Here is a 56552-nt window from a genome sequence, read left to right as displayed (position 1 = left end):
GGCTGGTGTAGGGATCCAGAGCCACGTCGCAGATGATGCCGATATCCGGCACCTCCGCCTTGATCGCCCGCACGGCGCGGCAGATCAGATTGGCCGGATTGCACGCCTCGCTCGCAACCTCGTCGCGCAGCCCCATTTCGGTATAGGGAAACAGCGCGATCGCCGGCAAACCGAGCTCGGCCGCTTCCTTCGCCGCCTGAATGGCGAGATCGACGGAGAGCCGCTCCACGCCAGGCATCGAGTCCACGGCTTTGCGGGCGCCTTCGCCCTCGATCACGAAGAACGGCCAGACCAGATTGTCGACCCCGAGATGGGTCTCCCGGACCAGCCGCCGGCTCCAGTCCTGCATCCGCGTGCGCCGAAGCCGCGTGGCGGGGAATCCCGGCTGCGACATGAGTCGCTGCTTCTCCTCGGTCCGCTTGATTCGTTCGGTGCGAAGCGAAAGCGGTTTGTCTTCCGTATGCGGCATGGCGTGTCTCGAAAAGCTCGGCGTTGAGAGTGAGTTGGGGGTGGCGGCGCTGTAAATCCAGACTCCCAACTAAAGCTAGCACCGCGACCTATGCCACACCACAAGCGGTTGGGAACAGGGTTTCGAAACCAGTCGGGAGAACCCGGCCAGCGGAAGCGCAGGCCGAGCCCTACTGGCAATAGGCCGTGCGCCGCTCGATCATATCGAGATGGAAATGGGATTTGTGGGCCGCATTGGCATTCGGTCCCAGGACGGTTCCGAAAAAGTCGCAAGCCCCCGCATGCACCTCGACCATGAACCGGGCCGCGGCATCGGGCTCGATCTTCTCGACCTTCAAGGGCGGCTCGAGGGGCTTGTCGACATCTTCGTCGGGCCGCGTGGCCGCCATCGCCTTCGGCTCGATCCTGGCTTTCATCACTTCGAGGATCTGCTGGCCCGTGACCCGCGCTTGGGAAACCGTCGCGTTGCCTTCCCCTTTCGGAACCGCACGCATGGCGACGGTCTCGAATTTGGGACCTTTCAGCCCCATGGCGGCATCCATCTTCCGCTCCGCCGCTTCGGCCGCGGCGAGAAGTGCGGGATTGCGCTCCGGCAGGGGTGGCACGGTTTTCGGCGCCCTCGCCACCAGCGTCCCGGATTTCGGCCAGGAAGGACCGAGCGCCACTGACATCTTCGACTCAAGCGTGAAGATGGAGATGTCGAGAGCGTTGGCGAGCGCATGCTCGCTCAACTTGCCGCCCGCCTTTCCATACCGGTTCCGGCAATCGTAGTCGGCGGCGTTCTGAACCTTCACGACCGGCGAATGAAACAGCGAACGCGCTTCGGGCTGAACCACCTTCGTCAGCCAGTCGTCGAGGGCGACGGCAACCGGGCAACGCAATGTCGCCGGCGGCGTGATTTCCACAGCCGGATCCGAACCGATGGACTTCACCCGGATCGGGGCCGGCGCGCCACAATCGCCTTCCCGGATCGGATCGAGGGGTTCGTAATCGATCGCCAACTTCTCGAGCAGCGCAGCGCATTCCTTCTTCGCCGCATCGATCTCCGGCTTGGTCCAGGCGAGAGACGGGCGCTCGTCGGGAAGGGTCGGCCCGGTATTCTCCGCTTCCGTCTTGGCCTTGTCGGGTTTTTCGGAATCCGACTTCGCAGCTTCGTCCTTTGCGGGGACGCTCGGCTTCCGGTCCGGCAGCGGCGGCTCCGCGGCCGAGGCCAGACTCGACGCGGCGGCCGTGAGGATGGCGGCGAACAGCAGCCGGGCTGTGAACAGTCGGGGCGTCCTCATGCGGGACGATCGACCGCGCTGACACGGGGGCGGCCCTTGTGGTTTTTGGCGCGAAGTGCTAGCTGCCGCGGACCTTCCCGACTGGCTTCAGCCGCATCGAAGAATAAGGACGACGCCCCTTGAGCGAAGCGCTCGGCATCACCTTCGAGGAGAACGACCGCGCCGGGATCATCACTCTCGACCGGCCCGATCGCCTCAATGCCCTGACCAAGGAGATGTTCGAGGCGCTGAGCGCCCAATATTCCGCCTGGTCTCCGGCGGCGCATATCTACGGCGTCGTTATGCAATCGACCCATCCCAAGGTATTTTGCAGCGGCGGCGACCTGAAGGTGCTCCAACAATGGGGCGAGCAGGGGGCCTTGGACGAAATCCGCGATTTCTATCGCGCGGCTTATCAGCATGTCTGGCGCCTCGAAAAGTTCTTTCGTCCGAACCTGCCGTTGATCGACGGGCTCTGCCTCGGCGGCGGCGTGGGCATCAGCCTCTTCGGCACCCATTGCATCGCCGGCGAGAACTACGGCTTTGCCATGCCCCAAGTCGGCATCGGTTTCCTGCCCGACGCCGGCGGCACCTTCTTCCTGTCGCGGCTGCCCCATCACATGGGCCTCTATCTGGCTCTGACCGGCAAGATCATCGGTCGCGCCGACGCATATCGGCTGAGGCTCGTGACCCATTGCATCCCGGCGGCCCATTTCCACGTCATCGTGGATGCCGCGCGGGACAACCATCCCATCGACAAACTGCTCGATGGGCTGCATCGCGACCCGGGCGAAGGCGAGCTTGCCCGGCTCACGCCGATCATCAACCGGATCTTCGGGGCCGACTCCGTGGAGGAGATCTTCGGTCTTTTGGACGCGGAGGACGGACCTCAGGCGGAATTCGCCCATGCCACCGCGGCGGAGATGCGCAAGAAATCGCCGACCTCTCTCAAGATCGCTTTCCAGCAGATGCGCCGCGGCAGGGAACTCGACCTCGCCGACGCGCTCCGGCTGGAATATCGCCTGACCCAGAAGATCATCGCGACCGACGATTATCGCGAAGGCGTCGACGCCCGGATCGTGGGCAAGGGCAGGGAGGCAGCGTGGCAGCCCGACGCCCTGTCAAAAGTTGACGACGAAGCGATAAATCGACTCTTCGACGAGCCTGCCGACCACGAGCTCTACCTCGAGGATCTGACGCCGGGCCTTTGATTCCAAGCGATTCCCGGTCGAAACAACTGAAACTTAAGGATAGAATTTCATGCAATCTTAAGCGTTCCGCTTAAGGTCATTTTAGCTTGAGTGCGCCTATAGTCCTTTGAAGTTGGGGAAAAAACAACAACGAGGGTAGGTGTCATGAATGTAGCGCTAGAAATCGGCGCACATGAGAGCTCAAGCGAGGGAGAAGATCTCAAAGGTCGCTATCTGATCTCCTTGAAGCTTATTGAGCGTCTTCATCGGTTGCTTCTGGACGTCATCAAGGACGAATTCGACCGGATGGGACGGTCGGACGTCAATGGGGTCCAGGCTCTGCTGCTCTACAACATCGGAGATTCGGAAGTGACTGCGGGAGAGCTGAAGAGCCGCGGCTACTATCTCGGCTCCAATGTCTCCTACAATCTGAAGAAGCTCGTCGAGGCCGGCTACATCCACCATGAGCGTTCGACCACCGATCGCCGCTCTGTGCGGGTCAGCCTCACCGACAAGGGCCAGGCGGTTTCCGAGATCGTCAACCAGCTCTACGACCGCCAGCTGAAATCTCTGCAGAAGGTCGGCGGCATCGGCGGCGACGAGCTCGAGAGCCTGAACAAGTCCCTGATCCGCCTCGAGCGCTTCTGGACCGATCAGATCCGCTACCAGCTGTAAAAGCGGAAGCGACAATCAGATCCAATACGGCCGCCCGGGTGGGGAACCGCCCGGGCGGTTTGTGTTATTTTGACGCGCTTCCCACGCAAAATAGCCGCAATCGCCCGGTAACCATTGAAATTCGTATGGGCCACGAGCATCTGACCCGTAACGACACGGCACCGGCGGGGGATCGCTCAAGCTAGTCCGGGTCATCGAGGGGCAAAAGCTCAGCTTGATCTTTATTAACCCTGTGCGGCTAGTTTCGATGGTCCGAAGGGGTTAATGTCTTCGCAGGAGCCGAGCCGCAAGGACGGGGAGCGGCATAAATGACCACTTGGCAGCTTAATCTTCGCGGCGCGCTGATCGCCACTGGCGTCGGCGCCGTCATCACGATCGCGGCAGGCATCACGCCCGCCCGGGCCGACTTCATGAGCGGCCTCCAGAATTGGCTGGGCAACGAACCCGCCCAGGCCGGCACGCAAGCCTCTTCCGAGGGGCGGCGCGGCATCTGGTTCGGACGCCGGCAGGAGCAGGTGGAGCCTCAGGGGCCCGACCCCTTCAAGGAGCAGTGGGTCCGCAACCCGCAGCTCGGCTTCCCGACCCTCGCACGTGAGAACATTGCTCAAACCGAACGCGCGATCCAGATCTACGAGCAGATCGTCGCGCGGGGCGGCTGGCCCCGTGTGCCGGAGCTTGCGCTTCGTCCGGGCTCGCGCGGCGACGAGATCGTCACCCTGCATCAGCGTCTGGAGATCAGCGGCGACCTTTACGGCCAAAGCGTTCCCAACGAATACGACGAGACCCTCGTGCAGGCGGTCCGCCGCTTCCAGGAGAGCCACGGCCTGCCGCCGACCGGCGTGATCGATCGTCCGACGGTGGACGCGCTCAACGTTCCGGCCGAGGTCCGGCTGCAGCAGCTCAAGGCGAGCCTCGCCGCCCTCAAGAAGGCGGTTCCGCAGACCAAGAATCGCTACGTCATCGTGAACATTCCCGCCGCCCAGTCTGAGGCGGTTGAGAACGGCCAGGTCGTCGGACGCTATACCGCCGTCGTCGGCAAGGCGGATCTCGCCACGCCGACCCTCGAGAGCACCATCCAGCGGGTGAGCTTCAATCCCTATTGGAACGTGCCCAAGAGCATCGTGCGCAACGATCTCGTTCCGAAGGCACGCGAGCTGACCGCCAGCGGCATCGATTTCTTCGACACCTATCGGATGCAGGCGATCGATGGCTCCGGCCGCATCTTGAGGTCGGACCAGATCGATTGGTATGGGGACGCCGTCTACGGCTACCGCTTCCGGCAGCTGCCTTGGGAAGAGAACGCACTCGGCTACATCAAGCTCGACTTCCCGAACAAATATGCCGTGTACATGCACGACACGCCTGAGAAGGCTTTGTTCGGCCAGGAGCTGCGCTACGAGAGCCATGGCTGCGTGCGTATCCACAACGTCGATCAGCTCGCCGCATGGCTGCTGCGTGACGTGCCGGGCTGGGACCTGCCTCGTATCCAGGAGCTGAAGCACACCGGCGAGCAAGAGGTGGTTTCGCTGCGCTCCAAGGTGCAGGTCATGTTCGTGTATATCGATGGGTGGGCGACGCCGGACGGCGTGATCCATTTCCGCCCGGACATCTACAACAAGAACAGCGGCGCCACGACGGCTTCGGCCTACTAGGCTTTACCTTCCGCACAGAGCACCTATCTCAGAAGGGGAAAACGCATTCCCTTCTGAGGCTTGCTATGTAAGAAAGGTCGCTCCTGCGACTATAGGTGCGGCCATTCTCGTACGCCTTCGGCCTATGATGTGGTAAAGGCCTTGGGGTCGCTTCCGACCTTGGGCCAAGCTAGAATCAAGCGAATGGATTACGAAGAAGAGCTCGCCGGCGCCCTCCGCGCCCTCCGCCAGGAAGGCCGCTACCGCGAATTCGCCGATATCCGGCGCAAGCGCGGCAACTTCCCTCATGCCAGCTATTTCAGCGCAGACGGCCAGCGCTCCATCAAGGTCTGGTGCAGCAACGATTATATCGGCATGGGCCAGCACCCCAAGGTGCTTGAAGCCATGCACGAGCCATTGAAACGGCGGGAGCAGGGGCAGGCGGCACCCGCAACATCTCCGGCACGACTCACTACCACGTCGAGCTTGAGCACGAGCTCGCCGACCTCCACGGCAAGGCGGCCGCGCTTCTCTTCACCTCCGGCTATGTGGCCAACGAAGCGGCGCTCTCCACGCTCGCCCGCATCCTGCCGGGCTGCGTGATCTTCTCCGACGAGCAGAATCACGCCTCGATGATCGAGGGCATCCGCCACGGCGGCGGACCGAAGCGCATCTGGGCCCATAACGACGTCGAGGATCTCGATCGTCAGCTCTCCGAATATTCCAAGGACACGCCCAAGGTCGTCGCCTTTGAGTCCGTCTACTCCATGGACGGCGATATCGCGCCCATCGCCGAGATTTGCGCCGTCGCCAAGAAGCACAACGCGCTGACCTATCTCGACGAGGTCCATGCCGTCGGCATCTACGGGCCTCGGGGCGGCGGCATCGCCGACCGGGAAGGGCTCATGGGCGAGGTGGATATCATCGAGGGCACGCTGGCCAAGGGCTTCGGCCTCATGGGCGGCTATATCGCCGCCTCCACGAACATGATCGATTCCATTCGCTCTTACGCGCCGGGCTTCATCTTCACCACATCGCTAGCGCCCGCCATCGTGGCCGGCGCCGTGGCCTCCATTCGCCACCTGAAAGAGAGCCAGGTGGAGCGCGAGCAGCTTCAGGAGCGGTCGCGGGAACTGAAGGACCGCATGGCGGCGGCCAATCTGCCGGTGCTGGAGAACCCCAGCCACATCGTGCCCGTCATGGTCGGCGATCCGGTTCGCTGCAAGAAACTCACCGATGCGCTCCTGGAGCGTTTCGGCGTCTACGTTCAGCCCATCAACTATCCCACGGTCCGCCGCGGCACGGAGCGCATCCGTCTGACCCCGGCGCCTTATCACACCGATGCGGATATGGATTATCTGATGGATGCCCTGAACACCCTATGGCAAGAGATGGATCTGGCCCGCGCCGCGTGACGCAAACGCCCGCTTTCCGAGAGAAATGAAACTCTTGGTCGCGGGCCGCGCTTATGGCTGTCGCTGGCGCGGCTGCACGACATATGGTAAGGCCAGCCCAATTGGCGGGATCGCTCTCTATTCGATGAGCCGAACCCGCACCGTCCAGAAGCCCGCTACGGGGCAGCAACGTTTCGAGGAGCGCAAGAGATGACGGCAAGCGAGAGCAACACAGACATTCGTGGCGCGGGATTCTTCTCCAAGCATTTGGAGGACACCGATTCCGAGCTTTGGAATGCGATCGAGGACGAGGCGGAGCGCCAGCAGACCGAGATCGAACTGATCGCGTCGGAGAACATCGTTTCCCGCGCGGTGCTCGATGCCGTCGGCACGCTGCTCACCAACAAATACGCCGAAGGCTATCCGGGGCGCCGCTACTATGGCGGCTGCCAGTATGTCGACGTCGTCGAGAACCTCGCCATCGAGCGCGCCAAGCGGCTGTTCGACTGCAGCTTCGTCAACGTGCAGCCCCATTCGGGCTCCCAGGCGAACCAGTCCGTCTTCCTGGCGCTGCTGAAGCCCGGCGACACCATCCTCGGCATGTCGCTTGCGGCCGGTGGTCACCTGACCCACGGCGCACCGCCGAACCTGTCCGGCAAGTGGTTCAACGCGGTTCAGTACGGCGTCCGTGAGGACACCCACGAGATCGATTACGAGCAGGTCGAGAAGCTCGCCAAGGAGCACAAGCCGGCCCTAATCATCGCCGGCGGTTCGGCCTATCCGCGCATCATCGACTTCGCGCGCTTCCGCAAGATCGCCGATGAGGTTGGCGCTTACCTGCTGGTCGACATGGCGCATTTCGCAGGCCTCGTTGCCGGCGGCGTTCATCCCAGCCCGCTGCCCTACGCCGATGTCGTCACCACCACGACCCACAAGACCCTGCGCGGTCCGCGCTCCGGCATGGTCCTGTCCAACAACGAGGAGATCGGCAAGAAGATCAATTCCGCCGTCTTCCCGGGTCTTCAGGGCGGTCCCCTGATGCACGTCATCGCCGGCAAGGCCGCAGCCTTCCAGGAGGCCCTGTCGCCCGACTTCAAGATCTACGCCAAGCAGGTCGTCGAGAACGCGAAGGCCCTGGGCGAGGTGCTGGTCGGCGGCGGCGCCGATCTCGTCTCCGGCGGCACGGACACTCATGTCATGCTGGTCGATCTGCGGCCCAAGAAGCTCACCGGCAAGGCAGCCGAGCTGGCGCTTGGCCGGGCCCATATCACCTGCAACAAGAACGGCGTTCCCTTCGATCCGGAGAAGCCGGCGATCACCTCGGGCATTCGTCTCGGCACGCCCGCCGGCACGACCCGCGGCTTCGGCGTCTCGGAGTTCCAGACCATCGGCAACCTCATCCTCGAGGTGCTGGACGGCCTGGCCGAGAACGGCGAAGAGGGCAACCAGAAGGTCGAGGAGTCGGTCAAGGAGCGCGCCATCGCGCTTTGCGAGAGCTTTCCGATCTATCGCTAGCCCGATCCGAGGCAGGGCAACGAGAGGGGGAGCTGGCCACCATGCGATGCCCGTATTGCGGCAGCACGGCCACGCAGGTCAAAGACTCGCGGCCCAGTGAGGATCACACCACCATAAGGCGCCGCCGCATCTGTTCGGATTGCGGCGGCCGCTTTACCACTTTCGAGCGCGTTCAGCTCCGGGAATTGACCGTCGTCAAGCGCAACGGTCGCCGGGTCCCCTTCGACCGGGACAAGCTAATGCGCTCCATTCAGATGGCCACCCGCAAGCGAGACGTCGATCCGGAGCGCCTTGAGCGCCTGGTGAGCGGACTTGTGCGCCGCCTGGAGAACATGGGCGAGAACGACGTGCCGTCCGAGACGATCGGCACCCTCGTGATGGAGGCCTTGAAGACGCTGGATGACGTCGCATATGTACGGTTCGCCTCGGTGTACAAGAATTTCCGCGAGGCCAAGGACTTCGAGCTGTGCTGGGCGAACTCGCCGGCCCGACGCCCGATGAAGAAGATCAGTTATCACCGGATGACGATTAGCGACCGGAGCCGCCGCGGCCCGGCGCACTAGAAACTCATGACCATGCGTGATGAAGATTACATGGCCCAGGCGCTCGTAATGGCGCGTAGGGGCCTTGGGACCACCTGGCCCAACCCCTCCGTGGGCTGCGTCATCGTCGGCGACGACGGAGAGATTGTCGGCCGGGGCGTGACCGCGCCGGGCGGACGCCCCCATGCCGAGGCCGTCGCGCTCGCCCAGGCTGGAGAGCGCGCGAAGGGCGCCACCGTCTATGTGACCCTGGAGCCTTGCGCCCATGAGGGCCGGGGCGAGGCTTGCACCGAGGCGCTTCTCGCCGTCGAGCCGAAGCGTGTGGTCGCCGCCATGCGGGATCCGGACCCGCGCACGTCCGGCAAGGGCATCGAGAAGATGAAGGACGCCGGCATCGAGGTCACCGAGGGTGTCCTCGCCGATGCGGCCGCCGATATGATCCGCGGCCATATCCTTCGCGTCGCCGAGCATCGCCCGGAAGTCATCCTCAAGCTCGCCGTCGGCTCAGACGGCCGTATCCCCGAGGGCAACGGCAGCCCCGTCTGGGTCACCGGCGAAGCGGCCCGGGCCCACGCGCATCTCCAGCGTGCCCGCTGCGACGCTATCCTTGTCGGCCGGGGCACGGTCACCACCGACGATCCGAGCCTGACCTGCCGGCTTCCCGGCATGGAGTGCCGGTCGCCCGTCCGCGTCGTCCTCGATCGCCGTCTGCGCACGCCCAAACAGGCCCAGCTCTTCGACGACGAGATGGTGCCGGTCTGGTTCGTCTGTTCGGATGAGCCCCAGACCAATGAAGCGTCTCTTCAGGAGCGCGGGGCCGAAATTCTCCGGGTAAACTGCGACGAGGAAGGCTTTCCCTGCGTTCGCGAGGCTCTGGAAGGCCTCGCCATGGCCGGCATCACCCGCGTGCTCGTGGAGGGCGGCCCGGCCGTCGCAAAAAGCTTCCTCGATGCCGGACTCGTCGATGAGGCGCTGATCTATCAGGGGGTCGAGGAAGTCGGTCCCCAGGGCCTGCTGCCCTTCGTCGATGGCGGTATCGACAAGCTCACCGGCAGTGGCGATTACGTCATGACGGGCGAACGCTCCTTCGGCCGCGATCGCATGACCGAATGGCATCGGAAACCGAAATGTTCACAGGCATAGTCTCCGATATCGGCGAGGTCGCGAAGGCCGAGATCGGCGAAGACGGTGCCCGCTTCGAAATCGCATCCCGCTACGACCCGGCAACCATCGAGCTCGGCGCATCGATCGCCTGCAACGGGTGCTGCCTGACCGTTACCGCCGTGGAGAAGACCACCGACGGCAGCCGGTTCTCCGTCGATGCCTCTAACGAGACCCTCGCCCTCACCACCCTTGCGGACTGGACCGCCGGCACCCGCATCAACCTCGAACGCGCCCTCAAGATGGGCGACGAGCTGGGCGGACACCTTGTCAGCGGCCATGTGGACGGCTGCGCGGTCCTCCTCGCCATGCAGCCAGATGGCGAAAGTCGGCGTCTAGTTTTCGAAAGTCCACCCGAGCTCGCGCGCTATATTGCCAAGAAGGGCTCCGTGGCACTGAACGGCGTTTCGCTGACCGTCAACGATGTCGAAGGGCAGCGCTTCTCCGTCAATGTCATTCCCTTTACCCTGGAGCACACGACCCTCGGGGCGCTGGAGCCCAACGCGCCCCTGAACCTCGAGGTGGATATGATGGCCCGCTACGTGGAGCGTCTTTCCCAAGGGAACGCCTCCGCGCAGTCCACCGCGGCTCCCATCCCAGGATAGGCAACACCCGTGAGCACCGCCCAACAGATCGACCTGCACGCCGCTCTTTCGCCCATCGAAGAGGTGATCGAGGATGCCCGCAACGGCCGGATGTTCGTCCTGGTTGACGCCGAGGAACGCGAGAACGAAGGCGATCTCGTGATTCCGGCCCAGATGTGCACGCCGGACGTGATCAACTTCATGGCGACCCACGGCCGGGGACTGATCTGCCTCGCACTGACCGAGGAAAGGGTCGATCAGCTCAGTCTCGAGCTTATGTCCCGCTCCAACAAATCCCGTCATTCGACGGCCTTCACCGTCTCCATCGAAGCCAGGGAAGGGGTCACCACCGGCATTTCCGCCCATGACCGGGCCCACACCATCTCCGTGGCGATCGACGCCAACAACGATTACCGGGACATCGTCTCGCCCGGCCATGTCTTTCCGCTCGTTGCCCGCGAAGGCGGCGTTCTCGTCCGGGCCGGCCACACTGAGGCAGCCGTGGACGTCGCGCGTCTCGCCGGCATGATCCCCGCAGGCGTGATCTGCGAGATCATGAAGGACGACGGCAGCATGGCGCGGCTGCCCGATCTCATCGAGTTCTCCGAACGTCACGATGTGAAGATCGGCACCATCGCCGACCTCATCGCCTATCGCCTGCGCTACGACCAGCTCGTGCGCGTGGTCAGCCAGTCCACCATCAACAGCGCCTATGGCGGCGAGTTCGATCTGAAGGTCTATGCAACGACCGTCGACAAGACGGAGCACCTCGCCCTGGTGAAGGGCGACGTCTCGAAAGGCGGCCCGGTGCTCGTGCGTGTCCACGCCATGAACATCCTGAACGACAGCCTCGGCGCCACCGGTCACCGGGACAGCCTGATCGCCAAGTCCATGGAGGCCATCGACAAAGAGGGCCGGGGTGTCGTCGTCCTGATCCGGGAGAACAACGCCGGCGATGTTTCCGCCCGCGTAAACCTTCAGAACGGACAGGGCACCGCGGGGCAGCAGCGGCTTGTCGATTATGGTATTGGTGCGCAGATTCTTCTGGATCTCGGCGTCCGCCAGATGACGCTCTTATCCAATACGCCTCGCAAGATCGTCGGTCTGGAAGGCTACGGCCTCACCGTGACCGGGCATCGCCCTGTGGAGTAGACATGGCCCGTAATACGTCCCCCTCGGTTCTTATCGTCGAGCTCGCTTCTACGAAGACATCGCCGAGGAGCTCGCCAAGGGCGCCATCGAAGAGCTCGAGACCTATGGCGTCGAGTACGAGCGCATCTTCGTCCCCGGCGCGCTCGAGATTCCGCTGGCCCTCAGCCTGGCGCTAGCAAACGGCTTCGTCGGCCGGGCAGGGCGTCATCGCGCCTGTATCGCACTCGGCTGCGTGATCCGCGGCGAGACCTCCCATTACGACGTCGTCGCGAAGGAATCCTCCGCCGGCCTGCACCAGATCGCCGTCGAACACGCCGTGCCCATTGGCAACGGCATCATGACCTGCGAGAATCGCGACCAGGCCTGGGAACGCGCCGCCGTGGATCGCCGCAACAAGGGCGGCAGCGCCGCCGCGGCCTGCATCTCCCTGATGGAGCTGGAGCAGCACTTCTCCTCCGCAAGCCGCCGCTGACGATGACGAAGCCCGAGAAGACGAACAAACGTGCCGCTGCCCGCAGCGCCGCACGGCTCGCCGCTGTCCAGGCGCTCTATCAGATGGATATGACGGGCATCGACCTGACGGACGTGGCCGCCGAGTTCCAGGAGCACCGCATCGGCGAAGCATCGAGGGCGAGGAGATTCACGCGGCCGAGACGGCCTTCTTCACCGATCTTATCCAGGGCGTGGTCGCTGAGCAGCGCCGCATCGACCCGCTGATCAACGAGCGCCTGGCAGAAGGATGGCATCTCACCCGGATCGATAGCATCCTGCGGGCCATCTTGCGTGCCGGCACCTTCGAGATCCTGCGCCGTGCCGACGTCCCGCCCCGCGTCTCAATCAACGAATATGTCGATCTCGCCCATGCCTTCTTCGAAGGCGAGGAGCCGAAGGTCGTCAACGGCCTTTTGGACCGTGTGGCCAAGGAGGTCCGGCCCGAAGAGCTGGCGCCGCCCCCGGGCCGAGGGCCCGGCGTCACGGCAGAGCAGGGCCAAGGCTGATGGCCACGCCGCCGGATCGAGACCGACTCGGCGAGTTTGACATCATCGCGCGCTTCTTTGCGCCCCTTGCCACGGACCCCGCCAGTCTCGGCCTGACCGACGACGCGGCACTGCTTCACGGCGAAGCCGGCAAGGATCTGGCCGTTACCACCGACACCCTCATCGAGGGCGTGCACTTCCTCTCAAGCGATCCTGCCGAGACCATCGGGCACAAGGTCCTCGCCGTGAACCTGTCCGACCTGGCGTCCATGGGCGCGGAGCCCATGGCCTACCTCCTAGCCTTGAGCCTTCCCGAACATGACCCTGCGTTCCGATCCGCCGATTGGCTGGGAAGCTTCGCCGCGGGTCTCCAGCAGCTCCAGGAAGCTTCAGGAGCCACCCTGATCGGCGGCGACACCACAGGCACGCCAGGTCCTTTGGCCATCACCATCACGGCCATGGGCCGTGTGCCGGAAGGCCAGGCGGTGCTGCGCTCCCGGGCGCGGGAGGGCGATCTTCTCTATGTCACAGGCACCATCGGCGATGCGGCGCTCGGGCTTCGTCTCCTGAAGGATCCCAGTCTCTCCGGAGACTGGAATCTCACCGATGACGAGACGCGTTTTCTGATCGATCGCTACCGGCGTCCTCAACCACGGACGGGCTTGGCCCGGGTGCTTCGCCACCACGCAAACGCCGCGATCGATCTCTCCGACGGACTAGCAGGAGATGCCGACAAGCTCTGCATCGCGAGCGGGTTGGGCGCACGTGTCGACGGCCGGCGGGTTCCCCTATCGAAAGCCGCCGCAAAGGCCTGCAAAAGCGATCCATCGCTGTTGCCCGCACTTCTCGGCGGTGGAGACGACTACGAGATCCTCGCAGCGATCCCCGAAGACCGTGCCCGCGCCTTCGAAATCGACTCACAGCGGCCAGGGGTGCCGGTGACTGCGATCGGCTCCCTGCACGCGAGACTGCCGACCCAGGCCGAATTCATCGGGCTCGACGGCGAACCCATCTCCTTGGAAAGGCGGAGTTTCAGCCATTTCTGAGGCCGTGGCGCCTTCGGTCGCCGGACTCCGATTGGCTTGGCGCTCGGGCTCTCATGGGGAATCCCCACCACGCACCGTTTAGTTTGCTTCCGCGCCCCATCTTTGGCATTTTCCGCGCGGCGAAGAGTCACGGCATGGCCGCGACCTGCGCCCAGAGATACCGCGCCTGATGGCGCCAAGAAGACCGCGCCGAAAAGGCGCAGAAGAGATCTGCCTCAAGGGAGGATGGGCGGCTCTCTCCAGGCGCGCTGTTCCGCGTGCGCACTCCCTCCAAAATTGAAGCAATGCTCATAAGTAAGGGAGCAGCCGGTTATGACTTGGGTTCTTTATGCAATCATCGCCTGCGGGCTACTGTCCATCGTCTATGGACTGGCCACGACGCGCGCGGTTCTCGCCGCCGACGCTGGCACCGAGAAGATGCAGGAAATCGCGAAGGCCATTCAGGAAGGCGCACGCGCCTATCTGTCTCGGCAGTATATGACCATCGCCGGGGTGGGCGTGGTCATCTTCATCGCCGGTCTCTTCCTGCTCGGCCTGCCGCAGGCCATCGGTTTCGCAATCGGCGCCATCCTGTCGGGCGGAGCCGGCTTCATCGGCATGATCGTATCGGTGCGCGCCAATGTCCGCACCGCCCAAGCTTCTAAGACCGGCCTGGCCGAAGGCCTCAGCATCGCCTTCCGCGCAGGCGCCATCACCGGCCTCCTGGTTGCCGGTCTCGCGCTCCTCGGCGTCTCGGTCTACTTCCTCGTTCTGACCCAATTCCTCGGCTACGCGCCCAATTCACGCGTCGTCATCGATGCTCTCGTGGCCCTGGGCTTCGGCGCCTCCCTGATCTCCATCTTTGCCCGTCTCGGCGGCGGCATCTTCACCAAGGGCGCCGACGTGGGCGGCGACCTGGTGGGTAAGGTCGAAGCCGGTATTCCGGAGGACGATCCGCGCAACCCCGCCACCATCGCAGACAATGTCGGTGACAATGTCGGCGACTGCGCCGGCATGGCCGCAGATCTGTTCGAGACCTATGCCGTGACCGTGGTCGCGACCATGGTGCTCGCCTCGATCTATTTCAGCGGCAACGCGAACCTCTACTCCATCATGCTCTATCCGCTGGCCATCGGCGGCATGTGCGTGCTGACCTCGATCGCCGGCACGTTCTTCGTCCGGCTCGGCGCCAGCCAGTCCATCATGGGTGCCCTCTACAAGGGCGTCGTCGCCACTGCGGTTCTTTCCCTGATCGGCCTCTGGCCGCTGACCGCCTATCTCATCGGGATGGACACCACTCTCGAAGTCGCCGGCACCAGCTTCACCGGCTGGTCGCTGTTCTTCTGCGGCATGGTGGGCCTGATCATCACGGGGTTGATCGTGGTGATCACCGAGTATTACACGGGCACCAACTATCGCCCGGTCCAATCCATCGCCCAGGCTTCCGTCACCGGCCACGGCACAAACGTCATTCAGGGCCTCGCCATCTCCCTGGAATCGACCGCGCTGCCGGCTCTGGTCATCATCGCGGGCATCCTCATCACCTACGGGCTTGCGGGTCTGTTCGGCGTCGCCATCGCGGTGACCACGATGCTGGCTCTCGCCGGAATGATCGTCGCCCTGGATGCGTTCGGCCCGGTCACCGACAACGCCGGCGGTATCGCGGAGATGTCCGAGATGCCGGCCGATGTGCGCAATACCACCGATGCCCTGGACGCCGTCGGCAACACCACCAAGGCCGTCACCAAGGGCTATGCCATCGGCTCCGCCGGTCTCGGCGCGCTGGTGCTGTTCGCAGCCTATACGGAGGACCTGAAGTACTTCGCTGCAAACCCGGCGGAGTTCCCGTATTTCGAGGGCGTCGACCCGACCTTCAGCCTGTCCAACCCGTATGTGGTGGTAGGTCTGTTCCTGGGCGGCCTGCTGCCCTATCTCTTCGGCGGCATCGCCATGACGGCCGTGGGCCGGGCAGGCGCCGCGATCGTCGAAGAGGTGCGCCGCCAGTTCAAGGAGAAGCCCGGCATCATGAAGGGCACCGAGCGTCCCGACTACGGGCGCGCGGTCGATCTCCTCACCAAGGCGGCGATCAAGGAGATGATCATCCCCTCGCTCCTGCCGGTGCTGAGCCCCATCGTCTTCTACTTCGTGATCTACCTGATCGCCGGGAAGAGCGCGGCCTTCTCCGCCGTGGGTGCCATGCTCCTGGGCGTGATCGTCACCGGTCTCTTCGTCGCGCTTTCCATGACCGCCGGCGGCGGCGCATGGGACAATGCGAAGAAGTACATCGAGGACGGCCAGTTCGGCGGCAAAGGCTCCGAGGCCCACAAGGCCGCGGTGACCGGCGACACGGTCGGCGATCCCTACAAGGATACTGCCGGCCCCGCCGTGAACCCGATGATCAAGATCACCAACATCGTGGCCTTGCTGCTGCTCGCGGTCTTGGCGCACTAGGCAGCACATCGCCCCTAGACAAAGAAACGGCCGGGCTCTGGTTTGAGCTCGGCCGTTTTTGATTGGCTGATGCGACTTAGGCGAACCGTTGCGCCTTCGCTTAGAGCCCCGGACCCGGCGTCGCGGAGTTCTCGTGCTGCTTCTTGAACATGCCGCGCTGGGCCACGTTGCCGAACAGCTCCTGAACCATCGAGGCGTCCTTGCCGCGGGCAGGGGACTCGTCCTTGGCGAAGTCGACGACGATGCCGTCCTTCATGCCGTAATGAGAGACGTCGCGAACCCGCTCGTTGCTGTTGAAGTAGACGGCGATCACCTGGCGGTCGATCTCCCAGGGTTTCAAGAACGCCACCTGCTTCTGGGTGCTCGAAATATAGTAATAGCTATCGCCGTCGATCGTCCCCGTCGTGTCCGGTGAGCCCAGCGTCAGCTCCACATCTTCCTTGGTCATCCCGGGCCGCACCAGCGAGGTATCGACGTCGGTGAAGACATGGCCGTGATGGTCGATGGTCGCAGCGCCGCCACAGCCGGCAAGCGGCAGCAGCAAGCCACCCATGGCCAGCCCGGCCAGGGCCGAAATGGAAGCGCGCGCCCGTTTGGATCCAGTGCCTTGCACGAAAAGCTGTCCCTCTCGAAGAAACGGTCCGTCTTGCAACGGGCCACATAGCATGCAGTGCGGCCTTCAGTCTAAGATCGCGCCACGGCGCAAGAATCGCCGAAAGTGGTTGATCATTTCTATAGACTGGTCTGCCGAAGCTCTTCTAAAGAAGCCGGATTCATGAACCCGTTCAATTGGCTAAGGCAGCGTTCGCCCAATCGGCTGAATGCAGAAAAACTCTATGGCGCGATTGTGGCGCAGGCACGGCTGCCGGTCTTTTATGCAGACTTCGACATGCCCGACACGTTGGAAGGCCGGCTCTCTGTCCTGACGGTGCATATGTTCGCCGTCCTTCGGCGGCTCAAGGCGGAAGGGGCCGAGGGTCTGCCGCTCGCCCAGGAGCTGGTCGATGCGTTCAGCGCCGATATGGACACGGTCTTGCGTGAAATGGGCGTCAGCGACATGAAAGTGCCGAAGCGGGTGCGCGATATTTGCGCCAAGAGCCATGGCGTGATCAATCTGCTCGAAGCGGCGTATCCGGAAGGAGAGGAAGCGTTTGGCGCAGCGCTGGTTGAAATCCTGCCTTTACCGCCAGAGCAGGCGAAAGCTGCGAGCCGCCGATTGACTGCTTATCTTCATAAGGTGGCAGAGGCGCTCGCGGAACAATCCTTATCCGCGCTGCGTCAAGGAAACGTGCAATTTCCGGAGGTTTCGTGATGGCAAAGGACCCCATGGCGAAAGGCCCCGCGGACAAGCATTTCGCGGCAAGGACACGGAAAATGGCGGGAAGGGGCGCGACCGACCCCGGACCCGAAGCCGAATCGCCCCTGAAGCGGACCGTGAAGATCGACACCATTCGCGACGGTCAGGAGGAAATCCTCGAGCCGACGGCAGCGGAACGCCAAGACATGGCTTCCCTCCAGGATCTGAAGGGCCTCGACAGTTTCGTCTTCGCCTACACCTTGCGGAGGGCGTCCGGCGGCTCTGTGCGCCTCAAGGGGCGCCTGCAGGCCCAAGCGACGCAGACCTGTGTCGTGACCCTGGAGCCGGTCGAAGCCTCAATCGACATGCCTGTGGAAGCTGAGTTCTGGCCCGAGACCCGAATCCGGGCCATCGAGCGTCAAGCAAGCGAGGATGGCGATGACGGGGACCCACTCGCCGAGTGGCCGGAGCCCATCATGGATGGCACCATCGACCTCGGCAGCCTGGTCTATGAAACCTTCGCCCTGGCGCTCGATCCCTATCCGCGGCGCGAAGGCGCGGCCTTTGACTGGAAGGACGAAACAGCGGACGCTGACGGCCTCGAAGATGGCCGGGAAAACCCCTTTGCGGCCCTCGAACAGTTGAAGCGCAACTGATGCACAATCGGCTGACGTGTTCGACGAGGGTTGTCAGGGAGGGGCTTTTGAGTATCTTCGGGCCAAATTTGGGGGCTAAGGCCGTCCGGCCGAAAATGATTCATCCTGATCGGTAAGAAGACTATGGGTGCGGAAGTCACCATATCGCTCGACGCCATGGGCGGCGACCAAGGCCCCGAGGTCGTGGTACCCGGAGCCGCAGATGCTCTGATCCGCAATCCGGATCTGCGGTTTCTGCTCATCGGCGACGAAAAACGCATCCGGCCGCTCCTGGAGCCGTACAAGCGGCTCAAGGAGCGCTCGGAGGTCATCCATACGGATGTCGCCATCTCCATGGATCAAAAGCCCTCCGTGGCGCTTCGCAAGGGCCGCTGGCACTCCAGCATGTGGCTCGCGCTTCAGATGGTGAAGGACGGCCGGGCCGACGCCGCCGTGTCAGCCGGCAACACCGGCGCGCTTATGGCCATGGCGAAATTCTGCCTGCGGACTTTGGAGCAGGTGGACCGCCCGGCGATCGCGGCTATCTGGCCCACTATCGATTCCGAATGCATCGTCCTGGACGTGGGGGCGAACGTCGGCGCCGATGCCCGCCAGCTCATCGAATTCTCCGTTATGGGGGCGGCCATGGCCCGCGCCGTGTTCAATCTGGAGAAGCCGTCGATCGGGCTCCTGAATATCGGCGTCGAGGAGGTCAAGGGGCTGGATCACATCAAGGAGGCCGGCCAGGCGCTGCGCTCGACGCCGTTGTCCTTCCGCTATCACGGTTTCGTCGAAGGCGACGATATCGGCCGCGGTGCGGTCGACGTGGTGGTTACCGACGGTTTCACCGGCAACATCGCCTTGAAGACCGCCGAGGGAACGGCTAAGCAAATCTCCGCCTATCTGCGGGCGGCGATGGGCCGATCCTTCCTGGCCCGCATGGGTGCCGTTTTGGCGCAGGGCGCATTCAGCGCGCTCCGTGACAAAATGGATCCCCGGCAACTGAACGGCGGCATCTTTCTAGGCCTCAATGGCATTGTCGTGAAAAGTCACGGCGGCACCGACGCAACCGGTTTCGCGAGCGCGATCGACCTTGCCTCCGACATGGCCTCGAGCGACGTCGTCAGACGGCTCGCCGACGACGTTGCCCGCTTCCAGACCGAGCTCCAGCTCGAAGGCGCCGCGTAAGTTCGAGGAGTTTGGCCAAGGTGAGTGTGTTGAGAACGGTCGTGCGGGGCTGTGGCGGGTATCTGCCCGAGCGCATCATGACCAATGCGGAGATCTCCGAGCTCGTCGAGACGAGCGACGAATGGATCGCCTCCCGAACCGGCATCCATGAGCGGCGCATCGCCGGCGAAGGGGAATACACCTCCACCATGGGCCTGGAGGCAGCCAAGGCCGCACTCGCCAATGCCGGCATGGAGGCGAGCGATATCGATCTGATCGTGCTGGCGACATCCACCCCGGACCAGACCTTTCCCGCCACCGCAACCACGATCCAGGCCGAGCTCGGCATCACGAAAGGCGCGGCCTTCGACATCCAGGCCGTGTGCTCCGGTTTCGTCTACGCCCTCGCCACCGCCGATAACTTCCTGCGGGCCGGCCCCTACAAGCGGGCGCTGGTCATCGGCTCCGAGGCCTTCTCCCGTATCCTGGACTGGGAAGACCGCAACACCTGCGTCCTGTTCGGCGACGGAGCGGGCGCCGTGGTCGTCGAGGCCGAGCTGCAGCCCGGCACTTCCACCGATCGCGGTATCCTGGCTGCATGCCTTCGCGCCGACGGCCGCTATCGCGACAAGCTCTATGTCGATGGCGGGCCCTCCACCACCGGGACGACCGGTTATCTCCGGATGGATGGTCCCGAAGTGTTCAGGCATGCGGTGATAAAGATTGCCGAAGCGATTGACGAGGCGCTGGAAATGGCAGGCCTGGAACCGTCGGATATCGACTGGTTCGTGCCCCACCAGGCCAACAAGCGTATTCTCGACGGCGCCGCCCGGCGCCTGAAGCTTCCGCCCGAAAAAATTGTCGTCACCATCGACAAGCACGCCAACACTTCGGCGGCGTCTATCCCCCTGGCACTAAATGTTGCGGTTCAGGACGGCCGCATCCAGCCTGGCGATCTGGTGCTGATGGAAGCCATGGGCGGCGGCTTCACCTGGGGTGCACTTCTCGTACGCTGGTAGCAGGAGTTGCGTGCTGCGAATGCCACACCTGGCCCCGAAAAGAACGCTAAATCAGGAATTTGAGAGAACGGTCATTGACCTTGCGTGAGTTGAGAGATTAGCATTTCGGCTTACCCGCGACCTGGGGGAAGTATCGCAATGGGCGGGAAGACGCTGACACGGGCCGATTTGGCGGAAGCCGTGTTTCAGAAAGTTGGGCTACCGAGAAATGAGTCGGCTGAACTGGTCGAGCTCGTGCTCAAGGAAATTGTGTCCAGCCTGGAGCGCGGCGAGACCGTGAAGCTCTCGTCTTTCGGTTCGTTCGGTCTCCGGGACAAGGGGCAGCGGATTGGGCGCAATCCGAAAACCGGACAGGAAGTGCCGATCACGCCACGCCGTGTTCTGGTCTTCCGCGCAAGCAACATCATGAAGCAATACATCAACAATGCGCTCTCGCGCCGGAAGGCGGCGGAGTAAGGCTTCAGGCTGTCTCGCTTCGGCGTCCGGCAGGATCGGGTGCGCCCTTAAATAAATGCGCTCATCGCCGAGAGGCCGGTGGTGGGCGTGACAGAAGCGGGGGGTTAGCCATGCCGAAAGGGCCAGAGGCATTTCGGACGATCAGCGAAGTTGCCGACGATCTCGACGTTCCCAAACACGTTCTGCGGTTCTGGGAAGCAAAATTCTCTCAAGTCAAACCCATGAAGCGTGGCGGCGGCCGGCGGTACTACCGGCCTGAAGATGTCGCGCTGCTCAAGGGCATTCGCCATCTTCTGTATAGCGAGGGCTATACGATCCGCGGCGTCCAGAAGATCCTGCGGGAAAACGGCCCGCGCTCCATCATGCCCGAGCGCGATGGCGAGATGCCGATCCAGCAGCGTCCGCCGCAAATTCCGGATGTCGCCGCCGATGCGGCTCAGAGCCGTGCCGAAGGCGCGACGGTCACAGAGCCGCATCGAGCGCCGGGCGACGAAGATCTGCCGGGCGGCGATCGCGTGGCTTACATCACGGCGATCCTGGAAGAGCTGGACGCCTGCAAACGGCTCTTGGCCGACGCCAAGAAAGCTTGAGGCCTCAGCAGGCTCCGGAAAGTCGATCGGCTGACCGGTGGTGGGCAATTTCTCAGCCCCATGACAATCGCCTGCGGCTTTTTCCGCGGTCGGGCCAACACACGCCTTGCTTGGCGCGCCTGACCGTGTATACCCACTTCTCTTGAAGGCGACAGGTACGGAGCGTGGCGCAGCCCGGTTAGCGCACCGGTCTGGGGGACCGGGGGTCGCGAGTTCAAATCTCGCGCTCCGACCAGCTTCATCCCCCACCAGCTTTCATTTCCCCAACTGTAATATTCCCGAACGTCAGCGGCATGCGGTGGATCGGCTCTCCGGCGCCGGAAGTTCACTGGGCGGCGCGCCGCCGCGAATCCGCATATCGAGCGCCATGCCCCACACCAGGGCCATGATCACGAAGAAATGGCGCCAATGATCGGTGTCGATCACGAGCCCTTCCATGGCCATACCGACGAACACGGCGAACAGCACCGCGCTGAGGCCGTCTCCGCCGCGATCGTAGAAAACGCGGCGCAAACCCAGCCAAAGAGTGCCGATCACCATCCCCAGATAAAGCAGCCCCCCAAGCCAGCCGGTGTTGAGGAACATGCTGAGATAGACCTCGTGCACATCGCCGAGCTCATAGATTCGGGCATATTCCAGCGCACCGAGGCCAAGCGGATGGGTGACGATGAGGCCGAGCGCCCGGAGATGGCCGCCGAAGCGCCCCTCCGGACCCTCGTCATAAGACTGCTCGAAGGACGCGCGCTGCCCGAAGAGCTCGGCATATTTCGGCACGGTCTGGACGGCGGCGACCACGCCCACCACCACGATCACCCCCAGCAGGAGGACGAAGAACAACTTCAGCCGATGTCGATTGGTCGGCGCGGTCGAGAAGTTCAGGAACGAGAACAGGAACAGCGCCAGCGCCAAGCTCGCGATGGCGCCGCGCGACAGGCTCAGCAGGCAGCCGAACAGCAGAAAGCCACCCAAGGCGGAGAAGAGCGCCGCGCGGCCGGGCGATGCGTTGAGCACCAGGTAGAAGCAATAGAGGATCGCCGGCACCAGGAACGCGCCGTAGACATTGGGATCTTCGAACGTCCCCCGTGCACGGCCATACCGCGTGAAGAGATCGTACGCGCCGGGGAGCAGGTTGAAATAGCCGATCAGGGCGGCAAATGCCGCGACCGCCGCCGAGACCGTATACGCCGACATCAGCAGGTGCACCCGCCGTTCGGGATCGGCGCTGATGAAACCAACCAGCGGGACAGAGCTCAGCGCCAGGAACAGGGTGATGTTGGTGTGGGTGAGCGGCACATCGAAAATGCCGGCCTGGGTGGTCGCTAGATAACCGCCGGCGCAGATCAGCACCCAGACGAAGAAGTAGGCGGCGAGCCCGCTGGAGTAGCGCATCAGGCCGACGACGGGGATCAGCAGAGCCGCCCCGAGGATGAGCGCGTCATAGGGCGCGGGATCGGCGATCACCACGCCGACCGACGCGATGGTCAGCCAGATATAGAACAGGGCCAGCCGGCGGATTCCGGCGCTGATCTGCGGGCGGACAGAAGCCCGCTCGAACCGCGCTACAGGGAACTCGCTCACGCTCATCGCAGTCTTGCCTCGCCGTTCGCGCTCAATACGCATTCTCCGTCTTGAGCAGCGCCACAGGCGTCATGAGAAGGATGTAAAGGTCCAGCACCACCGACCAGTTCTCGATGTAGTAGAGGTCGTGCTCCACCCGGCGCCGGATCTTGTCCTCCGTATCGGTCTCGCCGCGCCAGCCATGGATCTGAGCCCAGCCCGTCACGCCGGGCTTCACGCGATGACGGGCGAAGTACCCGTCCACCACATCGGCGTAGAGACGGTCCTTTGCTTTCGCCTTGAGGGCGTGGGGACGGGGGCCGACCAGGGAAAGATCGCCTTTCAGCACATTGAAGAGCTGCGGCAGCTCGTCGAGGCTCGTCTTGCGCAGGAACCTGCCGATCGGCGTAACGCGCGGATCGTCCTTGGTCACGAGCTTGCTCGCTTCCGCATCGGACATATCCGTATACATGGACCGGAACTTGTAGACGTCGATCAGCTCGTTGTTGAAGCCCTGGCGCGTCTGCTTGAAAAACACCGGCCCCCGGCTGGTCAGCTTCACAAGCGCCGCGATCGCGAGCATCACGGGCGCCAGCACCACCAGCCCAAATCCTGCGATCAAGGCATCGAAGATCCGCTTCTGAACAAAATCCCAATCGGCGATCGGCTTGTCCGCAATGTCGATAAACGGGACGTTGCCGATATAGGAGTAGGTGTGCGGCCGGAACCGCAGGGCATTGTTCTGGGCGGAGAGCCGGATATCGACCGGCAGCACCCAAAGCGTCTTGAGGATTTCCAGCACCCGCTTTTCCGCCGCCATGGGCAGGGAGATGATGAGCAGATCGACCCGGGACTTCCGGGCGAACTCCACCAGGTCCTTCACCTTGCCGAGCTTCGGATAGCCGGCGACCAGCGGAGAGATCCGGTCGTTGCCCCGATCGTCGAAGATGCCGGCGATACGGATATCGGTGTTGGGCGAAGCCTCCAGGGACCTGATGAGCTCCTCGGCCTGCTCCCCGCCGCCGATGATCACGGCCCGGCGATAGAGCCGCCCCTCGCGCAGCCATCGCCGCATGAGGATCAGGAGAGACAGCCGCTCCACCAGGAGCAGCGAGAGCACGGAGACGTACCAGCCGCCGAGCCAAACGCGGGAGAAATCAGCCCCGACCTTGGCGAAGAACGCCACCGCCATGAAGGCCGCGAGCACCAGCGTCCAGGCGAGCATGATACGCGAGTAGCTTGAGGTGAATTCCCGAAAGGCGCGGATCGTGTAGAGCCCGAAGCTCTGCACGAGGCCGCAATAGACCAGCGCCGCGGCGGCCACCGCCGCCAGATAGACGATATGAAGGCCCGGCTCGCGCGAGACATGGACCAGATAGATCGCGAAGCCGATCCCGGCGACGATCAGAAATTCGACGATCCGGGTCGCGCCGACCAGCACCGCGTTCGGCAGCAGCGTGAGAGAAGCTGCGCGCCGAATCTCGGCAAGGGGCGGACGCGGCTGTTTCCGCCGCTCCGGCATCCCCTTCGGCGGCCCGGCTTGAAAGCTCTTAGGACGGCGCCTGCGCTTCTCGCTCGACCGGCGCTCCGGTTCCATCACACCCATACGCTCGTACTCGACTGACCCCGTGCCGATCGGCACCGGTGAGATCCGGATTTATCGCACAAGACGTGCCAGATCGGCTCCCCTGATCGAGAAGTTATGGCACGACGGCGTTTGGGATCAGTGAAGCGCGCGCCCTGAGGAAGGGTGCGATGCGAACGTGGTTAAGGACCGGCTAAGCGTTTGGTCCGGCGCCGCGCTCGAGAATGTCGAAATAGAAGGCGACGACGTCTTCAGCCATGCCGAGCACCGTGAAACGTTGTTCCGCAATGGCCTGCAGGGCGGCCGACCGTTCCAGAAAGGGACGGGAGTCGGTCATGAAGAGACGCATCTGCCCTGCCAGCGCCTCGACGTCGTCGGGCGGGACGAGGGGGATCGGAATCCCCGAAATCATCTCCGGAATGCCCCCGACGTCGGTGGCGATCAGCGGCATGCCGGCTGCGATCGTCTCCAGCACGATATAGGGAAAGGATTCGGCCCGGGACGGAACCACGACGCAGCGGCCGCGGGCAAACGCGACCCGCGCTGGCATGGGGCCGGGGAATGAAACCTGTGCCGAAAGCTTGCGGCGCTTCACGAGAGACTTGAAGCGCGCTTCATGGGGGCCGACCCCGACGATGACCGCCCGCACGTCTTTCATGCCGTGCTCGGTCTTCAGCCGCGCCAAGGCCTCGATGAAAACGTCGACTCCCTTCAGGTCCCGAAGCTCCCCGACGAAGAGGAAGTCCGCGGCGTTCTCGTCAATGGCGGGATCGTAGAACTCGCGCAGATAGAGACCGTTGGGAACGACCTTGCTGGGGCAGGGCACCGGGCCTATTCGCGCCTCGTATATCCGCTTGGCGTACTGGCTTTCGAACAGCAGCCCGTCCGTGAGAGGCGCCAGCCGCCGCTCCGCCGCGATATAGACCTTGCCAGCGAAACGACCGGGATCGAAGTGCAGGCTGCCGCCATGGGGCGTGTAGAACGCGAAGATCCGCACGCCCTTGCGTTTCAAGGCGCGGGCCGCCAGCCGGGCATAGGCGCCGCCCTTGGCCCCGTGGCCATGCAGAATGTCGGGCTCGGTCTCCCCGGCAATTTCTCGCACCCGGCGGGTGGCGAGCCAATCGCCGAGACCGGGCTGACGCGACATGGGTATGCGCCGCACGCCGAGGGCGCAATGATCGTCTAGACCGGCGAGAATCTCCTCAGCCGTTTCGCCGCCACCCCGCGAATCGCAGACCACGCCGACATCGAGCCCCATCTCCGCCTGGGCGCGGATCAGATCCCGCACATGACGAAACAGGCCGCCCACCGGCGCGCGCAGGCAGTGCAGGACGCGCAGCGGGCGGCTCATGGAGACGCCCGCCGGGTGTCGCGAGTCTGCCGTTCAGAAGAGGCGTTCGAGGACATAGATCGTATCGCCAGGCTGTACGGGGTAATCGCTCGGCACCACGACCGTGCTCATCACCCCGTCGAACCGCCGGGTCAATCGCACCTTCCGCTCGTTGGCGCGCTCCGTATAGCCTCGGCCGTTGCCACCGCTTCCTCCACGGTCATGCCGCTGACATAGGGATACTTTCCGGCCCGCTGGACCTCGCCGAGGATGTAGAACGGCCGATAGGTCTGCACCTCGACGCTCACCTTCGGGTTCTTCACGTATTCGGCGCCCAGATCCCGCTCAATGACCCCGGCGAGCTGGCGCGTGGTCAGCCCGCGGGCGCGAATCGAGCCGAGCAGCGGCATGGAGATATAGCCGCTTCCGTCGACCGCATAGACGCGGGAAAGGTTCTGCTGCCCGAACACGACGATGCGCAGCTCGTCGCCGCTATCGAGTCGGTACGTATCGTGCAAAGGAACCGGTGCCCCGGGAATCGCTCCTGCGGGCGCCTTCACATACTGCCCCGGAGGCGGCAGCGGCGAAGGAGTATTGAACACCGGGGCAGGGAGGTTAAGTCGCGGAAATCCGCGCATATTGCACCCGCCCAACCCCACGCCCAAAACTGCCGAAAGCAGCAGGAGCCTGACGAAAACGAATCCGATATTGCGCCAACTATTCATGCCTTTGGTCTAAGCCATGTATAGTTAATGAATGCTCACCAGCCGTCCTGAAGCAGGTCAGCGCTTAAGCATTTGGTTACCGCGAAGAGTCAGTAATGGCGCTGCACACGAACAGGGATTTAAGTGAGTCTATGCACTCCGATCAGAGCCTTCCGCGCGGCGACGACATCGACCTCGTAACGCTCGGCCGCGCCGTCTGGCGCGCCAAGCTCTGGATCGTGGGCCTGGCGCTCCTTGCGGGCGTCATCACCTTCGTCGCCCTTTCGATGATGCGCCCGGTCTACACCTCCGAGGCACGCATCCTCATCGAGAACGACGAATCGACCTATCGGCGCCCGACGGGAGACCAGGGAGCGCCTGCCGCGCCGGCCCTCGACGAGCAGGCGATCCAGAGCCAGGTGCAAGTGCTCACGTCGCGTGATCTGATCCTGAAGGTTGTCGAGGAGCTGGATCTCGCCAACGATCCTTCATTCGCCCAGGACGCGGACGTCGGCCTCGTCGACGGACTGCTTATGCGTTTCGGCTTGAGGTCGCAGAAATCCCAGGACGAGCAGGCTGCGGCATCCTTTGCCGACCATCTCCTGGTCTACCAGCTCGGCAAGTCGTCCGTGATCGCGGTGGCCTACACCTCCGGCGATCCGGATCTGGCGGCCAAGGCCGCCAATAGTCTCGCCCGGGCCTATATAGAATGGCAGCGGGAAGCCAAGCTTGCCCAGACCCGCGATGCCACGGCATGGCTCCGCAGCCAGATCGACGCTCTGCGCGACCGGGTCGCGGAATCAGAAGCCGCCGTCGAGAATTTCCGCGCGCAGGAAGGCATCTATGCCGGCTCGAACAACGTCGATCTCACCGCCCAGCAGCTTTCCGAGCTGAACAGCAAGTTGATCCTCGCCAAGGCCGAAAAGTCGGAGGCCGAGGCGCGCGCCCATATGATCCGGCAAATGCTGGCCGATAACGGGCAGATCGAAGCCACGTCGGAAGTCCTGAAATCGTCTCTCATCAGCGCCCTTATCGAACAGCGCGTCCAGGTCCAGCGCCAGCTCGCCGAGCTTTCCGCGACGCTGCTTCCTTCTCATCCGCGCATCCAGCAGCTGAATTCCGAGCTCGCCGACGTGCGCGCCCAGATCCGCGACGAGGCGCGCAAGATCGCCCAGAGTCTCGAGAACGAGGCGAAGGTCGCCGATGCCCGCGTTAAATCCCTCACCAACAGCCTGAAGGCCGCGAAGACCCAGGCCTCCGGCGAAAGCAATGCCGAGATCCAGCTTCGCGCTCTCCAACGCGAGGCGAAATCAAACCGCGATCTGCTGGAATCCTATCTGGCGCGCTATCGCGATGCGAGCGCCCGCGGCGACGTGGGCGCCGTTCCGGCCAATGCCACAATCGTCTCTCAGGCCTATCCCGCGACGAGCCCGTCCTTCCCGAAGAAGCTGCCCATCACGCTTCTGGTCATGGTGGCTGTCGCTCTCGTGGTACTCGCCTACGTCCTGGCCCGCGAGCTGATCCGCGCGACCAGCATCTCCGTCGCCCGCACCCGCCGCATCGAGCCGGCGGAGGGGCGGTACCGCGACGACCTCTATGACGAGCCAAATCCGGCCCTGTCGCGCGGGACAGACGTCCCCGAAGGCGCCCTTGAAGACGCACCGGCAGAAGACGCCCCGCCGGATGATGATGCGAGCGACGATGTGGAGGAGCCCAGCACCGAAGCTCAGATCAAATCAGTGCAGGAGGTGCTGGCCCGCTTCCGGGAGCCAAAATCTGCTGCTGCCTCGACCGCCGGCGCGCCCCAGAGCCGCGCGCTGACCACGACCGAGGAGCGCGATACCGACAGCCAATTGCCCGTACAAAGCAGCGCCCAGCCCAGCGTTCCGATCGCACTCCCGGCCAAGGACGCCGCTGATGTCGAGGGGATGAGCCCCCTGGAGCGCTACCTACGGCAGCGTTCGGGCCGTGCACCCGTTGGAGACGAGGCGCCTCGGAACGAGAGCGAACGTCGCGACATTCGAAGCGGCAGCCGCGGCGAAGGGGGTGTGATCCGCAATATCGATACCTTGCGCGACCGCTTCACCGAGCAGCTCGATACGCGGGAATCGCCCGTCGCGCTGATCACGCCGGTCTCCGCCGAGAATGCTCTGCCGGAAGCCATCCAGCTTGCGCGGCCGATCGCAAGAGGCGGCAAGACGGTACTGCTTCTGGACATGGCGCAAGGCGCCACGACGGTCTCCGACTTTCTCGGCTTGCGACGCTCCCCCGGCTTCAACGAGCTTCTCGCCAATGCCGCGGCCTTCGAAGATGTCCTGCGCGTCGACGACGAAACGCCCCTGCAGGTGATTCCCGCCGGCAGCCCCAATCTGGTGGCACCGCCCGGCGAGCTGAAGAGCTTCGTGAGGATTCTCGATGCGCTGCGCCAGACCTACGATTGCGTCGTGATCCATAGCGACTTCGCGCGGAGCAAGCATTTCGCTTCGGCGCTCCATGGCGAGCTGGCCACCGGCGTCGCGCTCTTCGCCGCCGACACGGTCGAGGAGGACGAAAGCCGCCTCGACGAGCTGCAGGAGCTGAAGTGCAACTTCCTTCTCTATGAGCGCGCGGTCAGCGCCGAGAAGGATACGGACGAGGGCCGCCGTCAGCGGATGGCCGCAAACTAGCGGCGCCCCGGTCTCCTATTCGTCGTCTTCCGAACTGGAATCCCCCTGCCGGGCGAAAAGCTTGCGGCGGATCTTCTGTGCCATGGGCCACAGATAGGGGTTGTTCTTGATCGAGCGCTTTGCGCGCGACAGGTTCGACAGCGGCAGGGTCACCATCAATCCTTGCGGATTGAAGGCGATGTAGGAATCGAACAGCGGACGGATCACGTCCGACCAGCGCTCCTTGTGACGGGCGCCGCCGACTCCGATGTCGTAGTAGGACAAGCCCTGCTCGCAGGCCCATTGGATTTCCCGCCGGAGCAGCACCAGGCCCGGCGAATAGCGCTGCATGTCGCTCTCGGCGAGAGAGGACATGCTCACTGCCAGGGTGTTGCCGCAGATCGAGCCGCTGAACGTCGCGGCTACGAACTCGCCGACCTTGAGATAGCCCATGCAGAGCCGGGCGGGATCGCCCTTAGGCAGGACCGCCAGCGCGCGGCAGAAATCGCGGATTGGCGGCGTGAAGGGATCGTCCACCCCCATCTTCGCGAATTGCAGCTCGCGCTGCTCGAAGAAGATCTCCAGCATTTCCCGCTGTTCTTCATCCGTCTCGCCCCATCCGAAGACGAGCTCGCCTTCTTCCGCCAGCTTCCGCTCCCGCCGGCCGTATTTGCGTCGGGACTGTTTCCCGAAGCGCTGGTTATAAAGGGTCTCGAAGTCGCCGAGCTTCACCGCGTAGCCTTCGCTGGGGTGCGGCTGATGGGCCATTCGGGCGAACGGGTTGGGCGCGTCGTTCCATTCGAAGGGCTGACCTAGGAGCAAGGCTGCGCTCACCTGCGCGCGCTCGGCGATCCGCGTCAGCAGCCGTTTGACGTCGTCGGCCTTGAGCCCTTGGGCCGCCTCGGGGCTGTTCAGCCCCATATTGTAGTTGGCGTGGCCCTGGCCGAGCCACGTCAGCACCGGCCGGCCGAAAGCCGTCCTCCGCTCAAACGACCATATGAAGAGGGGGTTGCCATCGCGGTAGCCGATCGCGATGACGGGTCGGCCGTTTGCTGGGGCCAGGATCTCGCGGATCCAGGCATCAACATAGCTGTAGGTCTGGCTGGGGCTGAAGGTCGCGGCGTCCTGCAGCTCAGCCCAAACTTCCTTCAAGGACTCCGCGTCGTGACGGACATCCAGTAGGATCGGGCCGATCGCCGTATCGATGGTGGACGGCTGGGACGTGCCGAAATGGGGCGCTTGCATCCCCATCTCCGTACGCTGAAACGCTGTAGATGTCATGAGTTGACACACCTTTCCGACCCCTGAGCCACCCGAATGCTCAATAAGCAAGTTTCGCGCCCGGAAAAACTTTTGAAAGAATGGCCGTGGCAGAGTCGCCAGACCGCGGCCCGACCTTTGCACGGGTCGCGTTAATGGTTGATAGGCGAGGGAGGATTTCGGTGGCGAAGGTTAAGAGGGCCATGTTCAAGGCCGCCATGTCGGGGCTCTACCACTCCGGCGCGACCCGCGTCCTTTCGCCTTTCACCCAGGGAAGCGGCCTCATCTTCATGCTGCATCAGGTGCGGCCCGCCCGACACCGGGAGTTCAACCCGAACGGCATCCTCGAGATCACGCCGGAATTCTTCGAAGCCGTCCTCGACCAGACCGAAGAGGCGGGGCTCGATATCGTGAGCCTCGACGAGGCGGTCACGCGTCTGAAGCAGGGGGACGACCGCCGCTTCGCCTGCCTCACCTTCGACGACGGCTATCGCGACAATTTCGAATACGCCTATCCGATCCTGAAACAGCGCAACCTGCCGGCGACCATCTACATCCCGACCGATTACCCCGAACGCCGCGGCGAGCTGTGGTGGCTCGCCCTCCAGGAGGTCATCGCCCGCGCCGACGAGATCGAGCTCTGTCGCGACGGCGATCTCTGGCGTCTGCCGTCAGCCACCGTGGCGGAGAAACGAAGGGCCTTCGAACAGGTCTATTCCTGGCTCCGCGCGACCGATCAGGTGACCCAGCGTCAGGTGGTCCGGGCGCTTTCGGAACGCTACGGCGTCGATATGGAGGAGATGTGTCGGGATCTCATCATGGATTGGGACGAGATCCGCACTCTCGCCGAGGATCCGCTGATCACAATCGGCGCTCATACCAAGGGTCACTATGCTCTGGCGAGGCTGTCGGCGGAGCAGGCCAGGGAGGAGATGAAGGGCGGCGCGGATTGCCTTCAGGAGAAGCTCGGCGAACGCCCGGCTCATTTCGCCTATCCCTACGGAGATGAGACCAGCGCGGGCCCCCGCGAATTCCACATCGCCAAGGAGCTCGGCTTCAAGACCGCCGTCACGACGCGGAAGGGGATGCTGTTTCCCGCCCACAAGAACTATCTGACGGCGTTACCCCGCGTTTCCCTCAATGGCGACTATCAGTCTCTGACTTATACCGGGCTCTATCTCTCCGGCGCACCGTTCGCGCTCTATAACCGGTTCCGCGAGGTCAACGCGGCCTAGCCGCGGCCGGGATTACTCCTGGGGTGCGTTCGGATCCGGCTTCTGCATCCATCGGATCAGCAAACCCGCGGGCAGGACCCAGAGGATACCGGCGACCAGGAAGTAGCCGAACTTCACGAGGGTCGGGGCTTCAAGGATTCGCCCCGAGCCGATGGCCGCGGCGATCAGCACATAGATCAGCACGAAGCTCACCAGAGCGATCACGCCGAAGAATTTGCGGACGGGGCGGGTCATGCCCGTCCTATAGCTCCGAAAGGGGCTCCGCGAAAGCGTTGCACGCTTCAGCCCGTCCGGTGCGGCACTATCGCGTAGGTGCGCCGATTGAGTTCCCCAGGCGGCCTCGCTAAAGGATAGTCATGAGCACCGTGGCCACGCCCGCAATGGCGGAAACCCCGACCGTCACCGACGCCCCGAGCCGGCACCGCAACGCCTTGCGGATCTGGCTGTCTGCGGTGGCTGTCATGATCGTCGCCATGATCCTCGTCGGCGGCGCCACCCGCCTTACCGATTCCGGGCTTTCCATCACCGAATGGCAGCCCATCGTCGGCATCGTGCCGCCGCTGTCCGATGCCGATTGGGCGAACGCCTTCGAGGCCTACAAGCAGATCCCCGAATACACTCACGTCAATCCAGACATGGATCTGGAGGGGTTCAAGAGCATCTACTGGTGGGAATGGGCCCATCGCTTCCTGGGGAGGATGATCGGCTTCGTCTTCTTCCTGCCTTTCATCGCCTTCTGGATGGCCGGCTACATCCCCCGGGCCCTGTGGCCGCGTCTTCTCGGCCTTTTCTTGCTGGGCGGTCTGCAGGGGACCGTGGGCTGGTACATGGTGAAGAGCGGCTTGGTCGATCGCGTGGATGTCAGCCAGTACCGTCTCGCCGCCCATTTCGGCATCGCCGTGCTGATCTTCGGCTACACGCTCTGGCTGATCCTGTCCCTGAGCGCCAAGCGGCGTATCCCGTTGGCCTCCGCCGCGCCCACCTGGGTGGCCGCACTCCTGCTCGGCCTCGTCTTTCTGCAGCTCTTGCTGGGGGCGCTGGTCGCCGGCCTCGATGCGGGTTTCAGCTTCAACACCTGGCCGCTCATGGCCGGTACTTTCGTGCCCGAGGGTCTTTACGATCAAACGCCCTGGATCCTGAACCTCTTCGAAAATCCCATGACCGTGCAGTTCGATCACCGCATGGTCGCCTACGGGCTGATCGCGGCCGCAGTCGCCCAGGCGGTCTGGCTGTGGCTCACCAAACGCCCGCCGGTGATTATCGGCAGCGCGCTGGTGCTCGCCGTCGCCGCCATGATGCAGGCGGTCATCGGCGTCTGGACGCTGCTCCTATCCGTCCCGCTGCCCTTGGGCCTCGCCCATCAGGCCGGCGCCATCCTGGTCTTCGGCTTCGCCGTCTTCCATTTCTGGCTGACCGTCAAGGGCGTGCCCGTGGAAGACCCCTCCCGCGATCAGAAGCTCGCGAGCGCCTGATCCAGGTCGGCAATGATGTCGTCCTTGTCCTCCAGCCCGATCGACAGACGCACCACGTCGTCGCCGGCTCCGGCCGCCGCCCGTTGATCGTCCGAAAGCTGGCGGTGGGTGGTGGACGCCGGATGGATGATCAGGCTCCGCGTATCCCCGATATTGGCCAGATGGCTGAACAGCTCGACGGATTCGACAAGCTTCACACCCGCTTCGAAGCCGCCCTCCAGACCAAAGGTGAAGACGGCGCCGGCGCCCTTGGGGCAGTACTTCTCAGCGAGCCCACTGAAACGGCTGCTCGCCAGCCCCGCATAGTTTACCCAGGCGACCTTCTCATGGGCCTCCAGCCATTGCGCGACCGCAAGCGCATTTTCGCAATGACGCTGCATGCGAAGCGGAAGCGTCTCGATGCCTGTAAGGATCAGGAAGGCGTTCATCGGCGCGATCGCCGGGCCGAGATCGCGCAAGGCCAGCACCCGGGCCGCGATGGCGAAGGCGAAATTGCCGAACGTCTCGGCCATGGTGATGCCGTGATAGCTCTCTAACGGCTCCGACATGGTCGGATATTTGCCCGATGCCATCCAGTCGAACGTGCCGCAATCGACCAGCGCGCCGCCCACCGAATTGCCGTGGCCGCCCAGGAACTTGGTCAGCGAATGGACGATGATGTCCGCCCCGTGCTCGGCGGGCCGCACCAGATAGGGCGTGGCGAGAGTGTTGTCGACGATGAGAGGGACGCCGGCCTCCTTGGCGACCTTTGCGATCGCCTCGATATCGCTGACCACGCCACCGGGATTGGCGATGGATTCGATGAAGATCGCCCGCGTCTTGTCGGTCACCTGGGCACGGAACGACTCGGGGTCCTCGGTGTCGGCCCATTTCACGGTCCATCCGCATTTGGCGAAGGAATAGGAGAACTGGTTGATGGACCCGCCATAGAGCTGGCGCGCGGCGATGAACTCCGCGCCGGGTTCCATCAGCGTATGGAAGATGAGATTCTGCGCCCCGTGGCCGGAGGCCGTGGCGAGCGCCGCGGTGCCGCCCTCGAGCGCCGCGAGCCGCTCCTCGAGCACGGCGGCGGTCGGGTTCATGATCCGGCTGTAGATGTTGCCGAAGGTCTCCAGATTGAACAGCGCCGCCGCGTGCTCGGTATTGTCGAAGACATAGGACGTGGTCTGGTAGATCGGCGTCACCCGCGCGCCCGTCGCCGGATCGGGCCGCGCGCCCGCATGGATCGCCAAGGTATCGAAACCGGGTTGCCGCTCTTGCATCATGACTGAACCTCCCGAATGCGTTCTGCTTTTCCGGAAGTCATAGCAGAGACGGGGAGGGGACGCCTTCCTTACGTGGAGCAAAATACTGGCGCGCGGAGGCCTATCGCTTGGGACCGAGCGTCCGCTGCTGGCCGCCTGTGGCGCCCATGCCGGGCCGGCGGCTGGAGAGCACCCGCGAATTGACGCCGGTCCAGCCGATCTCGCCCGAAAGCCGGCCATACTCGATCTTCGGGCACCGGTTCATAACCACCTTCAGGCCCGCCGCCTCGGCGAGCGCGGCCGCTTCCTCGTCGCGCACCCCGAGCTGCATCCACACCACCTTGGCCCCGATCGCGATGGCCTGTTGCGTGATGCCGTAGGCGGCATCGGCGCTGCGGAAAATATCGACCATGTCCACCGGCCGGTCGATCTGCGCCAGAGATTCGAACACTCTCGCGCCGGCGATATCCTTGCCGCCATGGCCCGGATTGACGGGGATGACGTCATAACCTTTGGCCATGAGGTATTTCGAAACGAAATAGCTCGGACGAGACGGCTTCGGGCTCGCGCCCACCACGGCGATCGTCCGCACGCTGTCCAGGATCTCGCGAATCTCGCGATCCGAGTAGGTCTCCTGGCGCCCACCGCTCATCTCAGGTGTCATGTGGCCCGGCTATTCCCCGTCCGGCCAGCACGGCTTGCGTTTCTCCAGGAAGGCCCCGATGCCCTCCTGCGCCTCGGCGTGGAGCATGTTGTCCACCATGACGGTCGCGGCATAGCCGTAAGCCTCGTCGAGGGACAGTTCCGCCTGGCGGTAGAACGCCTCCTTGCCGATCTTCACCGTCGCCCTCGGCTTGGACGCGATGGTGTCCGCCAGGGCCATGGTCTCGTCCATGAGGCGATCGGCCGGCACGGCACGGTTGATCAGACCCATGACCTGAGCCTGCGCTGCCGGGACCATCTCGCCGGTCAGGAGCATCTCCATCGCCGCCTTCGGCGGCACGTTGCGGCTCAGCGCGACCATGGGCGTCGAACAGAAGAGGCCGATATTCACCCCCGGCGTGGCGAAGCGGGACTCTTCCGAGGCGACCGCCAGATCGCAGCTCGCCACCAACTGGCAGCCAGCCGCCGTGGCGATGCCGTTCACCGCGGCGATCACCGGCTTCGGCGAGCGCACGATGGACAGCATCAGCCGGGAACAGGCGGTCATCACATTCACGTAGAAGCTCCGGCCGTTATCCTCATCCCCCCGGTGCCGCGTGAGCTCCTTCAGATCGTGGCCCGACGAGAACGCCGGACCGTCGCCCGTCAGCACGATGACCTTGACGTCGCGCTTCTGGCCGAGCGCGCGGATCTCTTTGGTGAGAGCGGCGATCATTCCGAGCGAAAGGGCGTTCCGCTGGTCCGGCCGATTGAGTGTCAGAACGGCCACCGCGCCCCTGACCTCGCGAAGCACGTAAGGCGGCTCGCCTGTTTCAGGCGCAGCGCTTCCCGATACCGTCTCCATCTGATCCATTGCCCTCATCTCCCAGCAAAGAGCCAACCGAAGCGCTTGAAGCTACACGAGAATTGCCGGTTCCGCGAGCCGATCCGCGCATGTGGTAATATAATACCGCTATGCTAATAGACGAAACTCACTACGTTTTTTCCGGTTGACCAACCTTTCCAAGTTTGTTTACAAGCGCCGAACTTTTGCAACGAGTGGATCATGAAAACCTATTCTGCCAAAGCGAGCGAGATCGAGAAGTCCTGGGTGTTGATCGACGCCGAAGGGCTGGTTGTCGGCCGTCTCGCCGCCATTATCGCCACGCGCCTGCGCGGCAAGCATAAGCCGAGCTACACTCCTCATATGGATTGCGGCGACAACATCATCGTCGTGAATGCCGACAAGGTGGTCTTCACCGGCAACAAATTCACCGACAAGACCTACTACTGGCACACCAATCATCCCGGCGGCATCAAGAGCCGCACTGCGGAGCGCATCATGGAAGGTGCGCACCCGGAGCGCGTTCTGCACAAGGCCGTTGAGCGGATGTTGCCGCGGGGCCCGCTTGGCCGCCAGCAACTGAAGAACCTGCGCGTCTATGCCGGCGCCGAGCATCCTCATGAGGCCCAGACGCCCGAGACGCTCGATGTCGCCAGCCTCAGCGCCAAGAACAAGAGGGACGCGTAATCATGGCTGAAGAAGCAAAGACGCTCGAGGATCTCGGTACGCTGACCGGTGGCACGGAAGCCTCCGACGCTCCTGTCTACGAGCAGAAGCTCGACGCCCAGGGCCGCGCATACGCGACCGGTAAGCGGAAAGAGTCCGTCGCCCGCGTTTGGGTGAAGCCCGGACCCGGCCGCATCCAGATCAACGGCAAGGAGCACGACAAGTATTTTGCGCGCCCCGTGCTGCAGATGATCCTGAAGCAGCCCCTGGTGACGTCCAACCGGGAAGGCCAGTTCGACATCGTCTGCACGGTGTCCGGCGGCGGTCTGTCGGGCCAGGCGGGCGCCGTCCGTCACGGCATCTCGCTGGCGCTGACCCGCTACGAGCCGGAGCTGCGCAGCGTCCTCAAGAAGGAAGGCTTCCTGACCCGCGACGCCCGTACCGTGGAGCGTAAGAAGTACGGCCGCGCCAAGGCTCGCCGGAGCTTCCAGTTCTCCAAGCGCTAGGCGCTCATCCAAAGTTTGGTTTGGCGGCGGCCCGGCAGCTTATCCTGTCCGGGCCGTTTGCTTATCTGATCCGCATTTTCAAGGCCGAAGGTTTCACCATGGCGTCCAAATCGAAGATCGCAGCCGCCGTTCTCGGCGCGTCCGGCTATACGGGCGCCGACCTGATCCGTCTTGCCGCGCTCCATCCCGGCATCGAGATCAAGGCGCTGATCGCCAAGAGCCACGCCGGTCAGCCTCTCGCCAAGGTGTTTCCCCATCTGGGCGTGCTGGGGTTGCCGGATCTGGTCACCTCGGAGGAGGTGGACTGGGAGGGCATCGACGTCGCCTTCTGCGGACTGCCCCATGCGACCGCCCATCAGGAGATCGCCAAGCTGCCGGAATCCGTAAAGGTCGTCGACATGTCGGCCGACTTCCGGCTGCGCGATCCCGACACCTATACCCAGTGGTATGGCGGCGCGCACGGCGCCACGGATCTTCTCGGACAGGCGGTCTACGGCCTCACCGAGCATTACCGCGACTGCATCAAGGACGCGCGGATCGTGGCCTGTCCGGGCTGCTATCCCACGGCGATCCTCCTCGCCATGCTTCCCCTGGTGAAGCGGAAGCAGATCGACGCGGGCGCCATCATCGTCGACGCGAAATCCGGCGTGACCGGCGCGGGGCGGGCGCTGAAGCAGAACACGCTCTTCGCCGAAGCGGGCGAGGGCCTCTCGCCCTACGGCATCGGCGCCCACAGGCACATTCCGGAACTGGAGCAGGAAATCGGGCAGGCGGCGGACGAGACCGTGCGGGTGAACTTCACGCCCCACCTGGCCCCCATGGCGCGCGGCGAGCTTTGCACCTGCTATGTCGCGCTCAAGGACGACGCGACGGTCGACTCCCTGCGGGATGCCCTGCGCGACGCCTATAAGGATGCGCCTTTCATTCAGCTCCTGGAGGACGGGTCCATTCCCGCGACCCAGAATGTGCGCGGCTCCAACTATTGCCAGATCGCCGTCTTCGCCGACCGGCTGGAAGGACGCGCCATCGTCGTGGCTGCGATCGACAATCTGGTGAAGGGCTCCGCTGGTCAGGCGCTCCAGAACTTCAATCTGATGTTCGGTTTCGACGAGACCGAAGGCCTGAAGCAGCTCCCGCTCTTCCCGTAGGAAGATCAGGCGTCTCGGCCCGCCGGCGCTGCCAGAAACGCCAGAGGGCGACGACCGCCCAGATCGCCTCGACCACGCCGAACGGCCAGGCGCCTTGCAGGAAGCCATAGGCGCTCGCCAGCAGGCACGCCCCGGCGAAGGCCAGCACGAACCACGCGCTGCGGTCTTCCAAGGCGTAGGTGAGCAGCATGGCGCTGACGGCCGCCAGCCCGAATAGCGTGAGGGGATCGAGAGTCATTTTGGACGCCGTTCTGGATGCAGCCTCGCGGGTCTAGACCCGCACGCGCACATAGGACCCCGGCGCATCTTCGATCGGCGGGTAGGGTCCCGCGGCGGGATCGCGGGCCGGGACCTTCACACCGGATCGCTCCGAAAGCCAAGCTGACCAGTTCGGCCACCAGGACCCTTGGGTCTCCGTCGCGCCGCGGCGCCAGGCCTCCAGCGTATCCGCCGGCTCGCCGCTCCAGAACTGATATTTATGGCGCTCGGGCGGATTGATGACGCCGGCGATATGGCCCGAGCCAGCCAGCACGAACCGCACCGGCCCGCCAAACAGCTTGGCGCCGATGAACACCGAATTCGCCGGCGCGATGTGATCCTGCTCCGCCGCGAGATGATAGACGGGGATGCGGATCTTCTTCAGCTCCAGCGGTACCCCGTCGATGGTCATCTCGCCCCGGGCGAGCTTGTTATGCTGGTAGAACTCCCGCAGGTAATAGGCGTGGTTCGCCGCCGGCATCCGCGTCGAATCCGAGTTCCAATACAGCAGATCGAAGGGCAGGGGTTTCTTCCCCAAGAGGTAGTTGTTGACCACATAGGGCCAGATCAGGTCCCGCGGCCGGAGCATGTTGAACACCGCCGCCATGCGCGACCCGTCGAGATAACCGTCCGCGCTCATCATCTCGTTGAGATCGGCGAGTTGCCCCTCGTCGACGAAGACGAGCAGGTCCCCGGCCTGTGTGAAATCCACCTGTGCAGTCAGGAAGGTCGCCGAGGAGATGCGGTCGTCGCCACGCGCCGACATATAGGCCAGGGCGGCGGAAAGCAGCGTACCGCCGACGCAATACCCCATGGCGTTGACGTAATGCAGGCTCAGCTGGCGCTCGACCACCTCCAGAGCGGTCAGCACGCCTTCGTGCATGTAGTCCTCGAAGGATTTCAGCGCGAGCTTGGAATCCGGATTGACCCAGGAGATGACGAAGACCGTGTAGCCCTGCTCGACCGCCCATTTGATGAGCGACTTCTTCGGCACGAGATCCAGGATGTAATATTTGTTGATCCACGGCGGCACGATCAGCAGCGGACGCTCGAACACTTGCTCCGTCGCCGGCGCATACTGGATCAGCTGCATGATCTCGTTCTGATAGATCACCTTGCCCGGCGTGACCGCCAGGTTCTCGCCGACCTCGAACGCATCCAGATCGGTCTGGCTGATGCGCAGGATGTCCTTCGAGCGCTCCAAATCCGCGGCGAGCTGATGCATGCCCTGGACGAGATTGTCCGCATTGCTCGATACCGTCGTCCGGACCACCTCCGGATTCGTAAACGGGAAATTGGACGGCGAGATTGCCGTGAGGATCTGGTTGAGATGGAACAGCGCCTTGTGGCGGGTCGGCTCGTCAATCCCTTCCGTCTCGCGCGTCAGCGCCTCCGCCCAGCGCGCAGTGAGCAGATAGGCCTGCTTCCAGAAATCGTAGAGCTCGTTTTCGGTCCAATCCGGATCGCGGAACCGGTTGTCGCCCGGATCGGGCTGGATCACCGGCTCGACCGGCTCGCCCATCATGCGCCGCACGGTGCGCGCCCATAACGTGCCGTAGGACTGGAACAGATCCCGTTGCGCTTCGGCCAGCCGCGCAGGATCGCTGACCCATTGCTTCGCGACCTCGGCGAGCGTCTTGGTGGCTTCGCTGATCTCCGACGCGACGCTATAGGCGCCTTCGTCGCGCCTGCTCCGCTGCGCGAGGACCCCCATGACATGGGCGCCTTCGTTGCAGAGCCGGACGATATTATGGGTGATTTCGTCGAACCGGGCGAACTCGCCATACGGTTCCTGATCGTCCCCGGACTCGTCGTTCCGCTTCTGCATAGTCGACCCTACGCCGCCTCCCGATTTGTATCGTTAGATCAGACTATAGGGACATTCGGGCCCAGCCTGAAACCCCGACCGGCAAATTCTAACCGGGCAGGGGGCTGCTAGCCGGATTCTGCGTCAGCCGAATGAAGTTTCGGCCGGCGCTAGAGATACCACTGAATGAAAACGGCGAGCACGGCGACGCCGACGAATCCCGAGATGAAGGCGATCCGCATGGGGACCGTCCTCAAAGCGATCTCGCCCTGTCTCGCCTTTCGCCCGGCAACGGTGCGCCCGTCCTTCACGTGCCGGCGATGGCGGTATGTCATGATTGGCCCCTTTCGTTCCGCAACATCCGAGCACTGTCAAACGGGGACGCGTGCCCAAGGTTCCGTGGAGCCGATTCGCGGCTGCGGCGCGACCGCGCGGGCACCAAATTGCCTTTCCAGGAGCAAGATTTGTTGCGAGAAAGCCGCGCTCTCAACCGAATCTTCGTTCAAGAGATAGAAGCGCACAGGCTTTGGCCCCCTTCGGCTTCCGCCTCAAAAAGCGCCATGTTAAGACTTGAGCACTGGGGACAGACAGAAAATGGTCGGAAACAAGACCGTGACCAGCTCGGAACATCGCCGCGTCGCGAAGCGGCTTCTGCCGTTCGCGATCATCGCTGCATTCGCCGCAGGGCTCGCAGGCTGCTCGGAATCCATCAGCTCGGTATCCGTACCGCGCTTTTCGGAACTCATGCGCGGCTATGACGACACGCTGACGGCCCAGCAGCAGAAAGACGCCATCGCCGAGCTGCAGAAAGACCAAGCCCAGGCGGAAGCCGCCAAAAATTAGCCTTTTCAAGAATTAGGCGTATGATGCCTCAAACGTTGGACGCATCGGAGCGCCAGCGTCGCATCAGCGCGAACAACCACACGAAAAGCCAGCCATGACCAACGACTTCCACAGAATCCGGCGCCTGCCTCCTTACGTCTTCGAGCAAGTCAACAAGCTCAAGGCTGCCGCGCGCGCCCGGGGCGAGGACATTATCGACTTCGGCATGGGCAATCCCGACATGCCGACGCCTCAGCACATCGTGGAGAAGCTGGTCGAAACCGTGCGCAACCCGCGCACCAACCGCTATTCCGCGTCCAAGGGCATCCAGGGGCTCCGCCGCGCCCAGGCCGCGTATTACCAGCGCCGGTTCGGTGTCGCTCTCAACCCCGAGACCCAGATCGTGGCGAGCCTCGGCTCCAAGGAAGGCTTCGCCAATATGGCGCAGGCCATCACCGGTCCCGGCGACGTCATCCTGGTCCCGAACCCGACCTATCCCATTCACGAGTTCGGCTTCATCATGTCGGGCGGCGTCATCCGGCATTTGCCTGCGGCGACGGATTCGACCTTCATGACCTCGCTCGACCGCGCTGTGAAGCACTCCGTGCCGAAGCCCACCGCGCTCGTCCTCAACTACCCGTCGAACCCGACAGCGCTGGTCGCCGATCTCGACTTCTATAAGGAGGTCGTGGCCTACGCGAAGAAGCACGAGCTCATCGTGCTCTCCGATCTCGCCTACGCGGAAATCTATTTCGACGATGTGCTGCCGCCGTCGATCCTCGAAGTCGAGGGCGCCATGGACGTGGCGGTCGAGTTCACCAGCCTGTCCAAGACCTACGCTATGCCGGGCTGGCGCATGGGCTTCGCCGTCGGCAACGAACGGCTGATCCAGGCGCTAACCCGCGTCAAATCCTATCTCGACTACGGCGCCTTCACGCCGATCCAGGTCGCCGCAACGGCCGCCCTGAACGGTCCGCAGGACTGCGTCGACGAGATCCGCGCCGTCTATAAGAGCCGCCGCGACTGCCTGGTCGATTCGATCGGCCGTGCGGGCTGGCACATCCCGTCTCCGCCAGCGACCATGTTCGCCTGGGCGCCGATCCCGGAGAGCTTCGCACATATGGGCTCCCTGGAGTTCTCCAAGCTTCTCCTGGAAAAGGCGGGCGTCGCCGTTTCGCCGGGCATCGGTTTCGGTGAATACGGAGAGGGCTACGTGCGCATCGCGCTGGTCGAGAACGAGCAGCGTACCCGTCAGGCGGCCCGCAATATTCGGAAACTGCTTTTAGAATCCGAAAACGCGCGGCATAACGTGATCCCCATAACGTCCAACGCAAATCACGCGCGCTAGTTTTTACCTATGCCGAATTCATTGAAATTGGGCCTGGCCGGTCTCGGCACGGTCGGTGCAGGCGTTTTGCGGTTGCTCGACGCCCACGCCGGGCAGATCGCTGCCCGTGCCGGACGCCCCGTCCAGGTCGTCGCCGTCTCCGCCCGCGACCGCAGCAAGAAGCGGGACGCGGTCATCGACAACTATCGCTGGGTCGATGATCCGATCGCGCTCGCCCAGGATCCGGAGATCGACGCCTTCGTCGAACTCATGGGCGGCGAGGAAGGCATCCCCAAGGAATCCGTCGAAGCGGCCCTGAAGGCCGGCAAGCATGTGGTGACCGCCAACAAGGCGCTGCTCGCCCATCACGGCGTCGCGCTGGCGAAGCTCGCCGAGGAGAACGACGTCGCCCTGAACTTCGAGGCGGCCGTCGCCGGCGGCATTCCCATCGTCAAGGTGATGCGCGAGAGCCTGCAAGGCAACGCGATCTCCCGCGTCTATGGAATCCTCAACGGCACCTGCAACTACATCCTCACCCTGATGCAGGAGGAGGGCGCCACCTTCGACGACGCCCTGAAGGAGGCCCAGGAAAAGGGCTATGCGGAGGCCGATCCCACCTTCGATATCGGCGGCTTCGATACAGCCCATAAATTGGCGTTGCTGACCAGCCTCGCATTCGGGGTCGAGACGGCCTTCGAGGATATCTATGTTGAAGGCATTCAACGGATCGCCGCCGCCGACATCGAGGCCGCCGATCGCCTTGGCTATCGGCTGAAGCTTCTGGGCGTAGCGGCTGCAACCGAGCACGGCATCGAACAGCGCGTGCACCCGGCCATGGTCGCCAAGCACACGCCTGTGGCCGAGACCTTCGGCGCCCAGAACTGCGTGCTCATCGATGGCGACTTCGTCGAGGACGTGATGCTGAGCGGGCAGGGCGCGGGCGCAGGCCCGACCGCCTCCGCCGTCATGGGCGACATCATCGAGCTCGCCCGCGGCCACATCTTCGCGCCGTTCGCCACCAAGACCGCCGATTTGAAGCCGTATCCCAAGGCTGAGATGGGCGGCCATGCCGGAAGCTACTATCTGCGGCTCACGGTCCGCGACCAGACCGGCGTCATCGCAGGCATCGCCACCCGCATGGCCGAGCAGGACATCTCGCTTGAAAGCATCGTCCAGCACCGTCAGCGCACCGATATTCCTGGTGTCGACGAAGACGAGGTGCACACGGGCCCCGTCGATGTGGTCATGATCACCCACGAGAGACCGAAGCGGCGATCCAAAAAGCGCTCGCGGCCATCGAGGGTGACGGACATGTTGTAGCAAAGCCACAAATGATCCGTATCGAGAGTCTATAATAGTCGCGTAGAATCGCCTTCGGCCGTTACGAATAAAGAAAAGGCCACCTGGGAGGGAGGGCTGCGGCTATGTTGCCGTCATCGAAGCCGGAAGAAACCGGCTCCACGATTACTTTGGATATCGCCTCGGTGACCGAGGCTGCCGCCGTCGCGGCCGCCCATTGGCGCGGGCGGGGCGACGAGGCGGCCGCGGACGATGCTGCCATCGAAGCTGCCGCCGACGCTCTGAACCGGCTGGATGCCAAAGGCATCATCGTTGTCGGCGAGGGCGAGGAGGACGAGACCGACCGGCTTTTCACCGGTCAGCAGGTCGGCTCTCCCGATTGCAATCTTCAGGTCGATATCGCCGTCGATGCCCTTGAGGGGACGACGGTTTGCGCCAAGGCCCTTCCCAACGCCATGTCGGTGATCGCCGTCGCCAAGCGGGGCGACCTGCTCGAGGTGCCGGCGATCTACATGAACAAAATCGCCATCGGCCCCGGTTACGAGGAGGACGTCGTCGATCTGGACGCGACCCCGGCGGAGAATCTGGGCCGTCTGGCGGAGGCGAAGGGTGTACCCATAGAGAACCTGACGGCCTGCGTTCTCGACCGGCCCCGCCACGCCAAGCTGATCGAGGAGATCCGGGCGACCGGCGCGGCGCTCCGCCTGATCGGCGATGGCGATATCGCAGGTGTTATCCACACCACCGCGACCCGCGCCACCGGCATCGATATCTATATGGGGATCGGCGGCGCCCATGAGGGCGTTCTCGCGGCCGCCGCGCTGGCCTGTATCGGGGGACAGATGCAAGGCCGGCTCTTTCCGGCCAACGACCAGCAGCGGGAGCGCGCCCGTGCGGCGGAAATCACCGATATCAACCGCAAATACCGACTGGCGGAGATGGCCTCCGGCGACGTCAGCTTCGCGGCCACCGGCATTACCTCGGGCTCCTTCCTGGAAGGCGTGCGCTTCACGCCGCGAACCGTGATCACCCATACCGTGGTCATGCGCTCGGCCAACCAGACCAACCGCTGGGTGCGCACCGAGCGCCGCATCGGTGGAGAACTTCCGAGTCCCAGAAATCCGGGTCGAATCGGCTAAGCTGAACGGTCTTAGGAATAGCCTCTTTCGGGCACTCGGCTGAGCCGTGCCCGACCCAACGGACCGTGAGTGACCCCATGGGCGCAGTGCTGCCCGAACGAGCATCCGGATTTGCAGACGAGACCGAGGCCTTCCTCGGCGTCGACCGGTCCGCCGGCGGCCGGCGCTGGCGGCAGCGCCTGGACACCGCGCGCGAGCATCTCGCCACCGCGATCGCGCAGCAGAATGGACTGCCAGAGATCCTGGGCCGGGTCTTGGCCGCCCGCGGGGCCGAGCCTCAAACCGTCGAAGATTTCTTCAATCCCACCTTGCGCACTTTGATGCCGGACCCGGCGAGCCTCCAGGACATGGAGACCGCCGCCGCGCGCTTCGTGGCGGCCATTCGGAACGACGAGCCGGTCGCCATCTTCGGCGATTACGACGTGGACGGGGCCTGCTCCATCACACTCCTAGAGCGCTTTCTCCGCCACCACGGCAGGAAAGCTGCGCACTACATCCCGGACCGGCTGACCGAAGGCTACGGGCCATCCGATGCCGCCATGCTCGGGCTGCGCGAGGAGGGCGCCACCCTCATCCTCACCGTCGATTGCGGCACGGCCTCCCATGGGCCCATCGCGGCGGCGAACGAGGCGGGAGCGGATGTGATCGTCCTCGACCATCACCAGGCGGACGAGACTCTGCCGGAGGCGCTGGCCGTGGTGAACCCGAACCGGGAGGACGACATCTCCGGCCTCGGCCATCTTGCCGCCGCCGGCGTCGTCTTCATGTTCCTGGTCGCCGTGACCCGCCAACTCCGGGCAGCGGGGTTCTATGACCATAGGGCCGAACCCAACCTACTGAGCTTCCTCGACCTCGTGGCCCTGGCGACGATCTGCGACGTGGTGCCGTTGCAAGGCATCAACCGCGCCTTTGTGGCCCAAGGGCTCAAGATCCTGAGACTTCGGCAAAATCCGGGACTTCGGGCCCTCGGGGATGTGTCCAGGATCGACGAGGCCCCGAGCGTCTACACCCTCGGCTTCGTGTTCGGTCCGCGGATCAATGCGGGCGGCCGCACCGGTTTCTCAGGTCTCGGTACGGCGCTGCTCTGCACCGACGACGACGTGGAAGCGCGCAGCCTTGCCGACCGCCTCGAAGCCCTCAACACCGAGCGGAAGGCCATCGAGGACAGTATGCTTCAGGAGGCCTTCGCAATCGCCGAAGCCGCCCTTGAAGCAGAGCCCGACAAGCCGCTGCTCATCGCCCACGGCGATGGCTGGCATAAGGGGCTGCTGGGCCTCGTCTCGAGCCGCGTGACGGAGCGCTTCGGGCGTCCCTCCCTGGTCATCGCATGGGACGAAGCGGGCGAGGGCACCGGATCGGGCCGCTCCATCGCGGGTGTCGATCTCGGCCGGGCGATCCGCGACTGCGTGACGGCGAAGCTGCTCACCAAAGGCGGCGGCCATGCCATGGCGGCAGGCTTCGCGCTTCGGCGGGACCGGCTCCAAGAGCTGGAGGACAGCCTCTGCAGCCAATTCCGGAACGGTGTGGCCGCAGCCGACGAGGCTCGCGAAATGCTGCTGGACGGCGCCCTCAGCGCCGCAGGGGCCACGCCGGAGCTTCTAGCGCTTCTGGACCAGGCCGGCCCCTTCGGCATGGGGCACCCCAAACCTCGCTTCGCCTTTCCGGCTCATCGGATCACCGGGATTCGCGTCATGAAGGGAACCCATATTCGCTGCCGGCTCCAGAGCCCGGATGGCGCACGGCTCGATGCCTGCGCGTTTCGGGCCGCCGAGGCGCCTCTGGGGAAGCTCCTCCTCGCCGCGGAGGGGCGCCCCCTCCACGTGGTAGGCCATCTTCGAATCAACCGCTGGCAGGGGCGGGAAACGGTCGAGTTGACCATCGAGGACGCCGCCGAGCCGCGATAGCGGCTCCCGAACCCACGCGCCGGGCCCTTTGTCGCAAAAAACCCGGCGATGCGCGCTTGCGGCGAGGCTCCAAGTTTTCTATATGGGCACCCTTGAACCGCAGCCGGACGTCACGTTCGGCGCGGCCGGCACGCCCCCTTCGTCTAACGGTTAGGACGCCAGGTTTTCAACCTGGAAACAGGGGTTCGACTCCCCTAGGGGGTGCCACCGCCTCTCCGGCTTTCCTACCAGCTTCCCGTATTCTCCATGGACGCCCAGGGCTCCTGAGGCCGCATGGGCTTGCCCTTCTGCAGAAGCTCGATGGAGATGCCGTCGGGCGAGCGGATGAACGCCATGTAGCCGTCCCGCGGCGGACGGTTGATGGTCACACCGTTCTTCTGAAGCTGCTCGCAGGTCGCGTAGATGTCCTCCACCTGATAGGCGAGATGGCCGAAATTCCGGCCGCCCGAATACTCCTCCGGATCCCAATTATAAGTGAGCTCCAGCTCGGCCTCGTCGTCGCCTGGGGCCGCGAGATAGATCAGCGTGAAGCGGCCCTTCTCGCTCTCCTTCCGCCGGGTCTCTTTCAGCCCGAGCTTGTTGCAGTAGAAGTCGAGGGACTCGTCGATATCGGCGACGCGCACCATAGTGTGCAGATATTTCATAGGCTTCCTCCTCTCGTCCGCCGTGCCGGCAACTCGATGTCGAGCCCGATCTCGGCGGTTTGTCCCACATGACAGAAACCGCGCCGGAGGCGATTTCGCAACGTCTGTTGCACAACGTCCACAACTCGGCCGGACCCCGCCGGACGGCCTTGCTCGGAACGGAATTTATATGGTGATAGAGGCATTTGCAGCCCCCGCCGCCGCCAAAAGCAAATCTAGCGCAAAACGGACCATTCGAGACCTTCGAAAGCACGATAGTGCTTGCCGATCATGCGCTTAAACCGGAGCGTTCGGGACATCTGATAACTCGCCGAGCCTTTGTGGAGAAGCCAAGATTCCCAAGGATTTTTCACTGGCCTCCCCAAGACCCAATGCTATGTTCGCCCGAGGGCAGATCGACTGATTCGTGCAGGCGTCAGCGATCGAAATAGCCAAGTACAAGCGGGGGAGTGCGGCTATGCGGGCGAAGGAATCGCCACAACCAGAGGACCACAGCCGAGAAGAAGAAGAGCCTGCCGTCGAGGTGATTGAAGTCTCCGGCGCGATCAAATGGTTCGACGCATCAAAGGGTTACGGCTTCATCGTACCGGACGGCGACATGCCGGATGTGCTTCTTCACGTCAGCTGCTTGCGCCGCGACAATTACCAGACAGCCTATGAGGGGACCCGCGTCGTCTGCGAGGCCGCCCGGCGCGACCGGGGCCTGCAGGCCCTGCGGATCATCACGATGGACGAGTCCACCGCGGTGCATCCGTCCCAGCTGCCGGAACGGACTCACGCCGCCGTCATTCCCGAAAGCGACTGGGAACGCGCGGTGGTCAAATGGTTCAATCGTCAGCGCGGCTTCGGTTTCCTGACCAGAGGCCCGCAGACCTCGGATATCTTCGTCCATATGGAGACGTTGCGGCGCTTCGGCTTCGCGGAGCTGCGCCCCGGCCAGATCGTCCAGGTCCGCTTCGGCCAGGGTCCCAAGGGCCTCTCGGCGGCGGAGCTTCGGCCGGACGGCGTGGCCGGACCGTCGTCCCACTAGGACAAGGGGTACGGCCGTGGCGTTCAGCGCTCGCATCATCGCGGCCATGCTATTCCTTGGACTTGCAGCGATTTATCCCGTTCCCCATGCCTCGGCCATGGGGACGGGCCGCTTGGTCCTGACGACCGAAACGGGAACCTATCCCTTCGCGGTGGAGGTCACGGAGACCGAAGCGGAGCAAGCCAAGGGCTTGATGTTCCGCCGGGATCTGGCCCCGGACGAGGGCATGCTCTTCCTCTATGACGAGCCCCACCAGATCACCATGTGGATGAAGAACACCTATCTGTCTCTCGACATGGTGTTTATCGGCGAGAATTGGCGGGTCAACCGCATCGCCGAGCGCACCGAGCCCTTCGCCCTCGATCAGATTCCGTCCAACGGGCCGGCCATCGGCGTTCTGGAGGTGGCGGCGGGGACGGCAAGGCGCATCGGCCTGAAGGTCGGCGATGCCGTCATCTTCGAAGCGGGCCGGTAGCCCGGATCGCCGCGCCGCAATCGGATCTTAAAGCTCTGGGCGCAATCTGCGGCGCTCGGAATCTTGCCGATCAGGTGCGAAGCCTGTATCTCCAAGGCAAGCGCTTCGGCCCGGCGGAAAGCCTCGACAGAGGATCCCGGTCCAAAGCGCGATACGGTCGTCGGGGCATAGCGCAGCCTGGTAGCGCACCTTGGGGAGCAGGGGGTCGCAAGTTCGAATCTTGCTGCCCCGACCAATCCGCCGGCAGCCTGCAAGGCGCCGACAAGCGAAGGGTGAGACAAAGATGGTCGCTCGCATCCACCAACCCGCCAAGAATGCCATGCAATCCGGCAGGGCGGGCACGCGCGAATGGGTGCTCGAGTTCGAGCCCGAGACGCCCAATGTCATCGAGCCCCTCATGGGCTGGACGAGCTCCTACGACACCAAGCGTCAGGTGCGCATGCGCTTCGACACCAAGGAAGAGGCCATCGCCTACGCCACCCGCCACGGCATTCCGTTCCGCCTGGAGGAAACCCATTCCTCCAAGGTGAAGCCGAAATCCTACGCGGAGAATTTCAAATACGGCCGTCCCGACCGCTGGACCCATTAGGGCCCGTGCGCCGGGCGGATCGCACGCGGACGGTCCCGTAGCTCAACCGGATAGAGCACCTGCCTTCTAAGCAGGGGGTTGCAGGTTCAAGTCCTGCCGGGATCACCAGCGCGCAGAGCGCGTCTCAGTCGATCCAGACGCTGAGAACCGCCACCAGTAAGTTCGCCACGATATACGTCGCCAGAAGCCAGATCACCCAGCGGCGGTCGTTTCGCGAGATACCCGCCTCGTGCTCGGCGAGCTCGCCCTTCCACGACGTCGCCACGATCCGGGTGAGCGCCAGGATGATGAAGAGATAGGCGAGCAGATAGACCTTATCCAGCATGGTCAGATAGTCGACGTCCGGCAGACCTGACGTCGCCGAGAGCTGCAGCGCCACCAGGGTCAGCAGGGCCGTGATGCCGAGACCGATCCGCCCCTCCACGTAGACCGGCCGCACGAAGAAGACGAGGGAGGCGCAGACGATGATCAGCAGGATCGGCACGAAGGTCTTGATCGTCATGGCCACGGCCGGTCGCGTCACCGGGATCGACAGCACCACCCGCGAATAGGGCTCCGAATCGCCGACGGAGAGATCCCCGAACCCCGTCGGATATTTGTGGCGCTCCACGCGCATGTGGGGCTTGCCGACCTGGAAGCCGGGCAGGGTGAGGACGGGATCCATCTCGACCGGAGTAGGACCGTCGAGCGCGTAGCCGAGCTTGCTCGCGCCCAATAGCGTATCCTCCATCACCACCGTCATGGTCTGGGTGTCGAAAGGGTAGTCCTCCAGGTTGAACTTGGTGGAGAACCGCCCCTGATACCGGATGATCGCGTAGAGGCTGCCGTCGGGCATCGTTTGCGGCTCGTCCATGAGCTCCTGACGGAGATTGTCGTCCGAAGCGTAGCGGTTCATGAACTCCATGGACTGATCGGGCCGGAGATTCGGATCCCGCCAGCGGAACCACACATAGAGGTCGACGGTGTAGTTGTTGGTTTTGAAATCCAGCTGCTGGATGTCGTTGATATAGGCGCCGATCTGAACCTGCTCGGGCTCCGCGGCAGCGGGCTGGGCAGCGCCGAGCGCAGTCAGCCACAGCGTGGCCAGCGCCCAGACAAGACGCAATATCCCGAACCCGATACGACCACTCCCAAACACCGACAGACGCTCCCCCGAAACACCACTTCCAACTGAGCGACTGATACCGCGTTTCGGCGCCGTTGGGGAGGAGAGAGCTGCGACAGGCTTAAATGCAATCGGGAGGAGAAACAGGGGTGGTTCAGCTCATCAGGAAGCGCGACACGGCCTGCGCAAAGGCTTCCGCCTTCTCCTCGGCAACGAAGTGACCGCAATTCTTCAGGACCACGCTCGTCACGTCGTCGGCTCGGCCCTCAAGCGAGCGGGCGAGGGTGTCGCCCACGCCGTGACGGCCAGTGATCGCCATAACCGGCATGGTCAAGCGCCGATCCCCGAACGAGGCGACGAGCGCGGCATCTTCCGACAGGGCGCGATAGTAATCGAACCCGGCCGTCATCCTTCCGGGCTTACTGTAGTGAGCCGCATACTCGGTGATGGCCTCTTCTGAGATCGCGCCGTCCCCTCGGGTCCAAAGCGCAATCTGGGCGGCGATGTAGTCCCGCTCGCGTCCCTTGGTCAGCATCTCCGGAATCCCCTCCGCCATATGGAATCCGTAATGCCAAGCGCCCCCATTGAGCGCGTCAGCATTCTCCGTGCCGGGAATCAGACAATCGGCGAGCACGAGCTTGTCGACGGACCCGGGATAGAGATGCGCCATAACGAAAGCAGCCTTGCCACCCATATCGTGGCCGACCACATGGGCCGGTCCCGATCCGAGATGGTCGATCAGGCCTCGGACATCGGCAGCGATCGTCCGCTTATCGTAGCCTTGCTCGGTCAGCTCCGTCAGGCCGCAGCCGCGCAGATCGGGTGCGACGACCGTGAAATCGCTCCCAAGCCGGCGCATCTGCTCGCGCCAGGAGAACCACGTTTCCGGCCAGCCATGCAGCAGCACGACCAACGGTCCCGATCCCATGGTCACGTAATGCATGCGGATGCCATTGATCTGCGCGAAATCGCTCCGCGCACCATGGGGAAGACCGGCAAACCGCTCAACGACCGTCTCGTCCGGGCGTGCCGCGGCTCGGTTTGATTGCGCCGCAGTCCCGCAGGCAACGGCAAGGGAGGCGTGGAGCGAGCCTTGGAGAACGGCCCTGCGGGGAATGGTCATGAAGTCCTCCTGCTTTCGATTGCGCAGGAGGATCGCCAGCCTCGCCCATATCGTCTATGCATGGAATGCTCATAGCAACCATGCCAACAGGTTATAGATGGATCTCACCGCCGCGCTCCGCGCTTTCGTCAGGACGATCGAGACGGGATCGATGACGGCAGCGGCACGGGATTTGAAGCTATCCCAGCCGGCGGTCAGCAAGCTGGTCCGCAATCTCGAGACCCACACACGGACCAAACTGCTGGAACGGAACGGACGGGCCGTCCACCCGACCGAAGCAGGCCGCCGCCTCTACGCCGGCTCCGGCACGGCCCTGGCGACCATCGACGGCACGCTGGAGTCGATCCGGTCCGAGCAGGGCGATATTTCGGGCCCGCTGCGCCTGCATTGTCCGGTCTGCCTTGGCGAGACCTATCTCTGCGGCATCGTCGCGGCGTTCCAGAAGGAGCATCCGAACGTCGCCGTCCAGCTTACCCTGGAAAATCAGCCGCCCGATCTCTTGAAGCAGAACCTGGACGTCGCCTTCCGCATGGGTGAACTCGACGATCAAGGTCTCATCCAGACCAGGATCGGACTCATCACGCGCATTCTGGTGGCATCGCCGGAGTATATCGAGCGCGCCGCGCCGCTGACCGACGTTTCATCGCTACGGGACCACGACACGATCGTCACCGACGCGGTGCTGTCGCCGTCCGGCATCCTGAAGCTGAAGCGCGGCAGGAAATCCGTGGACGTGGCCCTGGATCCGATCCTCAAGACGAACAACGCCCACGTGCTGGTGGAGGCCTTGAGGCGCGGGCAGGGCGTCGGCACGGCGCAAACCCTGCTCGTCTCTGACGATCTGGCGGAAGGACGTCTGGTCCGCGTGCTGCCCGATTACGAGGTCGCCGCCACGCCCCTGCACCTCACCTATCTTCCCACGCGGTACATGCGGCCCGCCGTCCGATCCTTTGCCGATTTCTCGCTTCAGGCGCTGCGCAAGGTGGACGGGATCGTTCAGGGCTGATCGCCGCGCCTAGACCATGGAGCGGACCACACCGCCGTCCACGCGCACCGGCGCGCCGTTGGTGGCCGCCGCGCCCTCACCGCACAGATAGACCACCATGTTGGCGACTTCCTCGGTGGTGGCCATCCGCTTGAGGAGCGACGTGGGCCGGTTCTCTTCGATGAAGTCGCGCTCCACCGCTTCCGGATCGTCGCCGCTGCCGCCCATCTGTTCCAGGAAGGTCTCGACGCCTTCCGACCGGGTCGGACCCGGCAGCACCGAGTTCACCGTCACGCCAGATCCCGGGAAGCTTTCCGCGAAACCGCGGGCAAGCGCCAGATACGCCGCTTTCGTCATGCCGTAATGGACCATCTCCGGCGGAATATGGACGCCGGACTCAGACGAGATGAAGATCACACGGCCCCAACCCTGATCGAGCATATGGGGCATCAGCGCCCGGGTCAGCCGGATGCCGCTCATTACGTTGATGTCGAAGAAGCGCTGCCAATCCGCGTCGTCGATCTCAAGCACCGGCTTCGGCTCAAAGATGCCCGCATTGTTCACCAGGATGTCGACCTGGCCGGCCTTCTTGGCGAGCTCCTCTGCGCCCTCCGCCGTGCCGACATCGGCGGCGATCCCAATCGCCTCGCCTTTGGCTTCGGCATTGAGCTTGGCCACGGCCTCGTCGAGCTTGTCCTGCTTGCGGCCGTTCAGGATGACGATCGCGCCTTCATTGGCCAGCCCCTTGGCGATGGCGTAGCCGATACCTTGAGTGGAGCCCGTCACGAGGGCGCGCTTTCCGGCGAGTTTCAGATCCATGGATGCACCTCCTTGTCAGAGTCCGCATATCGGAACGGACCGGAGAAGGTGAAAGGGGGCGTGCCAGAACCACGCGGCGATGCGTCGGGAAAGCGCTCTGGGATTCAGCTCTTGGCTGCGGCGCGGTCGAAGCCGGCTTCGAGATCGGCCTTGAGGTCGTCCAGATCCTCGAGCCCCGCATGAATGCGCAAGGAGGGCCCCTTGGCGTCCCAGGTTGTCGCCGAACGGTACGCGCGCGGATCGAAGGGCAGGATCAAGCTCTCATAACCGCCCCAGCTATAGCCCATGCCGAACAGCTCCATATCGTCGACCATGGCGGCCAAGGCCTCGCGGGACATGGGCTTGAGCACGACCGAGAACAGGCCCGAGGAGCCGAGGAAATCGCGCTTCCAAAGCTCGTGGCCGGGACAGTCGGGAAGGGCCGGATGCAGCACCCGGTCGACTTCCGGCCGCGCGGCGAACCATTCGGCGAGGGCGAGGGCGCTGGCCTGGTGGCGCTCCAGCCGCACCCCCATGGTGCGCATGCCCCGCAGGCCGAGATAGACGTCTTCCGGCCCTGGACACATGCCGCCTGCATCGTGGATAGCCGACAGGGCCTCGACGGCACGGTCGCCCTTGGCGATCACTGCACCCAGCATGGCGTCCGCGTGGCCCACGATATATTTCGTCGCCGCATGGACCGAGATATCGGCGCCGTGCTCGAACGGCCTGAAGAAGAGCGGGGTCGCCCAGGTGTTGTCGATGGCGACCAGCGCGCCGGCCTTATGGGCCGCCTCCGCGATCGCCGGAAGGTCCTGCACCTCGAAGGTCTGCGAACCGGGCGATTCGGTGAAGACGAGTTTGGTGTTCGGCCGGATCAGCTCGGCGATGCCGCCGCCGATCATGGGATCGAAATAGGTCGTCTCGACCCCGAGGCGCTTCAGCACCTCGTTGCAGTAGCGCCGCGTCGGCTTGTAGATGCTGTCGGTCACCAGAAGATGGTCGCCCGCCTCGACGAAGGCGAGCAGCACCGCGGTGATGGCGGACAGCCCCGACGAGCTCAGCCAGCAGGCATCGCCGCCTTCCAGCTCGGCCAGGGACTCCTCCAGCTCCTTCACCGTGGGCGTGGAGAGGCGCCCGTAGGAGAACTCCTGATCGTCGGCGATCAGGGAGCCGAGGGTCGGGAAAATCACCGTCGACCCGCGATAGGCGGGCGGATTGACAAAGCCCCGATAGAGCGCGGGATCGCGCCCCAGATGCCCGAGCTTGGTCTGGGGTTTCTTTCCGGCGGCCGAGCGCTTGCTCATCTGGCTCGTCTCGCTTTAGCTCGTTTCGATGGGAAGATCCGGATTGGCGCCCCATTCCGTCCAGGAGCCGTCATAGACGGCTGCGCGCCGGTTGCCGATCACGGCCAGCGCGAGGGCGAGAACCGCGGCACTCACGCCCGAGCCGCAGCTCGCAACCACGGGCTTGTGCGCGTCGACGCCGGCGGACCGGAAAGCGGTCTCCAGCTCGTCGCGCGACTTCAGCGTGCCGTCCTCATTCATCAGCGTACGGAAGGGCACGTTGTGCGAACCGGGAATGTGACCGGACCGCAGGCCTTCCCGCGGCTCGGGCTCCGTTCCGGCAAAACGCGCCGGAGACCGCGCATCGACGATCTGCACCGAATTGTCCTTGAGGTGAGCGAGAATGTCGGAAGCCTCGCTCACGAGCTCCATATGGCGCCGCGCCGTGAAATGGCGTGCGGTCCGCAGCGGCGGCGGACCGTCTTCCGTCGCCCGGTCTTCGGCTTTCCATTTCGGCAGGCCACCGTTCAGCACATAGACGTCCTGCACGCCCATGACCCGGAACGTCCACCAGACCCGCGCGGCCCCGAACAGCGATCCCGAATCGTAGACCACGACCCGGGCGCCGTCGCCGATCCCCAGCGCGCGCATCCGCGAGGAGAACTTCTCCGGCGAGGGCAGCATGTGGGGCAGGGGGCTGGACGTATCGGCAATCTCGTCGATGTCGAAGAACACCGCGCCCGGAATATGATCATCGAGATATTCCGCGTAGGCGTTACGTTGCTCCGAAGGCAGGTGCCAGGAGCCGTCCACCACCACGAGGTCCGGCGCGTTGAGCTCGTTCTGGAGCTCTTCCGTTTCGATCAGCCAAGATTTGCTCAAAGTATTCACCTGCAAAATTCCATCAAACAAAGACGTCCGGAACCGCGGCCGGCGCGCCGTCGAGCCACTCCGGCACGGGCAGGCCTTTCTCCCTCAGGAAAGTAGGATTGAACAGCCGACTTTGGTAGCGGGTGCCGTAGTCGCAAAGCACCGTGACAATCGTGTGGCCTGGACCCATCTCCCGGGCTAGGCGGATCGCACCGGCCACGTTGATGCCGCTGGACCCGCCGAGGCAGAGCCCTTCCTCCTTCAGCAAGCCGAAGACGACGGGCAGGGCCTCTGCGTCCGGGACCTGAAAGGCGGTGTCGATCTCGGCGCCTTCCAAGTTCGCGGTGATCCGCCCCTGGCCGATTCCTTCGGTGATCGACGAGCCCTCCGACTTCAGCTCTCCGTGCTCGTAAAAATTATAGAGCGCAGCACCCATGGGGTCGGCGAGGCCGATGGTGACGTTCGGATTCTTCTCTTTCAGTCCCATGGAAACGCCGGCGAGCGTCCCGCCCGTGCCAACGGCGCAGATGAACCCGTCAACCTTGCCGTCGGTCTGATCCCAGATCTCGACGGCCGTCGTTTCGATATGGCCCTGGCGGTTGGCGGTATTGTCGAACTGATTGGCCCAGATCGCACCGTTCGGCTCTGTCTTGGCCAGCGCCTCCGCCAGCCGGCCGGAATATTTCACGTAGTTGTTGTCGTTCTTGTACGGCACCGCCGGCACTTCGATGAGGGTGGCTCCGGACAGCCGGAGCATGTCCTTCTTCTCGTCGGACTGGGTCTCAGGGATCACGATCACCGTCTTCAAGCCGAGCGCATTGCCCACGAGCGAAAGGCCGATTCCGGTGTTGCCGGCGGTCCCTTCGACCACCGTGCCGCCGGGTTTCAGCGTTCCCTTGTTCAGGGCATCGCGAATGATGAAGAGCGCGGCCCGGTCCTTCACCGACTGCCCCGGATTCATGAACTCGGCCTTGCGAGAATCGTGCAACCCGTCTCCTCCGACGCGCGTTTCAGCTTGATCAGCGGCGTGTTGCCGATCGCCTCGATGATCCCGTCCTTGTA

At 63.9% G+C, this 56552-nt stretch carries 52 protein-coding genes, 4 tRNA genes and 4 pseudogenes (2 of these 60 only partly in view); 38 read left to right on the top strand and 22 right to left on the bottom strand.

The genetic code is table 11. From position 1 onward, the window contains the following. Window positions 1-394, bottom strand: partial view of a porphobilinogen synthase gene (gene hemB, locus A7A08_RS01985; protein ID WP_069094272.1) — the beginning only. Its footprint begins 605 nt before the window's first position; the window shows 394 of its 999 coding nt (coding positions 1-394); its start codon is at window positions 392-394; the stop codon falls past the left edge of the window. 244 nt (window positions 395-638) lie between these two features. Beyond that, window positions 639-1751 carry an extensin-like domain-containing protein gene (locus A7A08_RS01980; RefSeq protein WP_069093848.1) on the bottom strand — a complete coding sequence of 371 codons (1113 nt, stop codon included), beginning with the start codon at window positions 1749-1751 and terminating at the stop codon, window positions 639-641. Between the two features lie 119 nt (window positions 1752-1870). Here A7A08_RS01980 and A7A08_RS01975 point away from each other — a divergent pair, with 119 nt between their 5' ends. The 13 genes and pseudogenes from A7A08_RS01975 to A7A08_RS01915 all read left to right on the top strand — a co-directional run bounded on the left by A7A08_RS01975 (window position 1871) and on the right by A7A08_RS01915 (window position 16027). Continuing rightward, the gene (locus A7A08_RS01975) at window positions 1871-2941 is read left to right on the top strand and encodes an enoyl-CoA hydratase/isomerase family protein (RefSeq protein ID WP_069093847.1); all 1071 of its coding nucleotides are present in this window, start codon (window positions 1871-1873) and stop codon (window positions 2939-2941) included. A 144-nt stretch (window positions 2942-3085) separates the two neighbouring features. After that, on the top strand, window positions 3086-3595 hold the full coding sequence (ldtR, locus tag A7A08_RS01970; protein WP_069093846.1) for a transcriptional regulator LdtR: 510 nt from the start codon (window positions 3086-3088) through the stop codon (window positions 3593-3595). A gap of 308 nt (window positions 3596-3903) precedes the next feature. Next, the gene (locus A7A08_RS01965) at window positions 3904-5247 is read left to right on the top strand and encodes a L,D-transpeptidase family protein (protein ID WP_069093845.1); all 1344 of its coding nucleotides are present in this window, start codon (window positions 3904-3906) and stop codon (window positions 5245-5247) included. Window positions 5248-5430: 183 nt separating this feature from the next. Continuing rightward, window positions 5431-6641: pseudogene (gene hemA, locus A7A08_RS01960) on the top strand (5-aminolevulinate synthase). Window positions 6642-6830: 189 nt separating this feature from the next. Further along, window positions 6831-8135, top strand: coding sequence for a serine hydroxymethyltransferase (gene glyA / locus A7A08_RS01955; protein ID WP_069093844.1), 1305 nt, complete (start codon window positions 6831-6833; stop codon window positions 8133-8135). Beyond that, window positions 8108-8698 (top strand): transcriptional regulator NrdR, encoded by a 591-nt coding sequence (nrdR, locus tag A7A08_RS01950; RefSeq protein ID WP_425348981.1) that lies wholly within the window; start codon window positions 8108-8110, stop codon window positions 8696-8698. Before glyA ends, nrdR begins: the two co-directional genes overlap by 28 nt. 12 nt (window positions 8699-8710) lie before the next feature. Then, a complete protein-coding gene (gene ribD, locus A7A08_RS01945; protein WP_169822895.1) occupies window positions 8711-9820 on the top strand; it encodes a bifunctional diaminohydroxyphosphoribosylaminopyrimidine deaminase/5-amino-6-(5-phosphoribosylamino)uracil reductase RibD in 1110 nt (369 codons plus the stop codon). Further along, the gene (locus A7A08_RS01940) at window positions 9805-10443 is read left to right on the top strand and encodes a riboflavin synthase (RefSeq protein WP_069093842.1); all 639 of its coding nucleotides are present in this window, start codon (window positions 9805-9807) and stop codon (window positions 10441-10443) included. The genes ribD and A7A08_RS01940 overlap by 16 nt, the downstream gene beginning before the upstream one ends. Window positions 10444-10452: 9 nt before the next feature. Further along, complete coding sequence (gene ribB / locus A7A08_RS01935; protein WP_069093841.1) at window positions 10453-11574, top strand: 3,4-dihydroxy-2-butanone-4-phosphate synthase; 1122 nt, start codon at window positions 10453-10455, stop codon at window positions 11572-11574. A 58-nt stretch (window positions 11575-11632) separates the two neighbouring features. After that, on the top strand, window positions 11633-12046 hold the full coding sequence (gene ribH / locus A7A08_RS01930) for a 6,7-dimethyl-8-ribityllumazine synthase (RefSeq protein WP_141693798.1): 414 nt from the start codon (window positions 11633-11635) through the stop codon (window positions 12044-12046). Next, window positions 12043-12572: pseudogene (gene nusB / locus A7A08_RS01925) on the top strand (transcription antitermination factor NusB). Before ribH ends, nusB begins: the two are co-directional and overlap by 4 nt. Further along, window positions 12572-13597 carry a thiamine-phosphate kinase gene (thiL, locus tag A7A08_RS01920; protein ID WP_069093840.1) on the top strand — a complete coding sequence of 342 codons (1026 nt, stop codon included), beginning with the start codon at window positions 12572-12574 and terminating at the stop codon, window positions 13595-13597. Before nusB ends, thiL begins: the two are co-directional and overlap by 1 nt. Window positions 13598-13909: 312 nt before the next feature. Then, window positions 13910-16027: a sodium-translocating pyrophosphatase gene (locus A7A08_RS01915; protein ID WP_069093839.1), complete on the top strand. Its 2118-nt coding sequence runs from the start codon at window positions 13910-13912 to the stop codon at window positions 16025-16027. Between the two features lie 100 nt (window positions 16028-16127). Here the strand turns inward: A7A08_RS01915 and A7A08_RS01910 are convergent, their stop codons facing one another. Further along, entirely contained in the window at window positions 16128-16640 is a 513-nt protein-coding gene (locus tag A7A08_RS01910; RefSeq protein WP_169822894.1) for an outer membrane protein assembly factor BamE, read from the bottom strand. A 162-nt stretch (window positions 16641-16802) separates the two neighbouring features. On the opposite strand from A7A08_RS01910, the gene A7A08_RS01905 reads away from it, so the two are divergent. The 7 genes from A7A08_RS01905 to A7A08_RS01875 all read left to right on the top strand — a co-directional run bounded on the left by A7A08_RS01905 (window position 16803) and on the right by A7A08_RS01875 (window position 21426). Continuing rightward, window positions 16803-17339: a ubiquinol-cytochrome C chaperone family protein gene (locus A7A08_RS01905; protein ID WP_069093838.1), complete on the top strand. Its 537-nt coding sequence runs from the start codon at window positions 16803-16805 to the stop codon at window positions 17337-17339. Then, window positions 17339-17980 carry a YceD family protein gene (locus tag A7A08_RS01900; protein ID WP_083226357.1) on the top strand — a complete coding sequence of 214 codons (642 nt, stop codon included), beginning with the start codon at window positions 17339-17341 and terminating at the stop codon, window positions 17978-17980. Before A7A08_RS01905 ends, A7A08_RS01900 begins: the two co-directional genes overlap by 1 nt. Before the next feature lie 123 nt (window positions 17981-18103). Further along, complete coding sequence (plsX, locus tag A7A08_RS01895) at window positions 18104-19147, top strand: phosphate acyltransferase PlsX (RefSeq protein WP_069093837.1); 1044 nt, start codon at window positions 18104-18106, stop codon at window positions 19145-19147. 20 nt (window positions 19148-19167) lie between these two features. Further along, window positions 19168-20145: a beta-ketoacyl-ACP synthase III gene (locus A7A08_RS01890; RefSeq protein ID WP_069094269.1), complete on the top strand. Its 978-nt coding sequence runs from the start codon at window positions 19168-19170 to the stop codon at window positions 20143-20145. A gap of 132 nt (window positions 20146-20277) precedes the next feature. Beyond that, entirely contained in the window at window positions 20278-20601 is a 324-nt protein-coding gene (locus A7A08_RS01885; protein ID WP_208430567.1) for an integration host factor subunit alpha, read from the top strand. A gap of 110 nt (window positions 20602-20711) precedes the next feature. Further along, entirely contained in the window at window positions 20712-21191 is a 480-nt protein-coding gene (locus tag A7A08_RS01880; RefSeq protein ID WP_069093835.1) for a MerR family transcriptional regulator, read from the top strand. A 158-nt stretch (window positions 21192-21349) separates the two neighbouring features. Continuing rightward, a tRNA-Pro gene (locus A7A08_RS01875) sits at window positions 21350-21426 on the top strand. Window positions 21427-21476: 50 nt separating this feature from the next. On the opposite strand, the gene A7A08_RS01870 is transcribed toward A7A08_RS01875, so the two are convergent. The 4 genes from A7A08_RS01870 to A7A08_RS16675 all read right to left on the bottom strand — a co-directional run bounded on the left by A7A08_RS01870 (window position 21477) and on the right by A7A08_RS16675 (window position 26181). Beyond that, a complete protein-coding gene (locus A7A08_RS01870; protein ID WP_069093834.1) occupies window positions 21477-22775 on the bottom strand; it encodes an O-antigen ligase family protein in 1299 nt (432 codons plus the stop codon). Between the two features lie 25 nt (window positions 22776-22800). Then, a complete protein-coding gene (locus tag A7A08_RS01865; RefSeq protein ID WP_069093833.1) occupies window positions 22801-24354 on the bottom strand; it encodes an undecaprenyl-phosphate glucose phosphotransferase in 1554 nt (517 codons plus the stop codon). A 172-nt stretch (window positions 24355-24526) separates the two neighbouring features. Then, the gene (locus A7A08_RS01860; protein ID WP_083226356.1) at window positions 24527-25684 is read right to left on the bottom strand and encodes a glycosyltransferase family 4 protein; all 1158 of its coding nucleotides are present in this window, start codon (window positions 25682-25684) and stop codon (window positions 24527-24529) included. Window positions 25685-25815: 131 nt separating this feature from the next. Next, window positions 25816-26181, bottom strand: a complete 366-nt coding sequence (locus A7A08_RS16675; protein ID WP_245290780.1) for a polysaccharide biosynthesis/export family protein — start codon at window positions 26179-26181, stop codon at window positions 25816-25818. A 338-nt stretch (window positions 26182-26519) separates the two neighbouring features. On the opposite strand from A7A08_RS16675, the gene A7A08_RS01850 reads away from it, so the two are divergent. Further along, window positions 26520-29033, top strand: coding sequence for an exopolysaccharide transport family protein (locus tag A7A08_RS01850; protein WP_069093832.1), 2514 nt, complete (start codon window positions 26520-26522; stop codon window positions 29031-29033). Between the two features lie 15 nt (window positions 29034-29048). On the opposite strand, the gene A7A08_RS01845 is transcribed toward A7A08_RS01850, so the two are convergent. Continuing rightward, window positions 29049-30257 carry a GNAT family N-acetyltransferase gene (locus A7A08_RS01845; RefSeq protein WP_069093831.1) on the bottom strand — a complete coding sequence of 403 codons (1209 nt, stop codon included), beginning with the start codon at window positions 30255-30257 and terminating at the stop codon, window positions 29049-29051. Between the two features lie 197 nt (window positions 30258-30454). Between A7A08_RS01845 and A7A08_RS01840 the strand changes: the two genes are divergently transcribed. Then, the gene (locus A7A08_RS01840) at window positions 30455-31507 is read left to right on the top strand and encodes a polysaccharide deacetylase family protein (protein ID WP_069093830.1); all 1053 of its coding nucleotides are present in this window, start codon (window positions 30455-30457) and stop codon (window positions 31505-31507) included. Between the two features lie 12 nt (window positions 31508-31519). On the opposite strand, the gene A7A08_RS01835 is transcribed toward A7A08_RS01840, so the two are convergent. Further along, window positions 31520-31741, bottom strand: coding sequence for a DUF2842 domain-containing protein (locus tag A7A08_RS01835; protein WP_069093829.1), 222 nt, complete (start codon window positions 31739-31741; stop codon window positions 31520-31522). A gap of 122 nt (window positions 31742-31863) precedes the next feature. On the opposite strand from A7A08_RS01835, the gene A7A08_RS01830 reads away from it, so the two are divergent. Next, on the top strand, window positions 31864-32979 hold the full coding sequence (locus tag A7A08_RS01830; RefSeq protein WP_245290779.1) for a COX15/CtaA family protein: 1116 nt from the start codon (window positions 31864-31866) through the stop codon (window positions 32977-32979). Here A7A08_RS01830 and A7A08_RS01825 read toward each other — a convergent pair. The 3 genes from A7A08_RS01825 to A7A08_RS01815 all read right to left on the bottom strand — a co-directional run bounded on the left by A7A08_RS01825 (window position 32958) and on the right by A7A08_RS01815 (window position 35739). Then, window positions 32958-34241, bottom strand: a complete 1284-nt coding sequence (locus tag A7A08_RS01825; protein WP_069094266.1) for an O-acetylhomoserine aminocarboxypropyltransferase — start codon at window positions 34239-34241, stop codon at window positions 32958-32960. The two genes, A7A08_RS01830 and A7A08_RS01825, sit on opposite strands and share 22 nt — an antisense overlap. 103 nt (window positions 34242-34344) lie before the next feature. After that, window positions 34345-34887 carry a CoA-binding protein gene (locus A7A08_RS01820; protein WP_083226353.1) on the bottom strand — a complete coding sequence of 181 codons (543 nt, stop codon included), beginning with the start codon at window positions 34885-34887 and terminating at the stop codon, window positions 34345-34347. 9 nt (window positions 34888-34896) lie between these two features. Continuing rightward, window positions 34897-35739: an enoyl-CoA hydratase gene (locus A7A08_RS01815; RefSeq protein ID WP_245290778.1), complete on the bottom strand. Its 843-nt coding sequence runs from the start codon at window positions 35737-35739 to the stop codon at window positions 34897-34899. Window positions 35740-35931: 192 nt separating this feature from the next. On the opposite strand from A7A08_RS01815, the gene rplM reads away from it, so the two are divergent. The 3 genes from rplM to argC all read left to right on the top strand — a co-directional run bounded on the left by rplM (window position 35932) and on the right by argC (window position 38029). Beyond that, window positions 35932-36396: a 50S ribosomal protein L13 gene (rplM, locus tag A7A08_RS01810; RefSeq protein WP_069093827.1), complete on the top strand. Its 465-nt coding sequence runs from the start codon at window positions 35932-35934 to the stop codon at window positions 36394-36396. A 2-nt stretch (window positions 36397-36398) separates the two neighbouring features. Then, window positions 36399-36881 (top strand): 30S ribosomal protein S9, encoded by a 483-nt coding sequence (gene rpsI, locus A7A08_RS01805; protein ID WP_069093826.1) that lies wholly within the window; start codon window positions 36399-36401, stop codon window positions 36879-36881. A gap of 98 nt (window positions 36882-36979) precedes the next feature. Continuing rightward, a complete protein-coding gene (gene argC / locus A7A08_RS01800; protein ID WP_069094264.1) occupies window positions 36980-38029 on the top strand; it encodes an N-acetyl-gamma-glutamyl-phosphate reductase in 1050 nt (349 codons plus the stop codon). Here the strand turns inward: argC and A7A08_RS15380 are convergent. The 3 genes from A7A08_RS15380 to A7A08_RS15820 form a co-directional block, all read right to left on the bottom strand. Beyond that, window positions 37968-38267, bottom strand: coding sequence for a hypothetical protein (locus A7A08_RS15380; RefSeq protein ID WP_245290777.1), 300 nt, complete (start codon window positions 38265-38267; stop codon window positions 37968-37970). The genes argC and A7A08_RS15380 overlap by 62 nt on opposite strands. 33 nt (window positions 38268-38300) lie before the next feature. Further along, window positions 38301-40115, bottom strand: coding sequence for a PHA/PHB synthase family protein (locus A7A08_RS01795; RefSeq protein ID WP_069093825.1), 1815 nt, complete (start codon window positions 40113-40115; stop codon window positions 38301-38303). Window positions 40116-40264: 149 nt separating this feature from the next. Then, window positions 40265-40429 carry a peptide ABC transporter permease gene (locus tag A7A08_RS15820; protein WP_141693797.1) on the bottom strand — a complete coding sequence of 55 codons (165 nt, stop codon included), beginning with the start codon at window positions 40427-40429 and terminating at the stop codon, window positions 40265-40267. A 277-nt stretch (window positions 40430-40706) separates the two neighbouring features. Here A7A08_RS15820 and A7A08_RS01790 point away from each other — a divergent pair, with 277 nt between their 5' ends. From A7A08_RS01790 to A7A08_RS01765, 6 genes and pseudogenes are all read left to right on the top strand, one after another. Then, a complete protein-coding gene (locus A7A08_RS01790) occupies window positions 40707-40937 on the top strand; it encodes a hypothetical protein (RefSeq protein ID WP_141693796.1) in 231 nt (76 codons plus the stop codon). A 94-nt stretch (window positions 40938-41031) separates the two neighbouring features. Continuing rightward, complete coding sequence (locus A7A08_RS01785) at window positions 41032-42264, top strand: LL-diaminopimelate aminotransferase (RefSeq protein ID WP_069093823.1); 1233 nt, start codon at window positions 41032-41034, stop codon at window positions 42262-42264. A gap of 9 nt (window positions 42265-42273) precedes the next feature. After that, window positions 42274-43598, top strand: a pseudogene (locus A7A08_RS01780) (homoserine dehydrogenase). A gap of 69 nt (window positions 43599-43667) precedes the next feature. Further along, window positions 43668-44681: a class II fructose-bisphosphatase gene (glpX, locus tag A7A08_RS01775; protein ID WP_069093822.1), complete on the top strand. Its 1014-nt coding sequence runs from the start codon at window positions 43668-43670 to the stop codon at window positions 44679-44681. Between the two features lie 65 nt (window positions 44682-44746). Beyond that, window positions 44747-46585: a single-stranded-DNA-specific exonuclease RecJ gene (recJ, locus tag A7A08_RS01770; protein WP_342586609.1), complete on the top strand. Its 1839-nt coding sequence runs from the start codon at window positions 44747-44749 to the stop codon at window positions 46583-46585. Between the two features lie 132 nt (window positions 46586-46717). Beyond that, window positions 46718-46792: transfer RNA gene (locus A7A08_RS01765), tRNA-Glu, on the top strand. Window positions 46793-46809: 17 nt separating this feature from the next. On the opposite strand, the gene A7A08_RS01760 is transcribed toward A7A08_RS01765, so the two are convergent. Then, a complete protein-coding gene (locus A7A08_RS01760; protein ID WP_069093820.1) occupies window positions 46810-47229 on the bottom strand; it encodes a VOC family protein in 420 nt (139 codons plus the stop codon). A gap of 457 nt (window positions 47230-47686) precedes the next feature. On the opposite strand from A7A08_RS01760, the gene A7A08_RS01755 reads away from it, so the two are divergent. The 5 genes from A7A08_RS01755 (at window position 47687) to A7A08_RS01735 (ending at window position 49431) form a co-directional block, all read left to right on the top strand. Further along, window positions 47687-48259, top strand: coding sequence for a cold-shock protein (locus tag A7A08_RS01755; RefSeq protein ID WP_069093819.1), 573 nt, complete (start codon window positions 47687-47689; stop codon window positions 48257-48259). Between the two features lie 16 nt (window positions 48260-48275). Continuing rightward, entirely contained in the window at window positions 48276-48734 is a 459-nt protein-coding gene (locus A7A08_RS01750; RefSeq protein WP_245290776.1) for a DUF192 domain-containing protein, read from the top strand. Window positions 48735-48895: 161 nt separating this feature from the next. Continuing rightward, window positions 48896-48969 (top strand) — tRNA-OTHER (locus A7A08_RS01745). Between the two features lie 48 nt (window positions 48970-49017). Then, the gene (locus tag A7A08_RS01740) at window positions 49018-49323 is read left to right on the top strand and encodes an ETC complex I subunit (RefSeq protein ID WP_069093818.1); all 306 of its coding nucleotides are present in this window, start codon (window positions 49018-49020) and stop codon (window positions 49321-49323) included. A 31-nt stretch (window positions 49324-49354) separates the two neighbouring features. After that, window positions 49355-49431 (top strand) — tRNA-Arg (locus tag A7A08_RS01735). Window positions 49432-49447: 16 nt separating this feature from the next. Here the strand turns inward: A7A08_RS01735 and A7A08_RS01730 are convergent. Then, window positions 49448-50461, bottom strand: coding sequence for a ligand-gated ion channel (locus A7A08_RS01730; protein ID WP_141693795.1), 1014 nt, complete (start codon window positions 50459-50461; stop codon window positions 49448-49450). Window positions 50462-50582: 121 nt separating this feature from the next. Continuing rightward, complete coding sequence (locus tag A7A08_RS01725; protein WP_083226352.1) at window positions 50583-51551, bottom strand: alpha/beta fold hydrolase; 969 nt, start codon at window positions 51549-51551, stop codon at window positions 50583-50585. A gap of 97 nt (window positions 51552-51648) precedes the next feature. Here A7A08_RS01725 and A7A08_RS01720 point away from each other — a divergent pair, with 97 nt between their 5' ends. Then, window positions 51649-52557, top strand: a complete 909-nt coding sequence (locus A7A08_RS01720) for a LysR family transcriptional regulator (protein ID WP_069093816.1) — start codon at window positions 51649-51651, stop codon at window positions 52555-52557. A gap of 9 nt (window positions 52558-52566) precedes the next feature. On the opposite strand, the gene A7A08_RS01715 is transcribed toward A7A08_RS01720, so the two are convergent. The 4 genes and pseudogenes from A7A08_RS01715 to A7A08_RS01700 form a co-directional block, all read right to left on the bottom strand. Further along, on the bottom strand, window positions 52567-53355 hold the full coding sequence (locus A7A08_RS01715) for an SDR family NAD(P)-dependent oxidoreductase (protein ID WP_069093815.1): 789 nt from the start codon (window positions 53353-53355) through the stop codon (window positions 52567-52569). A 104-nt stretch (window positions 53356-53459) separates the two neighbouring features. Further along, window positions 53460-54641: a cystathionine beta-lyase gene (metC, locus tag A7A08_RS01710; RefSeq protein ID WP_069093814.1), complete on the bottom strand. Its 1182-nt coding sequence runs from the start codon at window positions 54639-54641 to the stop codon at window positions 53460-53462. 15 nt (window positions 54642-54656) lie between these two features. Beyond that, a complete protein-coding gene (gene sseA / locus A7A08_RS01705) occupies window positions 54657-55511 on the bottom strand; it encodes a 3-mercaptopyruvate sulfurtransferase (protein WP_141693794.1) in 855 nt (284 codons plus the stop codon). A gap of 13 nt (window positions 55512-55524) precedes the next feature. After that, a pseudogene (locus A7A08_RS01700) lies at window positions 55525-56552 on the bottom strand (cysteine synthase A) (it continues 6 nt past the right edge of the window).

The sequence above is a fragment of the Methyloligella halotolerans genome (genome assembly GCF_001708935.1).
In the GTDB taxonomy this organism is placed as follows: domain Bacteria; phylum Pseudomonadota; class Alphaproteobacteria; order Rhizobiales; family Methyloligellaceae; genus Methyloligella; species Methyloligella halotolerans.
The sequence above is the reverse complement of the archived record's forward strand: the minus strand, read 5'-3'. Positions and strand labels throughout refer to the sequence as shown.

What these genes read in the sequence shown, in the direction of transcription:
- A7A08_RS01980 (WP_069093848.1), bottom strand. Translation starts at nt 1,751, where the DNA reads ATGAGGACGCCCCGACTGTTCACAGCCCGGCTGCTGTTCGCCGCCATC.
- ldtR (WP_069093846.1), top strand. Translation starts at nt 3,086, where the DNA reads ATGAATGTAGCGCTAGAAATCGGCGCACATGAGAGCTCAAGCGAGGGA.
- A7A08_RS01965 (WP_069093845.1), top strand. Translation starts at nt 3,904, where the DNA reads ATGACCACTTGGCAGCTTAATCTTCGCGGCGCGCTGATCGCCACTGGC.
- glyA (WP_069093844.1), top strand. Translation starts at nt 6,831, where the DNA reads ATGACGGCAAGCGAGAGCAACACAGACATTCGTGGCGCGGGATTCTTC.
- ribD (WP_169822895.1), top strand. Translation starts at nt 8,711, where the DNA reads ATGCGTGATGAAGATTACATGGCCCAGGCGCTCGTAATGGCGCGTAGG.
- A7A08_RS01940 (WP_069093842.1), top strand. Translation starts at nt 9,805, where the DNA reads ATGTTCACAGGCATAGTCTCCGATATCGGCGAGGTCGCGAAGGCCGAG.
- thiL (WP_069093840.1), top strand. Translation starts at nt 12,572, where the DNA reads ATGGCCACGCCGCCGGATCGAGACCGACTCGGCGAGTTTGACATCATC.
- A7A08_RS01915 (WP_069093839.1), top strand. Translation starts at nt 13,910, where the DNA reads ATGACTTGGGTTCTTTATGCAATCATCGCCTGCGGGCTACTGTCCATC.
- A7A08_RS01905 (WP_069093838.1), top strand. Translation starts at nt 16,803, where the DNA reads ATGAACCCGTTCAATTGGCTAAGGCAGCGTTCGCCCAATCGGCTGAAT.
- A7A08_RS01900 (WP_083226357.1), top strand. Translation starts at nt 17,339, where the DNA reads ATGGCAAAGGACCCCATGGCGAAAGGCCCCGCGGACAAGCATTTCGCG.
- plsX (WP_069093837.1), top strand. Translation starts at nt 18,104, where the DNA reads ATGGGTGCGGAAGTCACCATATCGCTCGACGCCATGGGCGGCGACCAA.
- A7A08_RS01880 (WP_069093835.1), top strand. Translation starts at nt 20,712, where the DNA reads ATGCCGAAAGGGCCAGAGGCATTTCGGACGATCAGCGAAGTTGCCGAC.
- A7A08_RS01870 (WP_069093834.1), bottom strand. Translation starts at nt 22,775, where the DNA reads ATGAGCGTGAGCGAGTTCCCTGTAGCGCGGTTCGAGCGGGCTTCTGTC.
- A7A08_RS01865 (WP_069093833.1), bottom strand. Translation starts at nt 24,354, where the DNA reads ATGGGTGTGATGGAACCGGAGCGCCGGTCGAGCGAGAAGCGCAGGCGC.
- A7A08_RS01860 (WP_083226356.1), bottom strand. Translation starts at nt 25,684, where the DNA reads ATGAGCCGCCCGCTGCGCGTCCTGCACTGCCTGCGCGCGCCGGTGGGC.
- A7A08_RS01850 (WP_069093832.1), top strand. Translation starts at nt 26,520, where the DNA reads ATGCACTCCGATCAGAGCCTTCCGCGCGGCGACGACATCGACCTCGTA.
- A7A08_RS01845 (WP_069093831.1), bottom strand. Translation starts at nt 30,257, where the DNA reads ATGCAAGCGCCCCATTTCGGCACGTCCCAGCCGTCCACCATCGATACG.
- A7A08_RS01835 (WP_069093829.1), bottom strand. Translation starts at nt 31,741, where the DNA reads ATGACCCGCCCCGTCCGCAAATTCTTCGGCGTGATCGCTCTGGTGAGC.
- A7A08_RS01830 (WP_245290779.1), top strand. Translation starts at nt 31,864, where the DNA reads ATGAGCACCGTGGCCACGCCCGCAATGGCGGAAACCCCGACCGTCACC.
- A7A08_RS01825 (WP_069094266.1), bottom strand. Translation starts at nt 34,241, where the DNA reads ATGCAAGAGCGGCAACCCGGTTTCGATACCTTGGCGATCCATGCGGGC.
- A7A08_RS01820 (WP_083226353.1), bottom strand. Translation starts at nt 34,887, where the DNA reads ATGACACCTGAGATGAGCGGTGGGCGCCAGGAGACCTACTCGGATCGC.
- A7A08_RS01815 (WP_245290778.1), bottom strand. Translation starts at nt 35,739, where the DNA reads ATGGATCAGATGGAGACGGTATCGGGAAGCGCTGCGCCTGAAACAGGC.
- rplM (WP_069093827.1), top strand. Translation starts at nt 35,932, where the DNA reads ATGAAAACCTATTCTGCCAAAGCGAGCGAGATCGAGAAGTCCTGGGTG.
- rpsI (WP_069093826.1), top strand. Translation starts at nt 36,399, where the DNA reads ATGGCTGAAGAAGCAAAGACGCTCGAGGATCTCGGTACGCTGACCGGT.
- argC (WP_069094264.1), top strand. Translation starts at nt 36,980, where the DNA reads ATGGCGTCCAAATCGAAGATCGCAGCCGCCGTTCTCGGCGCGTCCGGC.
- A7A08_RS15380 (WP_245290777.1), bottom strand. Translation starts at nt 38,267, where the DNA reads ATGACTCTCGATCCCCTCACGCTATTCGGGCTGGCGGCCGTCAGCGCC.
- A7A08_RS01795 (WP_069093825.1), bottom strand. Translation starts at nt 40,115, where the DNA reads ATGCAGAAGCGGAACGACGAGTCCGGGGACGATCAGGAACCGTATGGC.
- A7A08_RS15820 (WP_141693797.1), bottom strand. Translation starts at nt 40,429, where the DNA reads ATGACATACCGCCATCGCCGGCACGTGAAGGACGGGCGCACCGTTGCC.
- A7A08_RS01785 (WP_069093823.1), top strand. Translation starts at nt 41,032, where the DNA reads ATGACCAACGACTTCCACAGAATCCGGCGCCTGCCTCCTTACGTCTTC.
- glpX (WP_069093822.1), top strand. Translation starts at nt 43,668, where the DNA reads ATGTTGCCGTCATCGAAGCCGGAAGAAACCGGCTCCACGATTACTTTG.
- A7A08_RS01760 (WP_069093820.1), bottom strand. Translation starts at nt 47,229, where the DNA reads ATGAAATATCTGCACACTATGGTGCGCGTCGCCGATATCGACGAGTCC.
- A7A08_RS01755 (WP_069093819.1), top strand. Translation starts at nt 47,687, where the DNA reads ATGCGGGCGAAGGAATCGCCACAACCAGAGGACCACAGCCGAGAAGAA.
- A7A08_RS01740 (WP_069093818.1), top strand. Translation starts at nt 49,018, where the DNA reads ATGGTCGCTCGCATCCACCAACCCGCCAAGAATGCCATGCAATCCGGC.
- A7A08_RS01725 (WP_083226352.1), bottom strand. Translation starts at nt 51,551, where the DNA reads ATGACCATTCCCCGCAGGGCCGTTCTCCAAGGCTCGCTCCACGCCTCC.
- A7A08_RS01720 (WP_069093816.1), top strand. Translation starts at nt 51,649, where the DNA reads ATGGATCTCACCGCCGCGCTCCGCGCTTTCGTCAGGACGATCGAGACG.
- A7A08_RS01715 (WP_069093815.1), bottom strand. Translation starts at nt 53,355, where the DNA reads ATGGATCTGAAACTCGCCGGAAAGCGCGCCCTCGTGACGGGCTCCACT.
- metC (WP_069093814.1), bottom strand. Translation starts at nt 54,641, where the DNA reads ATGAGCAAGCGCTCGGCCGCCGGAAAGAAACCCCAGACCAAGCTCGGG.